The 57,347-nt window shown below is 66.5% G+C and carries 46 protein-coding genes, 1 tRNA gene and 2 pseudogenes; 35 read left to right on the top strand and 14 right to left on the bottom strand.

Features of this window, described 5'->3' with window-relative positions; genetic code table 11:
* Positions 1–15 precede the first annotated feature (15 nt).
* The 3 genes from QZH66_RS09740 (at position 16) to QZH66_RS09730 (ending at position 2,991) form a co-directional block, all read left to right on the top strand.
* On the top strand, positions 16–465 hold the full coding sequence (locus QZH66_RS09740; protein WP_305805748.1) for a pilin: 450 nt from the start codon (positions 16–18) through the stop codon (positions 463–465).
* 116 nt (positions 466–581) lie between these two features.
* On the top strand, positions 582–1,022 hold the full coding sequence (locus QZH66_RS09735) for a pilin (RefSeq protein WP_305805745.1): 441 nt from the start codon (positions 582–584) through the stop codon (positions 1,020–1,022).
* Between the two features lie 148 nt (positions 1,023–1,170).
* Positions 1,171–2,991, top strand: a complete 1,821-nt coding sequence (locus QZH66_RS09730; protein WP_305805744.1) for a type IV pilus assembly protein — start codon at positions 1,171–1,173, stop codon at positions 2,989–2,991.
* A gap of 785 nt (positions 2,992–3,776) precedes the next feature.
* Here QZH66_RS09730 and QZH66_RS09725 read toward each other — a convergent pair.
* The 3 genes from QZH66_RS09725 to QZH66_RS09715 all read right to left on the bottom strand — a co-directional run bounded on the left by QZH66_RS09725 (position 3,777) and on the right by QZH66_RS09715 (position 8,010).
* Entirely contained in the window at positions 3,777–4,241 is a 465-nt protein-coding gene (locus QZH66_RS09725) for a transposase (protein ID WP_305805742.1), read from the bottom strand.
* Positions 4,242–4,949: 708 nt separating this feature from the next.
* Positions 4,950–6,329, bottom strand: a complete 1,380-nt coding sequence (locus QZH66_RS09720; RefSeq protein ID WP_305805741.1) for a sigma-54 dependent transcriptional regulator — start codon at positions 6,327–6,329, stop codon at positions 4,950–4,952.
* A 67-nt stretch (positions 6,330–6,396) separates the two neighbouring features.
* Positions 6,397–8,010, bottom strand: a complete 1,614-nt coding sequence (locus QZH66_RS09715; RefSeq protein WP_305805740.1) for a PAS domain-containing sensor histidine kinase — start codon at positions 8,008–8,010, stop codon at positions 6,397–6,399.
* A 268-nt stretch (positions 8,011–8,278) separates the two neighbouring features.
* Here QZH66_RS09715 and sucC point away from each other — a divergent pair, with 268 nt between their 5' ends.
* The 4 genes from sucC to QZH66_RS09695 all read left to right on the top strand — a co-directional run bounded on the left by sucC (position 8,279) and on the right by QZH66_RS09695 (position 13,071).
* Positions 8,279–9,442, top strand: coding sequence for an ADP-forming succinate--CoA ligase subunit beta (gene sucC / locus QZH66_RS09710; protein ID WP_305805739.1), 1,164 nt, complete (start codon positions 8,279–8,281; stop codon positions 9,440–9,442).
* A gap of 24 nt (positions 9,443–9,466) precedes the next feature.
* Positions 9,467–10,339, top strand: coding sequence for a succinate--CoA ligase subunit alpha (sucD, locus tag QZH66_RS09705; RefSeq protein WP_305805738.1), 873 nt, complete (start codon positions 9,467–9,469; stop codon positions 10,337–10,339).
* A 700-nt stretch (positions 10,340–11,039) separates the two neighbouring features.
* On the top strand, positions 11,040–11,432 hold the full coding sequence (locus QZH66_RS09700) for a DUF559 domain-containing protein (RefSeq protein WP_305805747.1): 393 nt from the start codon (positions 11,040–11,042) through the stop codon (positions 11,430–11,432).
* A 1-nt stretch (position 11,433) separates the two neighbouring features.
* Entirely contained in the window at positions 11,434–13,071 is a 1,638-nt protein-coding gene (locus QZH66_RS09695; protein ID WP_305805737.1) for an NAD+ synthase, read from the top strand.
* 201 nt (positions 13,072–13,272) lie between these two features.
* Here QZH66_RS09695 and QZH66_RS09690 read toward each other — a convergent pair whose 3' ends face one another.
* Positions 13,273–14,157 (bottom strand): outer membrane protein assembly factor BamD, encoded by an 885-nt coding sequence (locus tag QZH66_RS09690; RefSeq protein WP_305805736.1) that lies wholly within the window; start codon positions 14,155–14,157, stop codon positions 13,273–13,275.
* Positions 14,158–14,271: 114 nt separating this feature from the next.
* On the opposite strand from QZH66_RS09690, the gene rluD reads away from it, so the two are divergent.
* Entirely contained in the window at positions 14,272–15,255 is a 984-nt protein-coding gene (rluD, locus tag QZH66_RS09685; protein ID WP_305805735.1) for a 23S rRNA pseudouridine(1911/1915/1917) synthase RluD, read from the top strand.
* A gap of 4 nt (positions 15,256–15,259) precedes the next feature.
* Entirely contained in the window at positions 15,260–16,051 is a 792-nt protein-coding gene (pgeF, locus tag QZH66_RS09680; RefSeq protein ID WP_305805734.1) for a peptidoglycan editing factor PgeF, read from the top strand.
* Between the two features lie 135 nt (positions 16,052–16,186).
* Here the strand turns inward: pgeF and otsA are convergent, their stop codons facing one another.
* From otsA to QZH66_RS09660, 4 genes and pseudogenes are all read right to left on the bottom strand, one after another.
* The gene (gene otsA / locus QZH66_RS09675) at positions 16,187–17,551 is read right to left on the bottom strand and encodes an alpha,alpha-trehalose-phosphate synthase (UDP-forming) (RefSeq protein WP_305805733.1); all 1,365 of its coding nucleotides are present in this window, start codon (positions 17,549–17,551) and stop codon (positions 16,187–16,189) included.
* Positions 17,548–19,329 (bottom strand): glycoside hydrolase family 15 protein, encoded by a 1,782-nt coding sequence (locus QZH66_RS09670; protein WP_305805732.1) that lies wholly within the window; start codon positions 19,327–19,329, stop codon positions 17,548–17,550. The genes otsA and QZH66_RS09670 overlap by 4 nt, the downstream gene beginning before the upstream one ends.
* 70 nt (positions 19,330–19,399) lie before the next feature.
* Complete coding sequence (otsB, locus tag QZH66_RS09665; protein ID WP_305805731.1) at positions 19,400–20,146, bottom strand: trehalose-phosphatase; 747 nt, start codon at positions 20,144–20,146, stop codon at positions 19,400–19,402.
* Between the two features lie 132 nt (positions 20,147–20,278).
* Positions 20,279–21,349: pseudogene (locus tag QZH66_RS09660) on the bottom strand (TonB-dependent receptor); the annotation flags it as partial.
* On the opposite strand from QZH66_RS09660, the pseudogene QZH66_RS09655 reads away from it, so the two are divergent.
* A pseudogene (locus QZH66_RS09655) lies at positions 21,348–21,794 on the top strand (hypothetical protein); the annotation flags it as partial. The pseudogenes QZH66_RS09660 and QZH66_RS09655 overlap by 2 nt on opposite strands.
* A 106-nt stretch (positions 21,795–21,900) precedes the next feature.
* Here QZH66_RS09655 and QZH66_RS09650 read toward each other — a convergent pair.
* Positions 21,901–22,605, bottom strand: coding sequence for a glutathione S-transferase (locus tag QZH66_RS09650; RefSeq protein ID WP_305805730.1), 705 nt, complete (start codon positions 22,603–22,605; stop codon positions 21,901–21,903).
* A 334-nt stretch (positions 22,606–22,939) separates the two neighbouring features.
* Between QZH66_RS09650 and clpB the strand changes: the two genes are divergently transcribed.
* From clpB to QZH66_RS09635, 3 genes are all read left to right on the top strand, one after another.
* Entirely contained in the window at positions 22,940–25,525 is a 2,586-nt protein-coding gene (gene clpB / locus QZH66_RS09645) for an ATP-dependent chaperone ClpB (RefSeq protein WP_305805729.1), read from the top strand.
* 278 nt (positions 25,526–25,803) lie between these two features.
* Positions 25,804–27,090, top strand: coding sequence for an aminotransferase class I/II-fold pyridoxal phosphate-dependent enzyme (locus QZH66_RS09640; RefSeq protein ID WP_305805728.1), 1,287 nt, complete (start codon positions 25,804–25,806; stop codon positions 27,088–27,090).
* A 237-nt stretch (positions 27,091–27,327) separates the two neighbouring features.
* On the top strand, positions 27,328–28,215 hold the full coding sequence (locus tag QZH66_RS09635) for an AraC family transcriptional regulator (protein WP_305805727.1): 888 nt from the start codon (positions 27,328–27,330) through the stop codon (positions 28,213–28,215).
* Between the two features lie 18 nt (positions 28,216–28,233).
* Here QZH66_RS09635 and ybaL read toward each other — a convergent pair whose 3' ends face one another.
* Both ybaL and QZH66_RS09625 read right to left on the bottom strand, forming a co-directional pair.
* A complete protein-coding gene (ybaL, locus tag QZH66_RS09630; protein ID WP_305805726.1) occupies positions 28,234–29,931 on the bottom strand; it encodes a YbaL family putative K(+) efflux transporter in 1,698 nt (565 codons plus the stop codon).
* A gap of 144 nt (positions 29,932–30,075) precedes the next feature.
* Positions 30,076–32,478, bottom strand: a complete 2,403-nt coding sequence (locus tag QZH66_RS09625) for a TonB-dependent receptor (RefSeq protein ID WP_305805725.1) — start codon at positions 32,476–32,478, stop codon at positions 30,076–30,078.
* A gap of 318 nt (positions 32,479–32,796) precedes the next feature.
* Here QZH66_RS09625 and QZH66_RS09620 point away from each other — a divergent pair, with 318 nt between their 5' ends.
* Both QZH66_RS09620 and QZH66_RS09615 read left to right on the top strand, forming a co-directional pair.
* Positions 32,797–34,653 (top strand): ATP-binding cassette domain-containing protein, encoded by a 1,857-nt coding sequence (locus tag QZH66_RS09620; protein ID WP_305805724.1) that lies wholly within the window; start codon positions 32,797–32,799, stop codon positions 34,651–34,653.
* 316 nt (positions 34,654–34,969) lie between these two features.
* Entirely contained in the window at positions 34,970–35,611 is a 642-nt protein-coding gene (locus QZH66_RS09615; RefSeq protein ID WP_305805723.1) for a hypothetical protein, read from the top strand.
* A 74-nt stretch (positions 35,612–35,685) separates the two neighbouring features.
* Here QZH66_RS09615 and QZH66_RS09610 read toward each other — a convergent pair whose 3' ends face one another.
* Positions 35,686–36,387: a DUF3011 domain-containing protein gene (locus QZH66_RS09610; RefSeq protein WP_305805746.1), complete on the bottom strand. Its 702-nt coding sequence runs from the start codon at positions 36,385–36,387 to the stop codon at positions 35,686–35,688.
* A gap of 436 nt (positions 36,388–36,823) precedes the next feature.
* Here QZH66_RS09610 and aspS point away from each other — a divergent pair, with 436 nt between their 5' ends.
* From aspS to QZH66_RS09515, 19 genes are all read left to right on the top strand, one after another.
* Positions 36,824–38,581: an aspartate--tRNA ligase gene (gene aspS / locus QZH66_RS09605; RefSeq protein WP_305805722.1), complete on the top strand. Its 1,758-nt coding sequence runs from the start codon at positions 36,824–36,826 to the stop codon at positions 38,579–38,581.
* Between the two features lie 3 nt (positions 38,582–38,584).
* Positions 38,585–39,109, top strand: coding sequence for an N-acetyltransferase (locus QZH66_RS09600; RefSeq protein WP_305805721.1), 525 nt, complete (start codon positions 38,585–38,587; stop codon positions 39,107–39,109).
* 137 nt (positions 39,110–39,246) lie between these two features.
* Positions 39,247–39,879 carry an alpha/beta hydrolase gene (locus QZH66_RS09595; protein ID WP_305805720.1) on the top strand — a complete coding sequence of 211 codons (633 nt, stop codon included), beginning with the start codon at positions 39,247–39,249 and terminating at the stop codon, positions 39,877–39,879.
* Positions 39,880–39,944: 65 nt separating this feature from the next.
* Positions 39,945–40,676, top strand: coding sequence for a YebC/PmpR family DNA-binding transcriptional regulator (locus QZH66_RS09590; protein ID WP_305805719.1), 732 nt, complete (start codon positions 39,945–39,947; stop codon positions 40,674–40,676).
* Between the two features lie 114 nt (positions 40,677–40,790).
* Positions 40,791–41,312, top strand: a complete 522-nt coding sequence (ruvC, locus tag QZH66_RS09585; protein WP_305805718.1) for a crossover junction endodeoxyribonuclease RuvC — start codon at positions 40,791–40,793, stop codon at positions 41,310–41,312.
* Between the two features lie 10 nt (positions 41,313–41,322).
* Complete coding sequence (gene ruvA / locus QZH66_RS09580; RefSeq protein ID WP_305805717.1) at positions 41,323–41,910, top strand: Holliday junction branch migration protein RuvA; 588 nt, start codon at positions 41,323–41,325, stop codon at positions 41,908–41,910.
* A gap of 44 nt (positions 41,911–41,954) precedes the next feature.
* Positions 41,955–43,883: a potassium transporter Kup gene (locus QZH66_RS09575; protein ID WP_305805716.1), complete on the top strand. Its 1,929-nt coding sequence runs from the start codon at positions 41,955–41,957 to the stop codon at positions 43,881–43,883.
* A gap of 46 nt (positions 43,884–43,929) precedes the next feature.
* Positions 43,930–44,970, top strand: a complete 1,041-nt coding sequence (ruvB, locus tag QZH66_RS09570) for a Holliday junction branch migration DNA helicase RuvB (protein ID WP_305805715.1) — start codon at positions 43,930–43,932, stop codon at positions 44,968–44,970.
* The gene (gene ybgC / locus QZH66_RS09565) at positions 44,960–45,391 is read left to right on the top strand and encodes a tol-pal system-associated acyl-CoA thioesterase (protein WP_305805714.1); all 432 of its coding nucleotides are present in this window, start codon (positions 44,960–44,962) and stop codon (positions 45,389–45,391) included. Before ruvB ends, ybgC begins: the two co-directional genes overlap by 11 nt.
* A 10-nt stretch (positions 45,392–45,401) precedes the next feature.
* Entirely contained in the window at positions 45,402–46,178 is a 777-nt protein-coding gene (gene tolQ, locus QZH66_RS09560) for a protein TolQ (protein WP_305805713.1), read from the top strand.
* A gap of 37 nt (positions 46,179–46,215) precedes the next feature.
* On the top strand, positions 46,216–46,644 hold the full coding sequence (gene tolR, locus QZH66_RS09555; RefSeq protein WP_305805712.1) for a protein TolR: 429 nt from the start codon (positions 46,216–46,218) through the stop codon (positions 46,642–46,644).
* Entirely contained in the window at positions 46,634–47,710 is a 1,077-nt protein-coding gene (gene tolA / locus QZH66_RS09550) for a cell envelope integrity protein TolA (protein ID WP_305805711.1), read from the top strand. Before tolR ends, tolA begins: the two co-directional genes overlap by 11 nt.
* Positions 47,711–47,901: 191 nt before the next feature.
* Positions 47,902–49,221, top strand: a complete 1,320-nt coding sequence (gene tolB, locus QZH66_RS09545) for a Tol-Pal system beta propeller repeat protein TolB (RefSeq protein ID WP_305805710.1) — start codon at positions 47,902–47,904, stop codon at positions 49,219–49,221.
* A gap of 62 nt (positions 49,222–49,283) precedes the next feature.
* On the top strand, positions 49,284–49,799 hold the full coding sequence (pal, locus tag QZH66_RS09540) for a peptidoglycan-associated lipoprotein Pal (protein ID WP_305805709.1): 516 nt from the start codon (positions 49,284–49,286) through the stop codon (positions 49,797–49,799).
* Positions 49,800–49,802: 3 nt separating this feature from the next.
* Positions 49,803–50,615 (top strand): tol-pal system protein YbgF, encoded by an 813-nt coding sequence (gene ybgF, locus QZH66_RS09535; RefSeq protein ID WP_305805708.1) that lies wholly within the window; start codon positions 49,803–49,805, stop codon positions 50,613–50,615.
* Between the two features lie 44 nt (positions 50,616–50,659).
* Positions 50,660–51,349: a 7-carboxy-7-deazaguanine synthase QueE gene (queE, locus tag QZH66_RS09530; RefSeq protein ID WP_305805707.1), complete on the top strand. Its 690-nt coding sequence runs from the start codon at positions 50,660–50,662 to the stop codon at positions 51,347–51,349.
* Between the two features lie 75 nt (positions 51,350–51,424).
* Positions 51,425–52,090 carry a 7-cyano-7-deazaguanine synthase QueC gene (gene queC / locus QZH66_RS09525; RefSeq protein WP_305805706.1) on the top strand — a complete coding sequence of 222 codons (666 nt, stop codon included), beginning with the start codon at positions 51,425–51,427 and terminating at the stop codon, positions 52,088–52,090.
* Positions 52,091–52,153: 63 nt separating this feature from the next.
* A tRNA-Lys gene (locus tag QZH66_RS09520) sits at positions 52,154–52,229 on the top strand.
* Between the two features lie 135 nt (positions 52,230–52,364).
* Positions 52,365–52,631 (top strand): hypothetical protein, encoded by a 267-nt coding sequence (locus QZH66_RS09515; RefSeq protein ID WP_305805705.1) that lies wholly within the window; start codon positions 52,365–52,367, stop codon positions 52,629–52,631.
* A gap of 23 nt (positions 52,632–52,654) precedes the next feature.
* Here QZH66_RS09515 and recQ read toward each other — a convergent pair whose 3' ends face one another.
* A complete protein-coding gene (gene recQ, locus QZH66_RS09510; RefSeq protein WP_305805704.1) occupies positions 52,655–54,457 on the bottom strand; it encodes a DNA helicase RecQ in 1,803 nt (600 codons plus the stop codon).
* A 237-nt stretch (positions 54,458–54,694) separates the two neighbouring features.
* Complete coding sequence (locus QZH66_RS09505) at positions 54,695–55,243, bottom strand: Dps family protein (protein WP_305805703.1); 549 nt, start codon at positions 55,241–55,243, stop codon at positions 54,695–54,697.
* A 90-nt stretch (positions 55,244–55,333) separates the two neighbouring features.
* Here QZH66_RS09505 and hrpA point away from each other — a divergent pair.
* On the top strand, positions 55,334–57,347 hold a 2,014-nt coding region (hrpA, locus tag QZH66_RS09500; protein WP_305805702.1), incomplete at its 3' end, for an ATP-dependent RNA helicase HrpA.

Genomic DNA, 57,347 nt, shown 5'->3' with positions numbered 1-57,347 from the left:
CTAGGGGATGTACGCATGAAGAAGCAACAGGGCTTTACGCTGATCGAACTGATGATCGTGGTCGCGATCATTGCCATCTTGGCTGCCATTGCAATTCCGGCTTATCAAGACTACATCGCCCGCTCTCAGATGTCGGAAGCCATGACTTTGGCCAGCGGGCAGAAGGTCGCAGTGTCCGAGGTGTTTGCTCAGGATGGAACCTGCCCGGCGAATGGAGCTAATGGCATCGATGATGCTACTGATATCAAGGGCAAGTACGTCAACTCCGTCACCGTTGGTGGTGCCGCTGCTGCTTCAGGTGGCTGCACCATCGTAGCGGCTATGAAGGCCGCTGGGGTTTCCAAGGGTATTCAGAGCGCTACCTTGACGTTGACCCTTTCCAATGCTGACAAGGGTTCCAATGTTTGGACTTGTACTTCTAATGCTGCTCAGAAGTATCTGCCCAAGGCATGTGCGGGTACTTGATTTTTACTGGACTTACGTCTTAGTAAGAACCCCGCAAGCACCCCCTTTTGGGGGTGCTTTTATTTGGGAAAAGTTGCCTAGGCGACTGGGCCAGGCTTCTATTGAGGTGGCGAGGCATGAAGATCCTGGTGCGCGGCTTCACGTTGATCGAATTGATGATCGCCGTTGCGATTATTGCTGTTCTTGTGGCAATCGCCATCCCTGCCTATCAGGATTATGTTATCCGGTCGCAGGTGATAGAAGGGCTCGGCTTGGCTGGAGATGCGCGCGCACGATCGGCTGAGTATTTTGCGGAATACGGTACCTTCGATGGAATAACAAACGAGAAGGCCGGACTTCCGCAGGCTGGCTCCATAAATGGTAGGTACGTTGAGTCGGTTGTGTTGAATGACGGTGATGCTGTGATAAATATTAAGTTCGCCTCTTCAGCCAATCCGAATATTGCTGGAAAAATACTCGGCCTGTCACCGGTGTTGAATAAGGGTGTTTTATATTGGAATTGTGAGAGTGCCGCTGGGGGAATTCATGAAAGGTATCTTCCAGGATCGTGTCGTTAGATTTTTCAAGAGTAACTGGTCGCGTAATTTTTAATGTTTGCGGAGTTGCTGGTGTGGGTGGCTTTGGGGTGGATTAGTTGGTTTTATTTGCTCTGGATGGCCGTCGATTGCAGAGCTTGATGAGTGATGCAAATAGCTAAGGATTAATATGAATGGCATGGCCACTACTGCAAATCTTGTCGGCATCACCGGTATCGCCCGTCGCCTGGTCCAGGACGGTGTGCTTGATGAGGCCGCCGCCCGTACTGCGATGACCCAGGCGACGGCGGCGAAGATGCCGTTGCCGCAATGGTTCGCCGAGAAGAAGCTGGTGACGGCGGCGCAGCTGGCCGCGGCCAACGCGCTGGAATTCGGCATGCCGTTGCTGGATGTGTCGGTGTTCGACAGCAACCACAGCGCGATCAAGCTGGTCAGCGAGGAACTGCTGCGCAAGCACCAGGTGCTGCCGCTGTTCAAGCGCGGCGGCAAGCTGTTCATCGGCACCAGCAACCCGACCCATGCGCTGGATGAGATCAAGTTCCACACCAATCTGGTGGTGGAGCCGATTCTGGTGGACGAGGATCAGATCCGCCGCACGCTGGAGGCCTGGCAGGCCAGCAACGACACCCTCGGCAATGCGCTGGGCGGTGACGACGAGGGCATGGGCGACCTGGAGGTTTCCTCCGACGACGAGGACATGGGGGCGGGTGGCGACAGCGGGGTCGATGCCAAGGGCGATGACACGCCGGTGGTCAAGTTCGTCAACAAGGTGCTGGTGGATGCGATCCGCAAGGGCGCTTCGGACATCCACTTCGAGCCCTACGAAGACGATTACCGGGTGCGTTTCCGCATCGACGGCCTGCTCAAGAACGTGGCCAAGGCGCCGGTCAAGCTCAACCAGCGCATCGCCGCGCGTTTGAAGGTGATGTCGCAGCTGGACATTGCCGAGAAGCGGGTGCCGCAGGATGGACGCATCAAGCTCAACCTGTCCAAGACCAAGCAGATCGACTTCCGCGTGAGCACGCTGCCGACGCTGTTTGGCGAGAAGATCGTGCTGCGTATCCTGGATGCCAGTGCGGCCAAGCTGGGCATCGACAAGCTCGGTTACGAGCCCGACCAGCAGAAGCTGTTCCTCGATGCGATCCACAAGCCGTACGGCATGGTGCTGGTGACCGGCCCGACCGGTTCGGGCAAGACGGTGTCGCTGTATACCGCGCTGGGCATCCTCAACGATGAAACGCGCAATATTTCCACCGCCGAAGATCCGGTGGAAATCCGCCTGCCCGGCGTCAACCAGGTGCAGCAGAACACCAAGCGCGGCATGACCTTTGCCGTGGCGCTGCGCTCGNAAGATCCGGTGGAAATCCGCCTGCCCGGCGTCAACCAGGTGCAGCAGAACACCAAGCGCGGCATGACCTTTGCCGTGGCGCTGCGCTCGTTCCTGCGCCAGGACCCGGACATCATCATGGTCGGCGAAATCCGCGATCTGGAAACGGCGGAGATTGCGATCAAGGCCGCGCAGACCGGGCACATGGTGCTGTCCACGCTGCACACCAACGACGCGCCGCAGACCATCGCGCGCCTGATGAACATGGGCATCGCGCCGTACAACATCACCAGTTCGGTGACGCTGGTGATCGCGCAGCGGCTGGCACGGCGGCTGTGTGGCAATTGCAAGAAGCCGGTGCAGCTGCCGGAGAACGCGCTGTTGGCCGAAGGCTTCACCCCGGAGCAGATTCCCCACCTTTCGCTGTACGAGCCGGTGGGCTGCGATGAGTGCACCGAGGGGTACAAGGGCCGTTGCGGCATCTACCAGGTGATGCCGATGAGCGATGAGATCGCCGCGATCGTGCTGGAAGGCGGCAACGCCATGGACATTGCCGAGGCGGCGCAGAAGGCCAAGGTCAACGACCTGCGGCAGTCGGCGTTGAAGAAGGCCGCGGCCGGCATCACCAGCCTGGCCGAGATCAACCGGGTGACCAAGGACTGATGGACGCAGCGGGGCGTTGCCCCGCTCTACAGGGTTTCAGCGCCGGGCATTGCCCGGCGTTTTTGTGGGTGGCCGGATCGTGGCCAGCGTTATGTAGTGCCGGGCAACGCCCGGCAGCCTCGGGGGTGGCCAGCAACAGAACGCACGGGTTTGTAGTGCCGGGCAGCGCCCGGCAGCCTGGGGTGGCCAGCAACAGAACGCACGGGTTTGTAGTGCCGGGCAACGCCCGGCAATCGCGGAGAGTGGCGAGGCAAGGGCGCGGCTGGTTGGTGAAGGTACATCGGGGAACATAGGCGCAGCGGGGCGTTGCCCCGCTCTACGGGGTTTCCAGCGCCGGGTATTGCCCGGCAATCGCGCAGAGTGCGAGGCAAGGGCGCGGCCGGATGGTGAAGGTACCTCGGGGAACACGGGCGCAGCGGGGCGGTGCCCCGCTCTACGGGGTTTCCAGCGCCGGGTATTGCCCGGCCATCGCGCAGAGTGCGAGGCAAGGGCGCGGCCGGATGGTGAAGGTACATCGGGGAACACGGGCGCAGCGGGGCGTTGCCCCGCTCTACAGGGTTTCCAGCGCCGGGTATTGCCCGGCGTTTTTTTGGGTGGCTGGGGCCGTGGCCAGCGTTATGTAGGGCCGGGCAACGCCCGGCAGCCTCGGGGGTGGCCAGCATCAGAACGCACGGGTTTGTAGTGCCGGGCAGCGCCCGGCAATCGCGGAGAGTGGCGAGGCAAGGGCGCGGCCGGATGGTGAAGGTATATCGGGGAACACGGGCGCAGCGGGGCGATGCCCCGCTCTACGGGGGATTGGCGTGGTCCGGCCAGCGGCACCAGACGTAGGGGTAACCGCTTGGGTGCGTACACAGGCCGGCCCGTACCGGGTTGTGCAGGATGTACGCGGTTAGGGCATGCAGGGATTCGTGGTGCCGCACGGCATGGTCGTGGTAACCGGCCTGCCAGACGCTACCGCGCGCTTGATTCAGCTGGTTGATGTGTTTGGCCGAGTGCGATTTCAGTTCCCGCAAACAGTCGGCCAATGTGCCGCGTCGGAGTTGGATCAACCAGTGCAGGTGGTCGGGCATTACCGCCCAGGCCAGAGTGCAGGTGAGTTTGTTGCGGTCGGACCGACGCATCGCGTCGATCACGATCCGGGCATTGCCATCAGCGCGGAACAGGGGGCGCCGCCCGGCGGTTACGGTGGTGATCGAGTAGAGAGTGCCGATGTGTGACACGCGGCCACGCAGGAGTCTGGGGCTTGCCATGCGGACAGCGTGGCGCGGTTGCCGCGATGACGGATGTCAGGCGTTCGCCCGGCCAGATGTCGGAATTTCCGGATAAGCCGATTTGTGGTGCCGGGCAGTGCCCGGCAGCTTCGGGGTGCCGGGTGTGGAGGGCAGCGGGGCGTTGCCCGCTCTACGGGGAGGCAGGCCTCGTTTTGCCGGGCGGGGCCCGGCAGCTACGGGGTGCCGGGTGTCGCGGGCAGCGGGGCGTTGCCCCGCTCTACGGGGCGGCAGGCCTCGTAGTGCCGGGCGGTGCCCGGCCGCTTCGGGGTGCCGGGTGTGGAGGGCAGCGGGGCGTTGCCCGCTCTACGGGGAGGCAGGCCTCGTAGTGCCGGGCGGTGCCCGGCAGCTTCGGGGTGCCGGGTGTGGAGGGCAGCGGGGCGTTGCCCGCTCTACGGGGAGGCAGGCCTCGTCGGGCCGGGCGGTGCCCGGCAGCTTCGGGGTGCCGGGTGTGGCGGGCAGCGGGGCGTGGCCCGCTCTACGGGGAGGCAGGCCTCGTAGGGCCGGGCGGGGCCCGGCAGCTTCGGGGTGCCGGGTGTGGAGGGCAGCGGGGCGTTGCCCCGCTCTACGGGGAGGCAGGCCTCGTAGTGCCGGGCAGCGCCCGGCAGCCGCAGTGTTACCCGGTGGGGAGGGCAGCGGGGCGTTGCCCCGCTCTACGGGGAGGCCGTGGAGGCGTGGGCGCTTTGCCGCTTATTCCATTTCCAGCTTTTTCAGCTTGTAGCGCAGGGCGCGGAAGGTGATGCCGAGCTTGGCCGCGGTTTTGGTCTTGTTCCAGCGGTTTTCCTCCAGCGCCTTCTGGATCGCGGCGCGCTCCATCTGCTCGATGTACGAGGGCAGGGCGGAGCTGGCCGGGTCGATGTCCACGACCGCTTCCTGGGCAGGGGCGCCGGTACTGGGCGCGTGGCGGGGGAGCGGTTGCGGCAGGCGCAGGTCGCTGGCGCCGATGCTGTCGTTCTCAGCCAGGGCGAGCGCGCGCTCGAGGATGTTTTCCAGTTCACGCACGTTGCCGGGGAAGCCGTACCCGGCCAATGCCTCCAGTGCGGAGGTGGCCAGCAGCGGAATCGACCGGCCGTGCGACTGCGCCAGCCGCGCCAGGATCGAGGCGGCCAGTTGCGGCAGGTCGCCGCCACGTTCGCGCAGCGGCGGTACCCGCAGCTCGATCACGTTGATGCGGTAGTACAGGTCGTGGCGGAAGCGGCCGTCGTGGACCAGATCAGCCAGGTCTTTGTGGGTGGCGGAAAGGATGCGGACATCGACCGGGATCTCGATCGAGGCGCCGACCGGGCGGATCGATTTTTCCTGGATCGCGCGCAGCAGCTTGACCTGCATCTGCAGCGGCAGCTCGGCCACTTCGTCCAAGAACAGGGTGCCGCCATGCGCGGCCTGGAACAGCCCGGGTTTGTCGGCGTGGGCACCGGTAAAACTGCCCTTGCGATGGCCGAAGAACTCGCTTTCCATCAGTTCGCTGGGAATGGCGCCGCAGTTGACCGGGACGAACGGGCCGTTGGCGCGCCCGCCCTGGGCATGGATGGTGCGCGCGACCAGCTCTTTGCCGACCCCGGATTCGCCCAGGATGTAGACCGGCGCCTGGCTGCGCGCGACTTTGGCGATGGTGGCGCGCAGCTCGTCCATGACCGCCGAGTCGCCGAGCAGGCGCGAGGCGTTTTCCGGCGGCGGCGCGGCCGGCGCCCGTTCGCTGTTGTTGAGTTCCAGGGCGTGCTTGACCAGCCCGCGCAGCACGTTGATGTCCACCGGCTTGCTGACGAAATCGAACGCGCCGGCCTTCAGCGCCTCGACCGCCAGATCCATGCTGCCGAAGGCGGTGATCATCGCCACCGGGGTGCACGGGTAGTCGCGGTTGATCTCGCTGACCAGTTCGATGCCGTTGCCATCGGGCAGGCGCATGTCGGTGATGCACAGCGCGTAGGGGTTGCTGGCCAGCAGCTCGCGGGCTTCGGCCAGGTTGGCGGCGGTGCTGACGCGCAGTCCCATGCGGCCGAGGGTGAGAACCAGAAGTTCGCGGATGTCACGTTCGTCGTCGACGACGAGGGCACTGTGGGTCGCATTCATGCCCGAAAGATAGCCGAGGACGGCACTTTCCGACAAATCGTGTTGCCGCGCGCGTGCCGCGGCAGGCTCACCCGGCCAGAATCGCCTGCGGCGCGGCCATGATCACGCGGAAGCAGGCGCCGCCGGCCGGCACCGAAATGTAGTCCAGCTGGGCCTGGTTGGCGCGGCACAGCTCCTTGGCGATATACAGGCCCAGCCCGGTGCCGTGTTCGGAGGTGGTGTAGAACGGCCGGAACAGTTGCGCGGCCACCGCGTCGGGAATGCCCGGGCCGCGGTCCATCACATCGATCACCGCGCTGCGTTCGGCGGTGGCCACCCGCAGCCGCACCCGCGCCGGCTCTTCGGCGATGCGCCCGTACTTGAGCGCGTTGTGCACCAGCGAGGTGAGGATCTGGTGCAGGTGCCGGGGGTCCATCAGCGCGGTCACCGAGGACTGGTTGATGATCACTTCCAGGCTGTCGGTCTCGATCGAGAGGCTCTGCCGGTATTCCAGTACGAAGCGGCGTACGAAGCTGCTCAGCTCCAGGTTTTCCGGGTTGGCGCGCTCGCGCCGGGCCAGGCCGAGCACGCTTTCGACAATGCCGTTGGTGCGCTGGCACTGCTGGTGGATGATCTGCAGCAGGCGGCGGTCGGCATCGCCGATATCGGTGGATTCTTCCAGCAGCTGGGTGGCGTAGTTGATCGCGGCCAGCGGATTGCGGATCTCGTGGGCGAGACTGGCCGAGAACCGCCCCAGGGTGGACAGGGTCAGCGATTCGGCGCGGCGCGAGACCACGGTGGAGTCGTCCAGGAACACCAGGGTCAGGTCGCTGTCGGCCAGCAGGCGGGCGAAGCGGGGCTGGATCTCGGGCTGGTCGGGGGCCAGTTGCAACGGCAGCTCGTCTTCGGCCCAGCCATTGCGCCAGCGTTGCAGGCGGCGGCCCAGCTCCGGGGCCACGCTGGCCAATCCAACGCGGCCGCCGGCCAGGTCACTGCCGCCATCGCCGAGCAGCGCCGAAGCCGCTTCGTTGGCCAGGGTCATCCGGCCTTCGCCATCGACCACCAGCACCCCGGTGCGCATGCGGCGGATGATCAGCTCGTTGATCTCGAACAGGTTGGCCACTTCGGCGCCGCGCTGGTCGGCCAGCTGCTGGTTGCGGCGGGCGCGATGGCCGATCTGGTGGCTGATGTAGGCCAGCGCCAGATAGCTGGTGATGAACATGGCCAGCTCGGCGACGGTGCGGGCGGTGCCATCGCCTTCGAGCGCGCGCCAGCCGAATTCGACCACCGTGGCGGCACTGGCCAGCACCGCGATCAGCATGCCGCGCGCCAGCGGCAGCAGCATCGCCGCGGCGGCGATGTTGAACAGCAGCGACATCGAAATGCCGGCACTGGCCCCGGGCAGGGCATGGGTGAGCAGGGTGGCGGCGAGGATGTCGCTGGCCACGCTCCAGAACACGATGGTGTCCAGCCAGCGCTCGTTGCGGCCCCACAGCAGCAGGCCGAGCGAGACGGCCAGATAGCTGATCGAGACGATATCGGCCAGGCGCGGGTGATTCGCCTCGCCGACCAGCATCGACAGCGGGCTGAACAGCAGCGCGGCGATCAGCGAGGCCACCAGCACCCGGTACAGCGCGAAAAAATACAGTTCGCGGCGCGGGATCGATTCGATGCGATCGATGAGCGAAGGACTGGGCGACACGCCGGAACTCCTATCCTGACGACGGCGGCCAGTATAGGGCGTGGCCGCCGGCGCCATCGCGGCGCATCGGGCCGCTGCGCCGGTGGCCCGGGATCACCGGCAAGTGATTGAATATGCGCGGGAAAAGGCAGGTGTGGCGGCCGCTGGTACGGACTTCTTTGCTTGCCGGGCCGCGGTCGGCGACAATATCCGGCCCGCCCGCCCGCATGAAGGCCTGTTTCCGGCCTTGCGGTATGCGTGGCGGTTGTTCCTTTTCCCACGGTGACGCATGAATTTCCACGAATACCAGGCGAAACAACTGTTTGCCGATTACGGCATCCCGGTCCCGGCCGGACGCGTTGCATCCACGGCCGATGAAGCGGTCGAAGCGGCCAAGTCCCTGGGCAATGGCCCCTGGATGGTCAAGGCGCAGATCCATGCGGGCGGCCGCGGCAAGGCCGGTGGCGTGAAGTTCTGCAAGACCCACGACGACGTCAAGGCCGCCGCCGCGAAGATGCTCGGCACCCGCATGGCCACCTACCAGACCGCAGGCGTCGAGTTGCCGGTCAACCTGGTGCTGGTCACCGAAGCCGGCGAGATCGCCAAGGAACTGTACCTGTCGGTGCTGGTCGACCGCGGCACCCAGTCCATCACCTATATCGCCTCCAGCGAAGGTGGCGTGGATATCGAGCAGGTGGCTGCCGAAACCCCCGAGAAGATCGAAACCCTCAACGTCGATTTCGTTGAAGGCTTCCAGGCCTACCAGGGCCGCGAAATCGGCTTCAAGCTCGGCCTGACTGCCAAGCAGGCCAACCAGCTGGCCAAGATCATGGGTGGCCTGTACACCCTGTTCAACGAGAAGGACCTGGCGCTGGTGGAACTGAACCCGCTGGCCATCCTGGACAACGGCGACCTGTACGCGCTCGATGGCAAGGTCGATTCTGACGACAACGCCACCTACCGCCACAAGGACCTGGCCGCGATGCGTGACACCACGCAGGAAGACGAGGCTGAAGTGCGGGCCAGCCAGCACGACCTGAACTACGTGACCATGGACGGCAACATCGGCTGCATGGTCAACGGCGCCGGCCTGGCCATGGCCACGATGGACGTGATCGCGCTCAACGGCGGTTCGCCGGCCAACTTCCTGGACGTGGGCGGCGGCGCCACCAAGGAACGCGTGACCGAGGCGTTCAAGCTGATCCTGTCCTCGGACAAGGTCAAGGCGATCTTCGTCAACATCTTCGGTGGCATCGTCCGCTGCGACATGATCGCCGAAGGCATCATCGCCGCGGTCAAGGAAGTGGACGTCAAGGTTCCGGTGGTGGTGCGTCTGGAAGGCACCAACGTCGAAGCGGGCAAGAAGCTGCTGGCTGAATCCGGTCTGGCCATCACCCCGGCCGACGACATCAATGACGGTGCCAAGAAGGCCGTCGCAGCCGTTGCTGCTTGAACCCACGAGACTAGGAATTAATTCATGTCTGTTTTGATCAACAAGAACACGAAGGTCATCGTGCAGGGCTTCACCGGCCAGCAGGGCACCTTCCACGCCACGCAGATGGTCGAGTACGGCACCCAGGTGGTGGGCGGCGTGACCCCGGGCAAGGGTGGCACCACCCATATCGAACTGCCGGTGTTCAACACCGTGCGCGAAGCCGTGGCCTCCACCGGCGCCGATGCGTCGGTGATCTACGTGCCGCCGGCATTCGCCGCCGATGCGATCCTGGAAGCCGCAGCTGCCGGCATCAAGGTTATCGTCTGCATCACCGAAGGCATCCCGGTGCTGGACATGCTGCGCGTCAAGAACGTGCTGAAGTCGCATCCGGACGTGACCCTGGTCGGCCCGAACTGCCCCGGCGTGATCACCCCGGGCCAGTGCAAGATCGGCATCATGCCGGGCCACATCCACATGCCGGGCAAGATCGGCATCGTGTCGCGCTCGGGCACCCTGACCTATGAAGCCGTCAAGCAGACCACCGCTGCCGGCCTGGGCCAGTCCACCGTCATCGGTATCGGTGGCGACCCGATCAACGGCCTGAACTTCGTCGACTGCCTGAAGCTGTTCAACGAAGACCCGCAGACCGAAGGCATCATCATGGTCGGCGAAATCGGCGGCGACGCCGAGGAAGCCGGTGCCGAGTACATCAAGGCCCACGTGAAGAAGCCGGTCGTCGGCTTCATCGCCGGCGCCTCGGCGCCTCCGGGCAAGCGCATGGGCCACGCCGGCGCCATCGCCTCGGGCGGTTCGGGCACTGCGGCTGGCAAGTTCGCGGCGATGGAAGCGGCAGGCGTCAAGACCGTCCGCTCGCCGGGCGATCTGGGTGCGGCAATCGCGTCGCTGATGAAGTAAGCCGGCATCGCTTTCGAGTGATGCAAGGAAGGCCGCCCTCGGGCGGCCTTCTGCTTTCTGGAGAAATGCAAAGGCGCCCTCATCCGCCCTGCGGGCACCTTCTCCCACAAAGTGGGAGAAGGGAGGTGCCGAGGCAGAAGCGAAAAGCAGAAGCCAGGAGCAGGAGCAGGAGCCAGGAGCCAGGAGCCAGGAGCAGGAGCAGGAGCAGGAGCCAGGAGCAGGAGCAGGAGCCAGGAGCAGGAGCCAGGAGCAGGAGCAGGAGCCAGGAGCCAGGAGCAGGAGCCAGGAGCAGAAGCCAGAAACAGAAGCCAGAAACAGAAGATGTGTCCGGCACTGGCGGACGAAGAGTAGGCGGCAAGGAGGGACTGGTAAAAACCCTGAAAGCTCAGGAAGCTCAGGAAGCTCAGAAAGCTCAGAAAGCTCAGAAAGCTCAGAAAGCTCAGAAAGCCGGGAAAGTCGGGAAAGTCGGGAAAGTCGGGAAAGTCGGGAAAGTCGGAAAGGCCGGAAAGGCCGGAAAGGCCGGAAAGGCCGGAAAGGCCGGAAGAGTTCCGGGCGCGGCTTTTCCCCCCTCTCCCGCCTGCGGGAGAGGGGTTGGGGGTGAGGGCGCCCTTTCCTGACAACCCCTGTCGGCGAGCACCGACGCGCTGAAGTGAGCGTCCGTGGCAACCTCGGCGGATCGTTCATGGGTACGGGGGCAGGTATGCACCAGGGCCGGAAGACCCGATTCGCACGGTTTCTGCGGCGCAATATGACCGAGGCCGAGCGCTGCCTGTGGCGCCGGCTGCGCAATCGCCGGTTGTTGGACTGCAAATTCCGCCGGCAATGGCCGCTGGGGCCGTATATCGTCGATTTCATCTGTCTGGAGTGCCGTCTGGTGATCGAGCTGGACGGCAGCCAGCATCTGGACGCAGCGCGGGGCCTGCGGCGGGATGCCTTCCTGCGCGCAAGCGGCTTTGACGTGCTGCGCTTCTGGAATAATGAGGCATTGGCGAATACCGATGGCATCTGCGACGTGATCGCGCGATCGCTGCTTGTTCTTCGTTCCCCCCTTCCTCCCTCTGCGTTGCAGAAGGACCCCGTACAAGGCGGCTGACATGTCCCAGACCCTGCGCATTGCCATGGCCCAGTTCGACTTCCCGGTCGGGGCGGTCGCGCGCAACAGCGAGCGCATCATCGAGTTGATCCGTGAGGCCCGTGACGAATTCGGGGCCGATGTGGTGCTGTTTCCGGAACTGGCCATCAGTGGCTATCTGCCGGAGGACCTGCTGCTGCGCCCGGGCTTCCTGCGCGATTGCCAGCAGGCGCTGGCACGGATCGCGGCCGCGGTGCAGGGCATCGTCGCGGTGGTGGGCTGGCCGCAGAGTGCCGGCAGCGTGGTCTATAACGCCGCCAGTGTGCTGCGCGATGGCGCGGTCGATCTCACCTACCACAAGCGCGAACTGCCCAATTACGCGGTGTTCGACGAGCGCCGCTATTTCGATGTCGACCCGGAGGGTGGCAGCTGCGTGTTCGCGGTCAATGGCGTGAACCTGGGCCTGCTGGTCTGCGAAGACCTGTGGTTTACCGAGCCGCTGGCCGGCACTGTCGCCGCCGGTGCCGAGCTGGTGCTGGTGCCCAACGCGTCACCGTATGAGCGTGGCAAGCACGCCCAGCGCGATGCGCTGCTGGCCGAGCGTACCCGTGAGAGTGGCGTGGGCATTGTCTACCTCAACACCGTGGGCGGGCAGGACGCGGTGGTGTTCGATGGCGCATCGGTAGTGGCCGATGGCGATGGCACCGTGCACCCGGCCGCAGTGGCGTTTGCCGACGAAATGCTGGTGGTCGACTATGACGTGGCCGCACGCCGTTTCATGCCGCTGCGCTGGATCGATGATGGCGACGAGAGCATGGACGCGCTGGCCTGGCGCGCGATCACCCGCGGCCTGAAGGACTACTGCCACAAGAACGGCTTCGACAGGGTGTGGCTGGGCCTGTCCGGCGGCATCGACTCGGCGCTGGTGCTGGCGCTGGCGGTGGATGCGCTGGGCGCCGACAACGTCACCGCGGTGCGGTTGCCGTCGCGTTATACCGCCGGGATGTCCAACGATCTGGCCGCCGAGCAGTGCCGCGCGCTGGGGGTGAAGCTGGAGGCGGTGTCGATCGAGCCGGTGTTCGAAGGCCTGATGGCTGCGCTGGGGCCGATGTTCGAGGGCCATGCGGCGGACGTCACCGAGGAAAACCTGCAGTCGCGCAGCCGCGGCATGATCCTGATGGCGTTGGCCAACAAGTTCGGTGGGCTGCTGCTGACCACCGGCAACAAGAGCGAATACGCGGTGGGCTACGCCACCATCTATGGCGACATGTGCGGCGGCTATGCGCCGCTCAAGGACCTGTACAAGACGGAGGTGTTCGGGCTGTGCAAATGGCGCAATACGGTGGGCGGGGCGCCGGTGATTCCGCCGGCGGTGATCGCGCGGCCGCCGTCGGCCGAGCTGCGCGCCAACCAGACCGACCAGGATTCGCTGCCGGCCTATGACGTGCTGGACGGCATCCTGTACCGCCATATCGACCAGGAGCAGTCGCGCGAGGAGATGGTCGCCGCCGGTTATGCCGCCGAGGTGGTGGACCGGGTGCTGCGGCTGGTGCGGACCGGCGAGTGGAAGCGGCACCAGGCCGCGCCCGGGCCGAAGGTGTCGCGGCGCGCGTTCGGGCGCGAGCGGCGCTATCCGATCAGCAACGGCTATCGCGGCTGAAGAGGCGGCCGGTGCCGGCGTGCATTGCACCGGCGGCCGGGCAATCCGGCGCTACCGCGGTGCCCAGGCGCATCGGCGCGCATGCAGCCGCGGGGTGCCGGTAGTGGCGACCAGCGGTCGCAGCCACGGCGGGTCCATCCGATACGGCGCAAACAGAAAAGGGACCTTGCGGCCCCTTTCTTGTGCGGCTGAACCCGCCGATTACTTGCGGGTCATCGTGGCATTGCGCTGGCCGGTGCTGGCGGACTTCTCGCCGGCAAACGGGTTGAGCTTGCGCACCATCCACGGATACTTCGGCCAATTGCCCTTCAACCACGGGTGATCGGGCTGGTTCAGTTCGAGCACGCGGCGGGCGTCGGCGGCCAGGGCCTTGTTGCCCAGGCGGGTATAGGCCTCGCCCAGCGCGGCTACCGCGTCGTACTGGTAGGCGCTCTGCGGGTAGGTTTCCAGCAGGTAGCTGGCGCGGCCGGCGGCCGACACCCAGGCGCTGCGGCGCAGGTAATACAGGGCGTCGTCCAGCTCGTGCTGGGCGAACACGTCGCGCAGTTCGACCATCCGCTGGCGCGCGTCCGCGGCGTAGCGGCTGTTCGGGTAGCGCTCGGCCACGGTGTTGAAGTCGGCATAGGCCTGGCGCGGGGTGGACAGGTCGCGGCGGCTCGGGTCCAGCGACCACACGCGGCGCAGGAACACGGTGTCGCGGTTGCTGTTGGACAGGCCACGCAGGTAATACAGGTAGGCGATGTTGCGATGGGTCGGATAGGTGCGGATGAAGCGGTCGATGCTCGACACCGCGTCATCGTGCTTGCCGGCCTTGTACTGGGCGTAGGCGGTTTCGATCATCGCCTGCTCGGTGTACGGACCGTACGGGTACTGGGCCAGCAGCCGCTTGAAGCTGGATTCGGCGCCAGACCAGTTGCCGCCCTCCATCAGTTTGTGGCTCTTTTCGTACAACTGCTCGACCGGCATGCCTTCTTCCGGATTCTTGCCCTTGGTGCCGCGGTGGCAACCTGTGGCAACGAAGACCAGAACCAGCAAAAGGGCGATGAGGCGGACGGGCGCGGACAGCGGGAAAGAGCGTCGGATCATGGGTTCTGGGCAGGACGCGGCAGGAATACGAAGGGGCGATGATAGCCTAGTGGCCTGTCCAGCGACTGACTGTTGCCGCCTGGCCCCCCAATTCCGCCTCCTGCGTACCCCCTTATGTCCGACAATCGCTCCGAATCCCCCCGTCAGGCCGTCGTGCCCGACACCGCCGCCGGCCGCCGTTTCGACGCGGTTCTGGCCGAATTGTTCCCTGAATTTTCCCGTTCGCGGCTGACCGAGTGGATCAAGTCCGGCGATGTGCTGCTGGATGGCGAACCGGTGCGCCCGCGTGAGCCGGTGCGCGGCGGCGAGGTGGCGAGCCTGAATGTGGTGCTGGAAAGCCAGATCCGGGCCGAGCCGGAGGACATCCCGCTGTCGGTGCTGTACGAGGACGAGCAGGTGTTCGTGATCGACAAGCCGGCCGGGCTGGTGGTCCATCCCGGTGCCGGCAACCCGACCGGCACCCTGGTCAACGCGCTGCTGTTCCGTGATCCGGCGCTGGCCCTGGTACCGCGCGCCGGTATCGTCCACCGCCTGGACAAGGACACCAGCGGGGTGATGGTGGTGGCCCGCACCCTGCAGGCGCAGACCGCGCTGGTGGAGCAGCTGTCCGCGCGTGAAGTGCACCGCCAGTATCTGGCGGTGGTGGTCGGGGCGCTGGTGTCCGGCGGTACCGCCGATGCGCCGATCGACCGCCACCCGCGCGACCGCCTGCGCATGGCGGTGCGCGAGGATGGCCGCGATGCGGTCACCCATTACCGCCTGCGCGAGCGCTTCCGCGCCCACACCGCGCTGGAGTGCCGCCTGGAAACCGGCCGCACCCACCAGATCCGCGTGCATATGGCGCATCTGAAATATCCGATCGTCGGTGACCCGGTGTACGGCGGCGCGTTGCGCCTGCCCAAGGGCGCCACCGAGGAACTGGTCGCCGCGCTGCGCGGCTTCAAGCGCCAGGCGCTGCATGCTGAAACCCTGGAGTTCGCACATCCGGTCACTGGCGAGGCGATCCGCAACACCGCACCGGTGCCGGCCGACATGCTGGCGCTGATGCAGGCGCTGCGCGAGGACTCCCGGCAGGCCGCCGAACGCGAGCGGCGCTGAACGCATGTCCGGCGCCGGCCAGCCGCGGTTGCCCGCCCTGTGGGCCGATTGGCCGTCACCGCCGGGGGTGCAGGCGTTCACCACGCTGCGTCACGGTGCCGGCGGCTCGCAGGCGCCGTTTGACGAGTTCAACATGGGCAACCGCTACGCCGCCGATGGCGACGATGCGCAGCAGGTGCAGCGCAACCGCGATGAACTGATCGCACGGGCGCACCTGCCATCGGCACCGCACTGGTTGCGGCAGGTACACGGGACCGGCGTGCTGCGCTTCACCGCGCCGCCGCAGGCCCAAGGGGTGGAGGTGGAGCCGGAGGCCGATGCGGCGATGACGTCGGTGCCCGGCGTGGTGCTGGCGATCCTCACCGCCGATTGCCTGCCGGTGGTATTTGCCGCGCGCGATGGCAGTGAAGTGGCCGCCGCCCATGCCGGCTGGCGCGGGCTGGCCGACGGCATGCTGGAGGCGACACTGGCGGCGATGCGCGCACCGGCCGCACAGGTCATCGCCTGGTTGGGGCCGGCCGCCGGACCGGCGCACTATGAAATCGGCAGTGACGTGCGCGACGCGTTTCTCGCCCACGACCCTGCCGCGGCCGCCGCGTTCCACGCCACCCGCCCCGGCCACTGGCGGGCGGATCTGTATGCGCTGGCCCGGCAGCGGCTGCAGGCCGCCGGGATGCGGGCGGCCGACCTGCATGGCGGCACCCAGTGCACCATCGCCGAGGCGCAGAAGTATTTTTCCCACCGCCGCGACCGCCGCAGCGGGCGCATGGCCACCGTGGTGTGGATGACGCCGTGAACTGGGCGCGCTCGGGCAGGGCCGGGCGCCGGTTTTGAACAGTGGCCACGGTCGCTGCGCGCGCTGCATTCGCTTGCACCGCGCCGCCGTTGGCGCAGGAAAACGGGGGGCCGGGCACGGCTGTCGCCGCGCTCGCTATTCCTCCAGCGCCGCCAGGTAGGTGCGCCGCCAGTGGTTGATATCGTGACTGCGCAGCTGCTCCATCATCGTCTGCCAGCGTTCGATCCGCTCGGCCAGGGGCATGCTCAGCGCGGTGGCGATCGCATCGGCCACCCCGTCCAGATCATGCGGGTTCACCAGCAGCGCCTGTTTGAGCTGGTCCGCAGCGCCGGCCAGCAGCGACAGCACCAGGACCCCGGGATCCTGCGGATTCTGTGAGGCCACATATTCCTTGGCGACCAGATTCATGCCGTCGCGCAGCGGGGTGACCAGACCGATGCGGGCGACGCGGTAGAACCCGGTCAGCGTGCTGTGGGCATAGTTCTGGTTGACGTATCGCAGCGGCGTCCAGTCGGCCTCGGCATGGCCCCCGTTGATGTGCCCGGCCAGCTGTTCCAGCTCCGCGCGCAAGTGCCGGTACTCGGCCACGCCGCCGCGCGAAAGCGGGGCGATCTGCAGATAGGTCAGCTGGCCCTTGTGCTGCGGGTGGCGCTGGATGAAGCGTTCGAAACCGTTGAAGCGTTCGGGCAGGCCTTTGGAGTAGTCCAGACGGTCCACGCCGATCGCCAGCCTGCGTGGCTGCAGGCTGCGCTGCAGATCACGCACGGCAGCATTGTTGACTGCCGCCGCGCTCTGCTGGGCGATGCGGGGGGTGTCGATGCCGATGGGAAAGGCGCGGGCACGGAACCGGCGGCCGTCGGGCGCCTGCAGGACACTGTCGGTGACAATCCGGCAGCCGCCAAACAGGCGCGCATAGGACTGGAAGCGGTCGACGTCGCGCCGGGTCTGGAATCCCAGCAGGTCATAGGCGTACAGCGCCGAAAACAGCAGCCGATGGTCGGGCATGGCCTGTATCAGGTCGGCTGATGGCATCGGCACATGCAGGAAGAAGCCGATGCGGCAGCCGATGCCGCGCTCACGCAGCATCGCCGCCAGCGGGATCAGGTGGTAGTCGTGGATCCAGACCACATCGTCTTCGCGCAGGTACGGGGCCAGCTTTTCGGCAAACAGCGCGTTGACCCGGTGGTAGCCGGCGCGGGTGGCGCGGTCGTAGTCCACCAGATCCAGGCGGAAGTGCAGCAGCGGCCACAGCGTGCGATTGGAAAAACCGTTGTAGTAGGTGTCCAGGTCGGCCTTGGCCAGGTCCATGGTGACGAAACGCAGGTCGCCATCGCGCTGCTCGTGCAACTCGCCGCTGGCGCCGCGCGCGGTCTTGCCACTCCAGCCGAACCACAGTCCGCCGCGTTCCTTCAGCGCCGCCAGCAGGCCGACCGCCAGGCCGCCCGCCCGGCTCTCGCCGGGGACGGCCACACGGTTGGAGACCACCACCAGCCGGCTCATGAAGCGTCCTGCCAGCTGCGTGACAACCGCATTGCCGCGGTGATCAGGCCCACGTGCGAGTAGGTCTGCGGGAAATTGCCCCACAGGCTGCCATCGTCGAACGCCACGTCTTCGGACAGCAGGCCCAGATGGTTGCGCCGCGCCAGCACCGATTCGAACATCGTCCGTGCTTCGTCCCGGCGGCCAATGGCGGCCAACGCATCGATGTACCAGAACGTGCAGATGGTGAAGCTGGTTTCCGGCGCGCCGAAATCATCCGGCGCGGCATAGCGGTACAGCGCATCGCCGTGCCGCAGGTCGCGCCCGATCGCCTCGACCGTGGCGATGAAGCGGCGGTCGTGCGCGTCGACAAAACCGATATCGGCCAGCAGCAGCAACGAGGCATCCAGCCCCTGGCCGCCGAAGGTATCGGTGAAATGGCCCAGGCGCTCATTCCAGCCGGCGCTGATCGCGTGGTCGTGGATGTCGTCGGCGTGCTGGCGCCAGTAGCGCTGGCGCGCGTCCAGCCCGAGTCTGGCGGCGATTTTTGCCAACCGGTCGCAGGCAGCCCAGCACATCGCCGCGGTGTAGGTGTGCACCCCGGTGCGGCCGCGGAACTCCCACAGGCCGGCGTCGGGCACGTTGTACAGCGCCCGCGCCCGCTCGCCCAGCGGCTCCAGCCGGGCAAAGGTATGCGCATCGCCCGGGTCCTGCAGGCGCTGGTCGAAGAACAGCTGGGTGGAGGCCAGCACCACGCTGCCATAGACATCGTGCTGCTGCTGCACCCAGGCCAGGTTGCCGCGGCGTACCGGCCCCATGCCGCGGTAGCCGGCCAGGGTGGGGACTTCGTGCTCGGCCAGTTCGCGCTCGAAGCCGATGCCGTACAGCGGCTGCAGGGTGCCATCGGCAGTGGCGAGGTTGAAGATGTAGTGCAGGAATTCCTCCATCGAGCGGGTAGCGCCAAGCCGGTTCAGCGCGCGTACCACGAACGCGGCATCGCGCAGCCAGCAGTAGCGGTAGTCCCAGTTGCGCGCGCTGCCGGGTGCCTCGGGAATGGAGGTGGTCATCGCGGCGATGATCGCGCCGCTGTCCTCGTACTGGCACAGCTTCAGGGTGATCGCGCTGCGGATCACCGCCTCCTGCCATTCCAGCGGGATCGACAGATAGCGCACCCATTCGCGCCAGTAAGCGCCGGTCAGGTTCTGCGCGTCGTCGGCATAGCTGCGCAGCGGGCGGTCCAGGGTCTCGTCCACGCCCAGCACCAGCTCCACCGGGTGGTTGAGCACGAAGGGCAGCTGGTCGCGGACCAGCCGCACCGGCACGTCGGTGGTCAGGCGCAGGGTGAAGCCGGGCAGCTTCCAGCGCAGATGATTGCTGCCCCAGGTCGATTCGGGTTGGCGCGCGGCCCAGTCGGCCAGCGGGCGCACGCGGATCACGATGCGCGGGCTGCCGGCCAACGGGCGCACCCGCCGGATCAGGCTGGGCGGCCGGTAGAAACGGTCGTTGCGGCGCCAGCGCGGGGCGAAATCGATTATCTCGACGGCGCCGCCGTGGCGATCGCGCAGCACGGTACGCAGGATCGCGGTATTGGGCAGGTAGTGCTGCTCGCTGTCGGCGAAGTCTTCCAGCTCGATGGCGAAGTCGCCGCCTTCCTGGGTCTGCGGCGAGAGCAGCGCGCAAAACGCCGGGTCGCCGTCAAATGCCGGCAGGCAACTCCATACCACGCGGGCGCGGCGGTCGATCAGCGCACCGAAGCTGCAATTGCCGACGACACCCAGGTCGAGATCGGGTTGGATCATGCGCTTGTTTCTCCTCGTTGCTGCCTTCCGGCCGCGCGCAATGGCGCCAGGCCGGTTGTCACGGATGGGTTCAACGCGCGCTGGCCAGCAACCAGGCGTGGACCGCGTCGACATCCGCCAGCCGGTAGCGGGCCTGCGTGTCCGCGCGCGCGCCGACCAGTACGCCCCAGCCGCCATGGTGTGTGGCCGCGGCGAAGCCGGATTCGTCGGTCAGGTCGTCGCCGGCGAACACCGGCCGGCGTCCGGCAAACGGCGGCTGCCGCATCAGCGCTGACAACGCCGAGCCCTTGTCGCTGCCGGCCGGGACGAACTCGACCACATGGTTGCCCGGTTGCAGCCGGTAGCCCGGCAGCGCCTGGATCTGCGCGTGTGCGAACGCCGTGACCGCGTCGGCGCTGTGCACCGCACCCCGCCAGTGCAGGGCCAGTGCGCTGCCTTTGTTTTCCACCAGTACGCCGGGATGGGCGTGGGCCAGTTGCATCGAGCGCTGATGCAGGGCATGCAGCCGTTCGGGCACCTGGTCGGAGTTGGCCGAGAGCAGATCGCCGTTGCGCAACTGGTGGCCGTGCAAACCGGCGGCGGGCAGTTGCAGCGGGTCGAACAGGGCGTCGAGCTGCGCCAGCGGGCGCCCGCTGACCAGCGCCACCGCCCCGTGCAGCATGTCGGTGAGCCGCTCGATGTCGTCACGCACCGCGGGCGCCAGCCGCACCTCGGCCGGATGATCGGCAAATTCGACCAGAGTGCCGTCAACATCCAGAAACAGGGCGCAGTCGGCATCCAGCAGCGGAGGTGGGCTGGACGTGGAAACAGTAGCCATGCCGCGCACCCTGCCATGGCATGCGTGAGCGTCCGGTCATCGCCGGCGCCCGGTCGGGCCGGACCGGGAATCACGTGGCGTGATCCATGCGCGCTGCACTCCGGCAGCGCGCATGCCGCCGGCACATTCGCTTCAGAACGTGTAACGCACCCGGCCGTACCAGTACGCGCCATTGCTGCCGATCGGCGAAAGCACGTCGTAGGGCAGGTTGCCGAAGTAATGGATGTCCGCGTTGGAGCGGTCGACATAGTTGTCGGCCAGGTTCTGTGCGCCGATGGCCGCGGACCACTGCGCGGTGAGGCGCACCTCGACTTCGGCGTCCAGCTGCCACTCGGCGCCGTAGGTCTGTGCGGGGGTATAGCCGCCGCCGAAATCGAACACGCGCCTGGCGCTGCCGTAGCGGTTGAGGCGGCTGTTCAACGACCAGCGGTCGTTGCTCCAGCTGGCGGCGAACTGCGCGCGGGTGCGTGGCGCGGCGTCGGTCAGCGTGTTGCTCTCCTCCACGCCGAACAGCACGTAGTCCGGGTCCAGTGCCAGCAACTGCGCCGGCGTGGCCAGCACGTTCTTCAGCTCGGTCTTGGCGTAGCTCCAGGTGCCGGTCAGCAGCAGCTCGCCATCGCCCAGCGACTGCCGCCAGTTGCCGACGAACTCGGCGCCACGGGTGCGGGTGTCGGCGGCGTTGACGAAGTAGTGCGCGCTTTCCAGCCCGCCGATGCCGAACTGCTGCTGGACGAAATCGGTCAGCGCATCGCCGCGGATACTCTCCGACAATGCGATGCGGTCGTCGATGTCGATCTGGAACAGGTCCAGCGACAGATCGAAGTGGCTGCCGATCTGGCTGGTGAAGCCCAGGCTGGTGTTGATCGACTTTTCCGGCTTGAGGTCGGTAGCGCCGAGGGCGCGCGCAATCGGATTGTTCACCGACAGCAGCCGGCCCTGCACCAGCTGGCCATCGGCGGTGTAGCCGGTGGAGGTGGACTCGAAGCCGATCTGGCTCAACGACGGCGCGTGGAAGTTGTTGGAGACCGAGCCACGCAGCGCGAACGCCGGGGCGAAGGCATAGCGCGCGCCAATTTTGCCGGTCAGCTCGCCACCGAAATCCTGGTAGTGCTCGTAGCGTGCCGCGATATCGGTGGAGAACTTCTCGCCGAAGGTGGAGGACAGGCTGCTGTAGGCGCTGAACACCTCGCGCGGCAGATCCGCCTTCCACGCCACGCCACGCGAACATGCCGGGGCGATGGTGCTGGGCTTTTTGCCATCGGTGGCCTATCTGCTGGCGATCAAGGCGCCGGGCTGGATCGCCCCGGAGCAGTTGGTGGCGATGACCACCACCCTGGATGGCCACGGCCTGCCCGAGCTGGCGGTGATCTTCACCCTCGGCAACGGCTTCATCATCACCGCGATGCTGTGGATCGCCACCGTGGTGGCGATGATCGACCAGCGGCTGCTGCGCGCCTCGGCGTTCCTGCTGGTGGCCGCGGGCCTGAGCCTGTTCGGGCTGATCCATTCGGTCGATCCGCGCGGCGGCATCTACCTGCCCTGGCAGCTGGTCGGGTTGCCGAAGATCATCATGTGGCAGTTCGCCGGCGCGTATGTGGCGCTGGCCGGGTTGCTGGCGCTGCTGTCGTTGCAGAAGCAGGAGCGCTGACGAGGGGCGAGCGTAGTGCCGGCCGCTGGCCGGCTCTGCGTGGGCCTCCTGCCGCCGGGTTGCCGGCCAGCGGCCGGCACTACCGATCCGGGTCGATGTGCGGGAATCAGGCCTCGCCATCCAGCTCCGGATAGTGCCGGAAGATGCCGTTGGTGTTGAACGGCAGGCGCCGTGCGGAGGCCAGATAGGCGGCGATGTTCGGCCGCCGCGCCACCCGGTCCTTGAGCGCGCGCAGCAGCGGCAGCGATAGCGCGTGCATCCGCCGCGGGAACATGTAGTCCAGCCCGCTCAGCAGCTGGAACAGCGACAGATCGACGTAGGAATGTTCGCGCAACGGATGGCGCCCGCCGTTGTGCTCCAGCACGGCTTCGAAATACCCCAGGAATTTCGGCAGGCGCTCGCCGCGCATCCCCTGCGCCCGCGCCCTGGCTTCGTGCTTCTGCTCCTCGTAATACTTCGATGCCGCGATCGGATGATGGGTGTCGTGCACTTCGGCGACCAGATCGGCGATGGTCAACTGCAGTTGCAGCGCCTGCTGCCGGCGGGAAACCGCATCCGGTACCAACCCCAGCGCCGGGCCGAGGTGGTCCAGGATGGCGGCAACCTGGGCGATCAGCTGTGGGCCGGCCTTGAGGAAGGGCGGCGCGAACGGACGCAGGCCATTGGCCTGGCCGGCCAGCAATGGCTGCATAACCGCATCGCCGTACACACGCGCCATATCGGTGTAGCCGGCACCGGCGTCTTCCAATGCCAGCCGGATGAATTCACCCCGGCCCTGGATACCGGTCCAGTAGTACAGCTGGTAGTGCATGGCAATGCCCGCGGCGACCCGTCCGCAGCATCACCCCGTCGACCGCAAGCATGTGTGAGCAAAGCGCGGCGGCACGGTTGGCGCGGCAACAGAGCGCCGGTGCGCCCGGCGGCGCCGGCCACCGCGTTGCAGACCCATCCTGCCAGGTGCGGATCACCGTCCGAGCCGGCTGCGGGATTGCGCAGGATCAAGGTGCTTGCGTCCATGCCGGCCATACTGGCGGCAGCGGTGGCGGGCGCTGAACCGGGCCGGCCCCCGGACTTGAATCACGCCCGCGCAACCGCATCTGGACGAGTATTGCCGGCATTGCCGGCCCCTTATCGAGAAGACCACCATGCGGATGGACAAGCTCACTTCCAACTTCCAGAAGGCGTTGGCGGACGCCCAGTCGCTGGCCGTGGGCCGCGACCACAACATCATCGAACCGGTGCACGTGCTCAGCGCGCTGCTCGACCAGTCCGGCGGCAGCAGCCGGCCGCTGCTGGCCCAGGCCGGGGTCAACGTGCCGGTGTTGCGCGAGCGCCTGAACGAGGCGCTCGAGGCGCTGCCCAAGGTCTCCGGCCAGGACGGCAACCTGTCGATCGGCAACGACCTCAACCGCCTGCTCAACCAGACCGACAAACTGGCCCAGCAGCACAACGACCAGTTCATCGCCAGCGAGTGGTTCCTGCTCGCGGCGGCCGACGATGGTGGTGTGATGGGCATGGCCCTGCGGGCGGCGGGCGGCGACAAGAAGCGGATCGAGGCCGCGATTGAAAAACTGCGCGGCGGGGAAAGCGTGCAATCGGAAAATACCGAGGAACAGCGCCAGGCGCTGGAGAAATACACCATCGACCTGACCGCGCGCGCCGAGAGCGGCAAGCTCGATCCGGTGATCGGCCGCGATGAGGAGATCCGCCGCACCATCCAGGTGCTGCAGCGTCGTACCAAGAACAACCCGGTGCTGATCGGCGAACCCGGCGTGGGCAAGACCGCGATTGTCGAAGGGCTGGCCCAGCGCATCATCCACGACGAGGTGCCCGAAGGCCTGAAGGGCAAGCGCGTGCTGTCGCTGGACATGGGCGCGCTGATCGCCGGGGCCAAGTTCCGTGGCGAGTTCGAAGAGCGGCTCAAGGCGGTACTCAACGACCTGTCCAAGAACGAGGGCCAGATCATCCTGTTCATCGACGAGCTGCACACCATGGTCGGCGCCGGCAAGGCGGAAGGCGCGATGGACGCCGGCAACATGCTCAAGCCGGCGCTGGCGCGCGGCGAGCTGCACTGCATCGGCGCCACCACGCTGGACGAGTACCGCAAGTACATCGAAAAGGACGCCGCGCTGGAACGCCGCTTCCAGAAGGTGTTCGTCGGCGAGCCGACGGTGGAGGACACCATCGCGATCCTGCGTGGGCTGAAGGAAAAATACGCGGTGCACCACGCGGTGGAGATCACCGACCCGGCGATCGTCGCCGCGGCCACGCTCTCGCACCGCTATATCAGTGACCGCCAGTTGCCGGACAAGGCGATTGACCTGATGGATGAGGCGGCCTCGCGCATCCGCATGGAGATCGACTCCAAGCCGGAGGAACTGGACCGGCTGGAGCGGCGCCTGATCCAGCTCAAGATCCAGCGCGAGATGTTGAAAAAGGAGAAGGACGAGGCCTCGCGCAAGCGGCTGGCCGATCTGGAGGCCGATATCGACACGCTGGAGCGCGAGTTTTCCGACCTCAATGAAATCTGGAAGTCGGAGAAGGCCGCGCTGCAGGGCGCCACCCGGATCAAGGAACAGGTGGAACAGGCCAAGCTCGACCTGGAGGCTGCCCAGCGCCGGCAGGATTTCGCCAAGATGAGCGAGATCCAGTATGGGTTGCTGCCGAATCTGGAAAAGCAGCTGGCCGCTGCGCAGGATGTGGACCGCAAGGATTTCCGCCTGGTGCAGGACCGCGTGACCGACGCGGAGATCGCCGAGGTGGTGTCGCGCTGGACCGGCATCCCGGTCAACCGCATGCTCGAAGGCGAGCGCGACAAGCTGCTGCGCATGGAGGCCATGCTGCACAACCGCGTGGTCGGCCAGGACGAGGCGATCAAGGTCGTCTCCGACGCGGTGCGGCGCTCGCGTGCCGGCCTGTCCGATCCGAACCGGCCGAGCGGCTCGTTCCTGTTCCTGGGTCCGACCGGCGTGGGCAAGACCGAGCTGTGCAAGGCGCTGGCCGAGTTCCTGTTCGACAGTGCCGATGCCATGGTCCGCATCGACATGAGCGAGTTCATGGAAAAACACAGCGTCGCGCGCCTGATCGGGGCGCCGCCGGGCTATGTCGGGTACGAAGAGGGCGGCTATCTGACCGAGGCCGTGCGCCGGCGTCCGTACTCGCTGATCCTGCTCGACGAGGTGGAGAAGGCGCACAGCGATGTGTTCAACATCCTGCTGCAGGTGCTCGACGACGGTCGCCTCACCGATGGCCAGGGCCGCACCGTGGACTTCCGCAACACCGTCATCGTGATGACCTCCAACCTGGGCTCGCACCAGATCCAGGACATGGGCAGCGATGACAGCCCGGAGGCCTATACGCAGATGAAGGCGGCGGTGATGGGCGTGGTGCAGGCGCATTTCAGGCCGGAGTTCATCAACCGCCTGGACGACATCGTCGTGTTCCATCCGCTGGACAAGCAGCAGATCAAGCAGATCGCGCGGATCCAGATGCGCGGGCTGGAAAAGCGGCTGGGCGAGCGCGGACTGAAACTGGAGGTGTCCGACAGTGCGTTCGAACTGCTCGGCGACTTTGGTTTCGATCCGGTCTATGGCGCGCGTCCGCTCAAGCGTGCGATCCAGTCGCAGCTGGAAAATCCGTTGGCGCAGAAGATCCTGTCCGGCGACTTCCTCAGCGGCGACACCATCCAGGTCGACGCCGCAGGTGGCCATCTGCAGTTCGCAAAAGCCTGATCCGCGTCCGTGGTCACCATCAACGCCCCGCACCGCGGGGCGTTTTCTTTGCGGTAGGGGCTGCGGGTTTGCAGGCGTGCCGCAGCGAGGGCGTGGCGACCGGCTTGGGCGGACGTGTGTTGCCCGCGCCGTGGATTGCTGCTGCAGAAGGGCGTATGCGTTGATGTCGTGCAGGCATGACGTGATCCACTTCGGGCATAAGTATCGGCTGCAACGGTCGCCGGCAAGGAGGAGCTGTTGGGCTATCGTCGACGCTCCGCCTTTCCGTGAGCCCGGTGATGAGCAACCCGCAGTGGAAACCAGAAACCATCGCTGTCCACGGCGGGTATTCGCCCGACCCGACCACGCGCGCGGTGGCGGTGCCGATCTACCAGACGGTGGCCTATGCGTTCGACGACACCCAGCACGGCGCCGACCTGTTCGATCTGAAGGTGCCGGGCAATATCTACACCCGCATCATGAACCCCACCACCGACGTGCTGGAAAAGCGCATCGCCGCGCTGGAAGGCGGCATCGGTGCATTGGCACTGGCCTCGGGGCAGGCGGCGGTGACCTATGCGATCCAGACGCTCGCCGAGGCCGGCGACAACATCGTTTCCTCCAGTGCACTGTACGGCGGCACCTACAACCTGTTCGCGCACACGCTGCCGCAATTCGGCATCCACACCCGCTTTGCCGACCCCGCCGACCCGCAGGCATTCGCGGCGCTGATCGACGCGCGTACCAAGGCGGTCTTCATCGAATCCATCGGCAACCCGCGCGGCAACATCACCGACATCGAAGCGATCGCGAAGGTCGCCCATGCCCACGGTGTGCCGGTGATCGTCGACAACACCGTGGCCACCCCGTACCTGCTGCGGCCGTTCGATTTCGGCGCCGACATCGTGGTGCATTCGTTGACCAAATACCTCGGCGGACATGGCACCAGTCTGGGTGGGGCGATCGTCGACTCCGGCCGCTTTCCGTGGGCCGAACACAAGGCGCGTTTCCCGCGGCTCAATACCCCCGACGTCAGCTACCACGGCGTGGTCTATACCGAAGCGCTGGGCGCGGCTGCCTATATCGGCCGCGCCCGCGTGGTGCCGCTGCGCAATACCGGCGCGGCGATCTCGCCGTTCAACGCGTTCCTGATCCTGCAGGGCATCGAAACGCTGGCGTTGCGCATGGACCGGATCAACAGCAATACGCTGGCCGTGGCCCACTACCTGCAGAAGCATGCCAAGGTGGCATGGGTGAACTACGCCGCGCTGCCGGACCATCCGGAGCATGCGCTGGTGCAGAAGTATCTGCGCGGGCACGGCTCGGGCGTGCTCACCTTCGGCCTGCCCGGCGGCCGCGAAGCCGGCGCGCGTTTCCTGGATGCGCTGCAGCTGTTCACCCGGCTGGTGAACCTGGGCGATGCCAAGTCGCTGGCCACGCATCCGGCTTCGACCACCCATCGCCAGCTGGATCCGGCCGAGCTGGCGCAGGCCGGGGTGTCGCTGGATACGGTGCGGCTGTCGATCGGCATCGAGCACATCGACGACCTGCTGGCGGATCTGCAGCAGGCGCTGGAGAACGCATAGGGCCGAGCATGGGTCGGCTGCCGCAATGCCAGTGCCAGCGGTAAGGCGGCATACGCTGTCTCGGCTGTCCACTGGGCAGCAGGAACGCAGCCGGCCGACAATCGGCTCCAGTGGCACCGCAACCGGATGGGCGCGTCGAGGACTACGATCCCCCGGTCGCGGCGCAACTGCGCAAGATCGGCCACGCGCCGGGCCGGGGATCCACGCATGCTGAGCCACCCCGAAATGGAGAAGGTCATGAGCCGCATCGCACAGATCCGCCAGCGTCACGGCATCGACCGCGTCATCGCCCACCTGCAGGACTGCCTGCGCCAAGGGCATCCATTGCCGGATCTTGAGGTGCTTGCAGCGATTGCCCACCAGTCGCCGTTCCACTTCCACCGTCTGTACCGCGCGTTGACCGGCGAGACTCCCGGTCGCACGGTGGCCCGACTGCGTCTGCTGCATGCGTTGCAGTTGTTGGCCCAGGCCGACAGCCGTGTGACCGAGGTGGCCCTGAAGGTGGGGTATGAGAGTCCGCAGGCGTTGGCACGTGCCTGCCGGCAGGCATTCGATGCCACCCCCAGCGCGCTGCGCGAGGATGCGGCATTGCGCAGCTACTGGCAGCAGCAGTTCGCCTTGCCGGCCGGCGATCATGCCAACGAAGAGGTCCCGCTGCAGGTCAAGGTGACCACGCTGGAGCCGTTCGACGTGGTGGTGGTGCGCCAGCGCGGTGCCTTCGACGACCTCGACCAGGCATTCGGCCAGGTGTATGCATGGGCTGCCGAGCAGGGGCTGGCCGGGCAGCTCCAGCAGTTGGTCGGCATCGCCTATACCGACCACCGTGACATGCCAAAACGCGAGTGCGAGTTCGATTGCGGGATGGGCTTCGGCCACGTGCCGGCCTCGCTGCCGGCACCGCTGCGCCAGCTGACCCTGGGCGATGGCGAGTACGCGGTGCTGCACCACGTGGGCAGTTACGCCGGGCTGGAAGCGGCCGCCAATGCGCTGCTGCGCCAGTGGTGGCCGGACAGCGGTCGCGTGCTGCGTGACGCGCCGCTGTACTACCACTATCTGGACGACCCGGAAGACGTACCCGAAGCGATCCTGCGCGCCGATATCTGCGTGCCGCTGCAGCCGCGTTGAGCCTTCACAGGCGCAGCGTCACACCACCGGGATGTTGTGGCGCAGATTGCGGTAGGGCGGGGTGGCCATCACCATTTCCGCCAGCGAATAGGCCAGCTCGCGCTCGGCCATCACCGTGCCGTCGGCGCCATGGTCGAGCAGGTGCTTCACTTCGGCATCGCTGTGCGCGCGGGCAAGCAGGGTCAGGCCCGGATTGATCGCGCGCAGCTTGGCCAGAGCTTCGCCTGCTTCCAGGGGTTGCGGGATGGCCAGGATGGCGATGCTGGCGCGCTCGGGATGCGCCTCGGCCAGTACCGCGTCGGCGGCGGCGCTGCCACGGATGGCGGCGATGCCGGCGCGGTGCGCGCTTTCAACATGGTCGCGGTTGTCATCGATCACCAGCACCGGTACGCCGCGCTCGCTGAGCACCTGCGCCAGGCTTTTGCCGACGCGGCCGTAACCGATGACGATGGCATGGTGGTGCAGGTCCAGCGACGGTCCAGGCGGCAGCTCGACTTCCACCGCCGCCGCCATCTGCCGGCGGCCCCGCGCCTGCCAGCGGTCGAGCAGGCCGAACACCAGCGGGTTGAGCATGATCGAGATCAGCGCCCCGGCCAGCACCAGCGCCAGGCCATCGGGCGGCAGGATCTTCAGGGTCACGCCCAGCCCGGCGATGATGAAGGCGAACTCGCCGATCTGCGCCAGCGAGGCCGAAATGGTCAACGCGGTGTCCTTGGAGTGGCCGAAGGCGCGCACGATGACGAACGCGGCCAGCGATTTGCCGAACATGATGATCGCCGCGGTGGCCAGCACCTGCCACGGATGCTGGATCACGATGGCGGGGTTGAACAGCATCCCGACCGAGACGAAGAACAGCACCGCGAACGCGTCGCGCAGCGGCAGCGAATCGTTGGCGGCCTTGTGGCTGAGTTCCGATTCGTTGAGCATCATCCCGGCGAAGAACGCGCCCAGCGCGAATGACACCCCGAACAGCAGCGCCGAACTGAAGGCCACACCCAGCGCGATGGCCAGCACCGCCAGCGTGAACAACTCGCGCGAACCGGTGCGCGCGGTTTTTTCCAGGATCCACGGGATCACCCGGCGCCCGACCAGCAGCATCACCGCCACGAACAGGCCCAGCTGCACGAAGGTCAGGCCGATCGAGGCCAGCACGCCGCCGGTGGTGTGGTTCTGCCCGGCGGCATCGGGGCCGAACACCCCGGCAATCACCGGCATCATCACCAGGGCCAGCACACAGGCCAGGTCTTCGACGATCAGCCAGCCCACGGCGATCTTGCCGCGGGTGGATTCGAGCAGGCGCCGCTCCTCCATCGCCCGCAGCAGCACCACGGTGGAGGCGGTGGCCAGCGAGAAGCCGAAGATCAGCCCGTGCAGGGTCGACCAGCCCATCATCGAGGCTACGCCCCAGCCGAGCAGGGTGGCCACCGTGATCTGGCCGATGGCGCCGGGAATGGCGATCGCCTTGACCGCCATCAGGTCCTTGATCGAAAAATGCAGGCCGACGCCGAACATCAGCAGCATCACCCCGATTTCGGCCAACTGGTCGGCCAGCGCCTGGTCGGCGACGAAGCCCGGCGTATACGGGCCCACGACGATGCCGGCCACCAGATACCCCACCAGCGGCGACAGGCGCAGACGGTGGGCCAGGGTGCCGAACACGAACGCCAGGCCCAGACCAACGGCGATCATGTTGATCAGGGCGGTGTCATGCTGCATCAGGACTCGATTGTGTGGGGGGTGCGGCAATTCTACGGGCGCGCTGCTGGTGGCCCAAGGACAATTCGCTCAAAGCCGGCGGAATACCCGTAAAAATGCCCCGGTTTCCCGGGGCATTCGGGGTTCCACGCACGGGCGGTCGGATTACCAGGCGTAGCGGATGCGGCCGTAGGCATAGGCGCCGTTGAAACCGAACGGCGACTGGCTGCTGTACGGGAACTGGCCGTGGTTGGCATTCACCGCGATGGTGCGGTCCGGGTACTGGTCGAGCAGGTTGTCCGCACCCAGGGTCAGGGTCCAGTTGGCACTGGGCTTGAAGCTGGCCGAGGCATCCACGATCCACTTGGCGCCGTAGGTCTGGTCGTTCACCGGATTGCCGGTTTCGGCCACGCGGGTGGTGAACTCCCCGTAGCGGGTGGCGCCGAGCACGAAGTCCCAGCGCTGCAGGTTCCAGGTCGCACCCAGGGTGGTCTTGTCACGCGGGAAACCTTCCTCGATGCGGCCCTGCTCATCGCGACCGACCCGCCAGAACGTGGCACCCAGTGCGTCCAGCTGCGCTGGATTGGGGGCGACGCGGGTGATGTCGGTCTTGTTGTAGTTGTAGCCGGCAGTCAGGTTGAACGCACCGTGGGTGAGCGGAATCGAATAGCTGCCGATCACATCGACGCCGCGGGTGCGGGTGTCGATGGCGTTGTTGAAGTAGCGCGCGGCGGTGACGCCGTTGATGCCCAGGCCGGCCAGCAGCGCCTGCGCGGCGGCGTTGGTGCCCAGCGGCAGGTTGGAGGACAGCACGATGCGGTCGTCGATATCGATCTGGTAGGCATCGACGGTGATGTACAGCCGGTCGGTGGGCTGCAGCACCAGTCCCAGGCTGTAGGACAGGGAGGTCTCGGCCTTCAGCGGTTCGGCGCCGAGCGCGCGTGCGGCCGGGCTGGTGGCCGGGAAGGTGCCCGAATCGAAGAAGCGGTCGAGCGAGCCGTTGTACTGCGAGGTCACCACCTGGTAGTGCTGCTGCGCCAGCGACGGTGCGCGGAAGCCGCTGGACACGGTGCCGCGCAGCGCCACGCGCTCGGTGAAGGCATAGCGCGCGGACAGCTTGCCCGAGGTTTCACTGCCGAAATCGCTGTAGTCCTCATAACGCCCGGTGAGGCCCGCGGAAAATTTGTCGCTGAGGTCGGCTTCCAGGCCGGCATAGGCGGCGTAGCTGTGGCGGTCGAAATAACCGGAGTTCTGCGGGGTGAACCCGCCAAAGCCCTGCGCCCCGGACCCGGTGTAGGAGTTGGCCTCACCCGGCGACTGGTTCCACTTCTCGCGGCGGTATTCGGCACCGAAGGAAAGCGTGGCCGGGTAGGCCAGGCCGAAATCCACGGTCTTGGTGACGTCGGCATTGCCGATGTTCTGGGTGTACTCCAGCGCACCGTCGCGGAAGCGGCGCGGGCTGGTGGCGCCCAGGCTGTAGTTGACGCTGTTCTGGGTCTGGAAATCGATGTGGTTGTAGCCGTAGTTGTAGCTGACATCCCACGTCCAGCCGGCCTCGTTGCTGCCCTTCAGCCCGGCCACCAGCGAGCGGTCCTGCGACAGCATGGCGATTTCCGGCACGAATCCGTCCGGATAGAACTGCGCGGTCAGCGGGTTGTGGTTGCGCGAGCGGTTGAACGCGTAGGAGACGATGTCGCGGTTGCTGGCGATGGCGGTGGCGTAGGCGTTGAGGTTGTCGCTGAAGGCGAACCCGGCGTTGGCCGAAACCGCCTGTGCATCGACCACCGGGTCGCCGTAGATGTAGGCCACCTCGCCCAGCCCCGGATTGTTGCCCTGGTTGGGCAGCGTGGCCGGGGTGTACGGCTGGAACGGGCCGGCGCGGTTGGTGTTGTCCTGGTGGGTGAGCTGGCCGGCCACGTGCACGAAGCCGCGGTCATCGGCAAAGCCCACGCCGGCATCGCCGGAAAGCTGGTACTGCCTGCCGTCACCGGCCGAATACTGGCCCAGGTCCAGCGCCAGGCTGCCGCCCTTCTCGGCGCCCTTGAGGACCAGGTTGACCACCCCGGCAATCGCATCGGAGCCGTATTGCGCCGAGGCCCCATCGCGCAGCACTTCGACGCGGGCGATGGCGGCCACCGGAATGGTGTTCAGGTCGGCGGCCGAGGAGCCGCGGCCGATGCTGCCGTTGACGTTCAGCAGCGCCGAGGTGTGCCGGCGCTTGCCGTTGACCAGGATCAGCACCTGGTCCGGAGACAGCCCGCGCAGCTGTGCCGGGCGGATCGCGCTGGTGCCATCGGTCACCGCCGGGCGCGGGAAGTTCAACGAAGGCAGCGCCCGTGCAAGCGCGGTGGCCAGCTCGGTGGTACCGGTGGCGGTCAGCGCCTCGGGGGTGATGATGTCGATCGGCGATTGCGACTCGGCCACGGTGCGGTCCGCGACCCGGGTGCCGGTGACGATCACCGTATCCAGCGTCTGCGCCGTGCCGCTGGACTGGGCTAAGGCCGGCGAAAGCGGGAGACCGAGCGCAAGGGCGATGGCGGTGGCGAGCGTGCTGGACGTGCGATTCATCAGGAGTCAGCTCCGGTAAGGACAGTGTGGCGTCGCGGCGATCGGGGTCCGCGGCGGATCCGTGGACGAGGGTTGTTGCGATGCGCCATCAACGGATTAATGGAATTTTTACCTTGTGTCAAATGTGCTGCAGCCGCATGAATTGTTGCTTTTGAAAGCATTTACGCGATTTTGCAGCGCCTTGGCACCCGCGCAGCGCCGCGAGGTGGGCGATGGCTCGGGTGCGCGTAAACGCCGTCAAGTATTCGTTAACGCTAGAATTACGTCGCAGGAATGACGCTCACATGCTCATTCCTTTTCGTTCTAACGGACCCCCAGATGATTTCCCTTCGTAATTTCGCCCTGCGCCGTGGCGAACGGCTGCTGTTGTCCAACGTCGACCTGACCATGCATGCCGGCTACCGCGTCGGCGTGGTGGGCCGCAACGGGGCCGGCAAGTCCAGTCTGTTCGCCGCCGTCAAGGGCGAACTCGAAGCGGACAAGGGCGATGTCGATCTGCCCGGCAAGGTACGCATCGCCAGCGTCGCCCAGGAAACCCCGTCGCTGCCGGACCCGGCGCTGTCGTTCGTGCTCGAAGGCGACACGGCGGTGGCGGCGGTACTGAAAGAAGAAGCCGACGCGGCCGCGCGCGAGGACTGGGAGGCGGTGGCCAACGCCCACCAGAAGATGGCCGAAGTCGGCGCCTATGACGCCGAGGCGCGCGCCGGCAAGCTGCTGCACGGGCTGGGCTTCCCGGCCGATACCCATCACCGCGCGGTGTCCTCGTTCTCCGGCGGCTGGCGCGTGCGCTTGAATCTGGCGCGCGCGCTGATGATGCCGTCGGACCTGCTGCTGCTCGACGAACCGACCAACCACCTCGACATGGACGCGGTGCTGTGGCTGGAACAGTGGCTGCTGAAGTACCCGGGCACCTTGCTGCTGATTTCGCATGACCGCGAATTCCTCGACAACGTCGCCACCCATACCCTGCATCTGCACGGTGGCGGGGCCAAGCTGTACGTCGGCGGCTATACCGATTTCGAACGCCAGCGCACCGAGCACCTGCGCCAGCAGCAGATCACGCACGAGAAGGAACAGGCCGAGCGCGCCCACCTGCAAAGCTTCATCGACCGCTTCAAGGCCCAGGCCAGCAAGGCGACCCAGGCGCAGAGCCGGATGAAGCGGCTGGCCAAGATGGCCGGTACCGAAGCGGTGCGCGCCGAGCGCGAATTCCGCATCGAATTCGCCCCGCCGGCGAAGCTGCCGTTCTCGCTGATCCGCCTCAACCATGTCCAGGCCGGTTACGGCCCGGACGCGGTGATTCTGGACAATGTCGGCTTCGGCCTGGAGGCCGGCCAGCGCATCGGCCTGCTCGGGCCCAACGGCGCGGGCAAGACCACCCTGGTGAAAACCCTGGTGGGCGATCTGGCCCCGATCAGTGGCGAGCGCATGGCCCATCCGGACCTGAAGATCGGCTACTTCGCCCAGCACACGGTGGAGTCGCTGCACGAGGGCCAGTCGCCGATGGAGCACTTCCGCGAGATTTCACCGGACGGCAGCAACCAGGCATTCCGTGATTTCCTGGGCAAGTGGAATTTTGCCGGCGACCGTGCGTTCGAGTCGGTGGATGCGTTCTCCGGCGGCGAACGCGCGCGCCTGGCGCTGGCGCTGATCGCCTGGCAGCAGCCCAACGTGCTGTTGCTGGACGAACCCACCAATCACCTTGACCTGGAAATGCGCGAGGCGCTGGCCGAGGCCTTGAGCGTTTTTGAAGGCGCGATCGTCATGGTCAGCCACGACCGCCACCTGATCGGCCTGGTCTGCGACACGTTCTGGCGGGTGGCCGATGGCGTGGTGGAGCCGTTCGCCGGCGATCTGGACGACTACGCGGTGTGGCTGCGCACGCGCCCGGCCGCGCAGGGCACCAAGCAGAAGATGGCGGCTGCCGCGCCGACGCCGCCGGAACCGGTCAAGCCGATGCCGGCGCGCAAACCGGTCAATCCGCACAAGCTGGCCGCCGCCGAAAAGCGCGTGGCGGAGCTGGAAACCACCCTGGCCGAACTGGACCAGGCGCTGGCCGATCCGAAGAACTATGCCGATGTCGAAAAGATGGCCGTGTTCGGCCGCGAGCGTGAGGTGGCCGCGCAGCAGCTGGGCGAGGCCGAAGCGGCGTGGCTGGTGTTGATGGAAGGCTGAGCCGGGCCGCGTCCAGCGCGTCCTGCGCCTGCAGCCATGGATGGAAGCGGTGCACAGGTTCGCGCTCGGGGCGCCAGCGCAACCGGGCCAGCCGGTAGCGGCCCGGGGCGATCGTCATGGCGATCGCGCGTGCTGCCCCGACGGCGGCATGGGCATCGTCTTCCGTGGCACGCGCTGATGGCCTGTCCAGGGTGTGGCGATCAAGTTACGGCAGGACCACAAGCCTGCATGGCTGGCCGGGTCCGATCCGCTGCGGGCGTGGCGCTGAAGTGTCCGCCGGTTGCGATAGCGCCGCATCGGCGGCTACGGTGTCCGGATGAAAATCAAAATCCCCGTTGTCTGTGTATTCGCCATCGTGCTTGCCGGTTGCCAAGGGAGCAGTGCGCCGGCTGCGGCGCCGGTCGCTTCCGCGGCGCCGGAAAAGGCCGCGCCCGACCAGTTCATGGCAGCGCTCGCCCGTCATTGCGGGCAGGCGTTCGCCGGCCGCATCGCCGCCAACCTGCCCGAAACCGGCACGCCCGACGCGTTTGAAGGCCAGCCGCTGGTCATGCATGTGCGCGGCTGCGATGCGCCGGAGCAGGAGCTGCGCATTCCCTTCCACGTCGGTGACGACCATTCGCGGACCTGGGTGCTGACCCGTACCGCTGCCGGAGTGCGGCTCAAGCACGACCATCGCCACGCGAACGGCTCGCCGGATGCAACCACGCTGTATGGCGGCGACACCGTGGCGGCCGGCAGCGCGCAGCGCCAGCAATTCCCGGTGGATGCCGAGTCGGTGGCGATGTTCGAACGCGAAGGTCTGGCCGGTTCGGTGCGCAACACCTGGGCGATGGAAGTGGAGCCCGGGCAGCGCTTCGTCTATGAGCTGTCGCGCCCGGATGGGCGCCTGTTCCAGGTGGAGTTCGATCTGACCCGGCCGGTGGCGTTGCCGCCGGCCCCGTGGGGCGGTGAATCCTGATCGCAATCAGGGGTATGCAGCACAAGGGCGCCGCAGGGCGCCCTTGTTGTATCGGTTGACTCCGTCTGCAGCGTTCAGCGGACGCCGAAGCGGGCGCGGCAGCCGCCATTGACCCAGACGGTGTCGCCGGTGCTGCCCCAGTTGCGGCCCTCCACGCAGCGGGTACCGGACATCTGCTCGATCAGCACCGGACGTCCCTGGCGCCGGTCCCAGGCGCAGGACCGCTGGCGGTTGTCATCGCTGTTGCAGGTCACCGAATAATTGCCCGGATTGCCGTTCCACTGGCCGTTGCCCCAGCCGCCACCGCGGCCGGCGGCGAATTCGGCGCGGCAGCCATTGCTGACCCAGACCGCGCCGTTGCGCTGGCCCCAGGTACGCCCTTCCACGCAGCGGGTATCGGACAGCTGGCGGACCAGGGTGGCACTGCGCCACCCGGTATTGCAGACACGCTCGCGGTTGTTCTGGCTTTCGCAGCGGATGCTGCCGGCAACGTTGTTGCCATTGCCATTGCCATTCCACTGGCCATTGCCCCAGCCGCCACTGCTGCCGGGGGCGAATTCGGCGCGGCAGCCATCGCTGACCCACACCGAGCCGTTGCGGCTGCCCCAGGTACGGCCTTCGATGCACTGGGTTTTTGACAGCTGGCGCACCAGCGTGGCATCGCGCCAGCCGGTGTCACATACGCGCTGGCGGTTGTCGGTGCTTTCGCAGCGGATGCTGCCGGCATTGTTGTTGCCATTGGAACCGCCCCCATTCCAGTCGCCGTTGCCGCGCAAGGAGGTGGCGATGTCCTGCTTGATCCGGGAAAAATCCCAGCCCGAATTGACCTGGTCCAGGTAGAACTCCAGCTGGTCGTCCGGGATGCGGCGGCCGCGCGACTGGTCCGCATACTCGCGTTCGATCACCCGGGCGCGGTCCGGTGGCGAGAGCTGACGCAGGTTTTCAGGGGCGTAGGCGCGGGTCGCCTGGGCCTGCGCCGGGGGCGGCAGGGCGGTCAGTGCGACCAGGGGCAGAGCGGCAGTGAGGCAGGCAAGCAGGAGGTGGCGGTTCATTGCGTCTTCCCCATTCAGGTCAGGAGGTAGGCGGAATATAGGCCGGGGGTCACTTAAGCGGGCGTGACTGGCACGTGGATTTGCCCCGGCTCCGCGCGCGCCGCAAAATAGCCGGCTTAACGGCGCCGGTCGGTGCCGGCATCCCTTGTGGAGTTTTTCAATGCGTACCCATTTCTGCGGCCTGGTCGATGCGACCCTGATCGGCCAAACCGTCACCCTGGCCGGCTGGACCGACGTGGCCCGCAATCTCGGCGGCGTCTGTTTCATCGACCTGCGCGACCACGAGGGCATCGTGCAGGTGACGGTGGAGCCGGACAACGCGGAAGTCTATGCGGTGGCCGCCAGCCTCGGTTACGAGGACGTGCTGCAGGTGGAAGGCGTGGTGCGTGCGCGCCACAGCGTCAATGACAAGATCCGCAGTGGCCAGGTGGAAGTGATCGCCACCCGCATCAGCATCCTCAACAAGGCCGCGCCGCTGCCGTTCCACGCCCACGAGAACCCGGGCGAGGAAACCCGCCTGCGCTATCGCTATCTGGACCTGCGTCGCCCGGAAATGCAGCGGATGATGCGCACCCGCACCAAGCTGGTGTCGGCGCTGCGGCAGTGGCTGGATGCGCGCGATTTCCAGGACATCGAAACCCCGATCCTGACCAAGGCCACGCCGGAAGGCGCGCGCGATTTCCTGGTGCCGGCGCGCATGCATCCGGGCGAGTTCTACGCACTGCCGCAGAGCCCGCAGCTGTTCAAGCAGATCCTGATGGTGGCCGGCTTCGACCGCTACTACCAGATCGCGCGCTGTTTCCGCGACGAGGCGCTGCGCGCCGACCGCCAGCTCGAGTTCACCCAGCTGGACATGGAATTCGCCTTCGTGCGCGAGCGCGATGTGCAGGACACCGTGGAAGACATGATCCGCAGCATTTTCAAGGACGTGGTCGATGTCGAGCTGGCGGCCAGCTTCCCGCGCATGACCTGGGCCGAGGCGATGCGTCGCTTCGGTTCGGACAAGCCGGACCTGCGCATCGCGCTGGAGCTGGTGGACGTGGCCGAGCTGGTCAAGCACAGCGAATTTGCCGTGTTCACCGCCGCGGCCAACGACGCCGAGGGCCGCGTGGCGGCGCTGCGCATTCCCGGCGGTGCGTCGCTGAGCCGCAAGCAGATCGACGAGTACGCCGCGCATGCTGCCAAGTACGGCGCCAAGGGCCTGGCCTACATCAAGCTGGGCGAGGACGGCACGGTGAATTCGCCGATTGCCAAGTTCTTTGCCGAAGACGCGTTCGCCGCGCTGGTCAAGGCGGTCGGCCTGCAGCAGGGCGACATCGCCTTCTTCGGCGCCGGTGGCTACAACAAGGTCTCCGACTTCATGGGCGCGCTGCGCCTGAAGGCCGGCAAGGACTTCGGTCTGGTCGCCGACAGCTGGCGCCCGCTGTGGGTCACCGACTTCCCGATGTTCGAATGGGACGAGGAAGCCGGGCGCTATGTTGCCCTGCATCACCCCTTCACCGCACCGGCGGTGGATGACGTGGCCGACCTGCGTGCCAATGCCAAGACCGCTGTGTCGCGCGGTTACGACATGGTGCTCAACGGCAACGAGATCGGTGGCGGTTCGATCCGCATCCATCGCCCCGAGATGCAGAGCGCGGTGTTCGAACTGCTCGGCATCGGCGCCGAAGAGGCCGAGGCCAAGTTCGGCTTCCTGCTCGATGCGCTCAAGTTCGGCGCGCCGCCGCATGGCGGTATCGCCTTCGGTATCGACCGTATCGCCGCACTGATGGCCGGTACCGAATCGATCCGCGATGTCATCGCGTTCCCGAAGACCACCGGCGCGCAGTGCCTGATGACCGACGCGCCGTCGCCGATCGCCGACGCGCAGCTGGCGGAAGTGCACGTGCAGGTGCGGCCCAAGGCGGAGAAGGCCTGAATCATGGGGTTCGGCATCCGTCGTGCCACGGTCGAGGATGCCGAAACCCTGTCGGTGCTGGCGACGCGTACCTTTGTCGAGACGTTCGGGCATCTGTATCCGGACGAGGACCTGCAGGCGTTCCTGGCCGAGGCCTATGACGTTGCCCGGCAGCGGCTGATCCTGGGCCATCGCGACTATGCGGTGTGGCTGCTGGAGGCCGGTGGCGTGGCCATCGGCCATGCCGCGGCCGGTCCGTGCGGGCTGCCGCATCCGGATGTGCGGCCCGGTGATGGCGAATTGAAACGGCTCTACCTGCTGCGCGAACAGCAGAACTGTGGCTGGGGCAGCCGCCTGTTCGAGACCGCGCTGGCCTGGCTTGAGCGCGACGGGCCGCGCACATTGTGGATCGGGGTGTGGTCGGAGAACTTCGGCGCGCAGCGCTTCTATGCGCGCTACGGTTTCACCCGGGTCGGGGAGTACGAATTCCCGGTCGGGCGTGTGCGGGACCGGGAATTCATCCTCAAGCGGCCACCGCTGCCGGCCTGAGCGCTGCGCCAGGCCATGCCCGCGGCCGGGGGATGGTGGCGGCTTTCCCGGTACTTCATCCGCCATTGCCGCAGCGCTGTGTCCAATGCTCGCAATGGTCGCCGTGGGGGTGGAGCATGGACAGTTATGCTGGCCGCATGAATTCAAGAGTGTTGTTGCTGCATGGCATCTGGAACGCCCGCGCCTGGGTCGGGCCGCTGGCCTGGCGGCTGCGCGCGCAGGGATTTGTGGTGGAAACCTTCGGCTATGCCAGCGTGTTCGGCGGGCCCGGGGTGGCCGTGCCGCAGCTGATCGCGCGGCTGCGCGAGGGCGGTGTGACCTCGCTGGTCGGGCACAGCCTGGGCGGTCTGGTGGCGCTGGAGGCGCTGCGCCAGGCGCCGGAGCTGGCGGTGCCGCGGGTGGTGTGCCTGGGCTCGCCGCTGTGTGGCAGCGGCACCGCGCGCACGCTGGCCGGCCATGGCTGGTCCGCGGCCCTGGGCCGTAGTGGCGGGCTGTTGCAGCACGGCTTGCCGGCGTGGCAGGGCGCGGCCGAGGTGGGACTGGTCGCCGGCGCGATTCCGCACGGGTTGGGCTGCCTGATGGGCGCGGTCGGGGCGGCGTCGGACGGCACCGTGGCGCTGGATGAGACCCGGCTGCCGGGCCTGCATGATCACTGCGTGGTGGCGGCCAGTCACAGCGGGCTGGTGCTGTCGCCGCTGGCGGCCCGCCAGACCGCCGCTTTCCTGCGCGATGGCCGCTTCGAGCGGGCGTCGGCGACGCGGGCGGCCTGACGGGCGGTGCGCGGGGGATCGGGTAGAATTGCCCGCTTGTTCCTTGAAGATGCGCGGAAAGTCCCATGGGTAGAGGCCCTTCCATCGAAGGTCGCAAAAACGCGTCTGACGCGAAACGCGGCAAGATTTTCACCAAGATCATTCGTGAGATCGGCGTGGCAGCACGCGGCGGTGGAGGCGACCCCAACCACAATCCGCGGTTGCGCACGGCGATGGACAAGGCGCTGTCGGCGAACATGTCCAAGGACGTGATCGAACGCGCGATCAAGAAGTCCACCGGTGAGCTGGAAGGGGTCGAATACGAGGAAGTCCGTTACGAGGGCTATGCCCCCGGTGGCGTGGCGGTGATCGTCGACTGTCTGACCGACAACCGCGTGCGCACCGTGGCCGATGTCCGTTTCGCCTTTTCCAAATGCGGCGGCAACATGGGCACCGAAGGCTCGGTCGGATTCATGTTCAAGCGGCTGGGAGTGATCACCTATGCCCCCGGCGCGGACGAGGAAAAAATCACCGAAGCGGCGATCGACGCCGGTGCCGACGATATCGTGGTCTATCCCGATGACCGCTCGATCGATGTGATCACCACGATGGAGTCGTTCGCCACGGTGAAGGCGGCAATGGAAGCGGCCGGACTGGTCCCCGGCCATGCCGAAGTCACCTTCCGCGCCGACAACCACATCAAGGTGGAGGGGGACGCCGCGCTGCAGGTCAAGAAACTGCTGGACCTGCTCGAAGACCTGGATGATGTGCAGGACGTCTATTCCAATGCCGATCTGGGGGCCGACGCCTATGCGTAAGCAACGGCGCGAGCGGGGCGTGCAGCTGGCGGTGTGCCTGCGCCGTGCCATGCCTGCCCGCGCACGCTCCGGCGGCTTGCGGGCAGTGTTCCAGACACGGTGCTGCCCGCGGCAATGACCCGCATCCTCGGTATCGATCCCGGCTCACAGCGCACCGGGGTCGGCATCATCGACATCGATGCCAGTGGCCGCGCCAGTCACGTCTACCACGCGCCGTTGCTGCTGCTGGGAGCGGACGACTTCGCCCAGCGCCTGAAGCGCCTGGCGCTGGGCCTGCATGCCCTGGTCGAGGAATACCGGCCGCAGGAAGTGGCGATCGAGCGGGTGTTCATGGCCAAGAATGCCGATTCGGCGTTGAAGCTGGGCCAGGCCCGCGGTGCGGCGATCTGTGCGGTGGTGATGCGCGACCTGCCGGTCAGCGAATACGCCGCCACCGAGATCAAGCTGGCCCTGGTCGGGCGCGGCGGCGCACAGAAAGAACAGGTGCAGCATATGGTCGGGTTGATGCTCAACCTGAAAGGAAAGTTGCAGGCCGATGCCGCCGATGCGCTGGCCGTGGCCATCACCCATGCCCACGTCCGCGCCACCGCCAACCGGCTGGGCGTGGACGTGCGCCAGGCTTGGAGTCGCAAATGAGGAGTGGGGCATGATCGGACGATTGCGCGGGTTGCTGGTCTACAAGGCGCCGCCGTGGCTGATGCTCGACGTCAATGGCGTCGGCTACGAGCTGGAAGCACCGATGAGCACGTTCTACGACCTGCCCGAGGCCGGGCGCGAAGTGACGCTGTTCACCCATTACGCGCAGAAGGAGGACAGCGTGGCGCTGTACGGCTTCCTGCGCGAAGGCGAGCGGCGGCTGTTCCGCGATGTACAGAAGGTCAGTGGCATCGGCGCGAAAATCGCGCTGGCGGTGCTGTCCGGGGCCAGCGTCGACGAGTTCGCGCGGCTGATCCAGACCGGCGATCTCGCCGCGCTGACCCGCATTCCCGGCATCGGCAAGAAGACCGCCGAGCGCATGCTGGTGGAATTGCGCGACCGCGCGGCCAGCTTTACCGGGGGCGGTGCGCCGATTGCCGGGCAGCTGGGCAACGACCCTGTGTCGGAGGCGACGGTCGCGCTGCAGCAGCTGGGCTACAAGCCGGCCGAAGCGGCGCGGATGGCGCGCGATGCCAGTGCCGAGGGCGACGAGGTCGCCACCGTGATCCGCAAGGCCCTGCAGGCGGCGCTGCGTTAAGCGCTGCCGTTTTCTTCGCCTTATGCCGCTAACCTGAGAACGTCATGTCCCAAGTCCCTGCCAACCCTGCCGATGGCGCCCCGCATCCCGGTCACGCCCACGGCCGCGGCGTTGCCGGTGGCCTGGCGCTGGTCGTCGGTGCCATCGGCGTGGTGTTCGGTGACATCGGCACCAGCCCGCTGTACACGCTGAAGGAGGCGTTCTCTCCGCACTACGGCCTGAGCAGCGACCACGACACCGTGCTCGGCGTGCTGTCGCTGGCGTTCTGGGCGCTGAACCTGGTGGTGACGCTCAAGTACGTCACCATCATCATGCGCGCCGACAACGATGGCGAGGGCGGAATCATGGCGCTGATGGCGCTGGCCCAGCGCACGCTGCGCAACGGTTCGCGCTCGGCCTACGTGGTCGGCATCCTCGGGATTTTCGGTGCCTCGCTGTTCTTCGGGGATGGCGTGATCACCCCGGCGATCTCGGTGCTGGGCGCCGTCGAGGGGCTGGAAGTGGCAGCGCCCGGGCTGGAAAGTTTTGTGGTGCCCATCACCCTGGTGGTGCTGGCCGGCGTGTTCGCAGCGCAACGTTTCGGCACCGAGAAGGTCGGCAAGGTGTTCGGCCCGGTGATGACCCTGTGGTTCCTGTCGCTGGCGGCCATCGGCCTGTGGAACGTGTTCTCCGCACCGGAAGTGTTCAAGGCGCTCAATCCGTGGTGGGCGGCACGTTTCTTCATCGAGCACGGCTGGCACGGGGTGTTCATCCTCGGCGCGGTGGTGCTGGCGGTGACCGGCGGTGAGGCGCTGTATGCCGACATGGGCCACTTCGGCGCGCCGCCGATCCGTCATGCCTGGTATTTCTTCGTGCTGCCGTGCCTGGTGCTCAATTATCTGGGGCAGGGTGCGCTGGTGCTGCAGCGGCCCGACGCGGTGGCCAATCCGTTCTTCGAGGCGGTCCCGGAGTGGGCGCTGTATCCGATGATCGTGCTGGCGACGATGGCCGCGGTGATCGCTTCGCAATCGGTGATCACCGGCGCGTTTTCGGTGTCGCGGCAGGCGATGCAGCTGGGCTACATCCCGCGCATGCGCATCCTGCACACCTCGCACGACACCATTGGCCAGATCTACATCCCCGGCGTCAACTGGGCGTTGGCGGTTATGGTCTGCGGGCTGGTGCTGGCGTTCCGCAGCTCGTCCAATCTGGCGGTGGCCTACGGCATCTCCGTGTCGGGGACGATGCTGATCGATACCCTGCTGCTGGCGCTGGTGGCGCGTGCGCTGTGGCCGAAGGCGCGACTGTGGATCCTGGGGCTGTGCGTGCCGTTCTTCTTTATCGACCTGGGTTTCGTGATCGCCAACGGGGCCAAGCTGTTGCAGGGGGCGTGGTTCCCGCTGCTGCTGGGGCTGGTGCTGTTCACGATGATGCGCACCTGGCGCCGTGGCCGCGAGCTGCTGCGCGATGAGATCCGCAAGGACGGTATCCGCATGGACACCTTCCTGCCGGGGCTGATGCTGGCGCCGCCGGTACGGGTGCCGGGCACGGCGGTGTTCCTGACCGCCGACCCGACCGTGGCGCCGCATGCGTTGATGCACAACCTCAAGCACAACAAGGTGCTGCACGAACGCAACGTGTTCCTGCACGTGGAAACGCTGCCGGTTCCATACGCGTTGCCCGCACAGCGGTTGAAGATCGAGTCGGTGGGTGACGAGTTCTACCGGATCTACGTCCGCTACGGGTTCATGGAGACCCCGGACGTGCCGCTGGCGCTGATGCGCTCGTGCGACCACGGCGGTATCTATTTCGATCCGATGGACACCACGTTCTTCGCCAGCCGCGAAACCATTGTCGCCAGTGCCAACCGCGGCATGCCGCTCTGGCGCGACAAGCTGTTCGCGGTGATGCATCGCAATGCCGCACCGGCCACCGGCTTTTTCCGGATTCCGGGCAACCGGCTGGTCGAGCTGGGCGCGCAGGTGGAGATCTGAACCATCCGTACGGATACTTCCAGCGCCGTTCCCGCATAATTGCGCAATGACCGACGACCGTATCATCGCTGCCGGCGCCACCCGCGAGGATGCCGTCGCCGATGCCCACATCCGCCCGCGCCGGCTGGCCGACTACCTCGGCCAGCAGCCCGTGCGCGAGCAGCTGGACATCTACATCCAGGCGACCAAATCCCGCGGCGAGGCACTGGACCATGTGTTGATCTTCGGTCCGCCGGGACTGGGCAAGACCACGCTCAGTCATGTCATCGCCAACGAGCTGGGGGTGGCGCTGCGGGTCACCTCCGGGCCGGTGATCGAGAAGGCCGGTGACCTGGCCGCGCTGCTGACCAACCTGCAGCCGCATGATGTGCTGTTCATCGACGAGATCCATCGCCTGTCACCGGTGGTGGAAGAGGTGCTGTATCCGGCGATGGAGGATTTCCAGATCGACATCATGATCGGCGAGGGCCCGGCCGCCCGCTCGATCAAGCTCGATCTGCCACCGTTCACGCTGATCGGCGCCACCACCCGCGCCGGCCTGCTGACCGCGCCGCTGCGCGACCGCTTCGGCATTGTGCAGCGGCTGGAGTTCTATTCGGCCGAAGAGCTGACCCGCATCGTGCGGCGCTCGGCGCTGATCCTTGGCATCGATTGCACCGCCGAGGGCGCCGGTGAAATCGCGCGGCGTTCGCGCGGCACCCCGCGGATCGCCAACCGCCTGCTGCGGCGGGTGCGCGACTATGCCCAGGTCAAGGCCGATGGCCATATCGACGCGGGGGTGGCGCAGGCGGCCATGCAGATGCTGAAGGTCGACCCGGAAGGCTTCGACGAGCTGGACCGGCGCTTGCTGCGGGTCATCGTCGATTACTTTGACGGCGGCCCGGTCGGCATCGAATCGCTGGCCGCGGCGCTTTCCGAAGAGCGCGGCACGCTGGAAGACGTGGTCGAGCCGTTCCTGATCCAGCAGGGCTTCCTGGTGCGCACCGCGCGCGGGCGCATGGCCACCCACAAGGCATACCGGCACATGGGGCTCACGCCCAAGGCCGCGCCGGTGGACCTGTTTGTGGAGTTGCCTGATGTCGATTGATCCGCGGTTCAGTTGGCCGACACGCATTTATTGGGAAGATACCGACGCAGGTGGCGTGGTCTACCACGCGCGTTATGTGGCCTTCATGGAACGTGCGCGCACCGAATGGATGCGCGCGCTGGGGTACGGGCAGGAAAGCATGCGTTGCGGCGAGGGCCAGGTGTTCGTGGTCCGGGCGATGACGCTGGATTTCCTGAAGCCGGCCAGGCTGGACGATGAGCTGATGGCCACGGTGACGCTGCTGCAGTGTCGCCGGGCCAGTCTGGTGATCGACCAGACGATCCTGCGCGGCGACCAGACCCTGGTTACCGCGCAGGTGCGGCTGGCGGCCGTGGGGGCGCGTGACTTCCGCCCGCAGGCGATGGAAGACACGCTGTACGCAACACTCAAACCACTCGAAACCAAATTCGCGCAACACTGAGGAACACCGGATGATCGCAATGCTCCTGGCCCTGCAGGCCACCGTGGTCGAGGCCCTGCCGGAAGAGGTCACCAGCGCCGCCGCGCACGCCGCGGCCCAGGCCACTCATGGCGGCATCAACTATCTGGACCTGATGATCAAGGCCAGTATCCCGGTCAAGTTGATCGTGCTGCTGCTGCTGGCCGGTTCGTTCATCAGCTGGGTGATCATTTTCCGCAAGGCACGGGTATTCAAGGAGGCCAACCGCGAGGCGGATGACTTCGAGAACCGGTTCTGGTCCGGCGCCGACCTGGGCAAGCTGTATGCCTCGGCCACCGACCGCAATCGCGTGGTGAGCGGGCTGGAAGCGATCTTCGAAGGCGGCTTCCGCGAGTTCACCCGTCTGCGCGACCGCCGTGGCCTGGACGGGCGTACTCAGCTGGAAGGTGCGCAGCGCGCCATGCGCACCACCTTCGCCCGCGAAGTGGACGGGCTGGACCGCAACCTCGAACTGCTGGCCAATATCGGTTCCAACGCCCCGTACGTGGGTCTGGTCGGCACCGTGTTCGGCATCATGGTGACCATGCACGACATGATCAGCAGCGGCGAGCAGGCCGGTATCGCCTCGGTCGCCCCGGGCATCTCCGAGGCGCTGTTCGCCACTGCGATCGGCCTGTTTGTCGCCATTCCCGCCACCTGGGCCTACAACCGCTTCACCACCCGGGTGGAACGGCTGTCGGTGCGCTATGAGACGTTCGCCGAGGAATTCAGTTCGATCCTGCAGCGCCAGACCGCGGGCGACGAGTGAGCGCCCCCGCGCTTTCCGCTGACCGCAGGAGCTTTCCATGACCGCCGCCATTACCCGCCGCACGCGCCGCAAGCTCAAGTCCGAGATCAACGTCGTGCCCTATATCGACGTGATGCTGGTACTGCTGATCATCTTCATGGTGACCGCGCCGCTGCTCACCCTCAGTTTCGAGGTCGATCTGCCGTCTTCCACCGCCAAGGCGCTGGAGAGCAAGCAGGACCCGGTGGTCGTCTCGGTGCGCCTGGACGGGCAGCTCAGCCTCAAGCTGCCCGATGCCAAGGAACCGGCGCCGATGGATGCGGCCACGCTGCAGGCCCGGCTCGGCGCGATGGCCGCGCAGGACAGGAACCTGCGGGTGATCGTGGCCGCCGACCGGGCCGTGGCCTATGAAAAGGTCGTGGCCGCGATGGATGTGATCAAGGCGGCGAAGATCGAGAAGGTGGGTCTGGCGACCGATGCACGCTGACGCCCTTCCCCCGGCGCACAGGTCGCGCGACGAATGGGGCCTGCCGGTGCTGCTGGCCCTGATCGTGCACGTGCTGGTCGCGCTGGTTTTCATCGTCGCCTGGGTGTGGTCGCCCGCGCGCACCACCGAAGCCGCTGCCGGTGAGCCGGCGGTGGAGGCCAGCCTGGAGATCTCCGCGGCCGAAGCTTCGGCGGCGCGGCAGGCGCTGCGCGCCTCGGAAAAACTGCCCGATCTGCCCGAACCCCTGGCCGAACCGGTCGCCCCGCCCGAACCGGTGCCGGAAGACACCGTGCCGCCCCCGCAGCCGCTTCCCGAGCCCCGCCCGCAGGATGCGCCCACCCCGCAGCAGCACAATGCGCAGGAGCGCGTTGCGCAGCCGGACACGGTGGAACAGGAACGCGTCAGTGCCCTGGCCATTTCGCAGGAGAAAGCCAGGCAGGAGCAGGAAGCCAAGCGTCGCCAGGAGCAGATCGACCTGACCGAGCGCAAGCGCGTAGAAGAGGCCGAGCAGAAGCTGCGGCTGGCCAAGCAGCAGGAAGAGGCCGATCGCCAGAAGAAGCTGGCGGCCGAACAGCAGAAGGCCAATGACGCCAAGGCCGAAACCGAGCGCCAGCAGAAGCTCGCCGAGCTCCGCCGCAAACGTGAGCAGGCCGAAAAAGAGGCCGCGCTGGCGGAGCAGAAGTTGCGCCAGGTGGCCGACGCCCGCAACCGCGCGCAGGCTGCGGCCAGCAGTGGCGCCTCGACGGCGGCTCCCGCAGCGCCGGGGCAGGGCGGCGCCAGCACCGACCTGTCGGCCAAATACGCCGCGGCGATCCAGCAGGCGGTGCTGAACCAGTGGGTACGGCCGGATTCGGTGCCGCGCGGCCAGCGTTGCCGTCTGACCATCCGCCAGTTGCCCGGGGGCGAAGTGGTGGACGTGGAATTCTCTTCCAGCTGCCCCTATGACGATGCCGGCCGGCGTTCGGTGGAAGCGGCGGTGCTGCGTGCCCAGCCGTTGCCGTACCGCGGTTTCGAGTCGGTTTTCCAACGCACGCTGAACTTCAATTTCGAAGCGCAGGACCGTTGATATCGCTGCCTGCCGGAGATAGGGCTTCGGCTTCAGCTGTGCGCAGCTGTGGGCGTTCGTGCGTGGCCGGCGCACCGGCGTGGAAGCCGCTCTTATCCGGTTTTTCACGCTGCGTTCGTTCATGATTGCGAAAGTGTTCACCTGCCAGCTGTTATCCCTTTGACCTTCCTGTCTGGAACCTTGAGCAACCCATGAAAAAAATGCCTCTTTGGCTTGCTGCCCTCACCGCCCTGTTGTTGCCCATCGCGGCGATGGCGCAACAGAAGGGTCTGGAAATCGACATCATTGGCGGCAACGCCTCCGCGTTGCCGATCGCCGTGGTGCCGATGGCGTACCAGGGATCGGCCGCCGCACCGGCCACCGATGTGGCCGCGGTGGTGCGCGCCGATCTGGAGCGTTCGGGCCAGTTCCGCAACCTGCCCGAAGCGCAGATGACCGATCGCCCGAGCCGTGGCAGCGAAGTGCAATACCCCGTCTGGCGTGCCCTCAAGCAGGATTACCTGGTCGTAGGGCGGGTGCTGGATGCCGGCGCCGGTGCCTACCGGGTCGAATACGAGCTGCTGGATGTGGCCAAGGGCGAGCGCATGCTCGGTCTGGCGATGACCGCCCGCTCCAGCGCCATGCGCGACGTCGCCCACCAGATGGCCGATGCCATCTACGAAAAGATCCTCGGCGTGCGCGGCGCGTTCTGGACCCGCATCGCCTATATCACCGCCAGCGGCAAGGGCGCCAACATGCGCTATGCGCTGATGGTGGCCGATTCGGATGGCTACAACCCGCAGACCATCGTGCGCTCGGCCGAGCCGCTGCTGTCGCCGAACTGGAGCCAGGATGGGCGCAAGCTGGCCTATGTCAGCTTCGAGCGTGGCAACTCCTCGATCTACATCCAGGACATCGCCACCGGTGCCCGGGAGTTGCTGACCAGCTTCCGCGGCATCAACAGCACCCCCTCGTTCTCCCCGGATGGCCGCCGTCTGGCACTGTCGCTGTCGCGCAGTGGCAATCCGGAAATCTACGTGATGGATCTGGGCAGCAAGCAGCTGACCCAGCTGACCAACCACTTCGGCATCGATACCGAGCCGACCTGGAGCGCCGACGGCAGCACCATCTATTTCACCTCCGATCGCGGCGGCCGTCCGCAGATCTACCAGGTGCCGGCCAGTGGCGGCAGCGCCAGCCGGGTCACATTCCAGGGCAACTACAACGCCACCCCCAGCGTGTCTTATGACGGCAAGAAGATCGTCATGGCCCAGGGCAGCGGCAACACCTATAAGATCGCGATGATGGACAGCAGCCTGGGTTCCGCCCGTTGGAGCACGTTGTCTCCCGGTTCGCTGGACGAATCTCCCAGTTTCGCGCCGAATGCCAGCATGGTGCTGTACGCCGCGCGCGAGGGTGGCCGTGGGGTGTTGTACGCGGTATCGGCCGATGCACGGGTTCGCCAGCGCTTGGTGCTGGCCGATGGCGACGTGCGGGAGCCGGCCTGGTCCCCCTACCGTAGCGCACGTTGAAAAGTGTTAATATTTCGCAGTCTTAGATTCATCACCGTCTTAGGAGCCTAAAAGGTATTGCCATGAACAAGTCCACCCGCGTTCTGCTTGTCTCGCTGCTTTCCGTGGCCGTTCTGGCCGGTTGTTCGAAGAAGGTCAAGGAAGCCCCCGTGGCTCCGGTTGAAACCGCTCCGAGCGCACCGGTCACCGGTCCGTCCACCTCCGGCCTGTATGGTCCGTCCGATCTGGAAAACGATGCCTGCCTGCGCCAGCGCGTTGTCTATTTCGACCTGGACCAGGACAGTGTGAAGCCGGAGTTCCAGGCCATCATGTCCTGCCACGCCAAGTACCTGCGTGACCGTCCGTCCTCGCGTATCACCCTGCAGGGTCACACCGACGAACGCGGCAGCCGCGCCTACAACCAGGCGCTCGGCGAGCGTCGTGGCAATGGCGTGTCTTCGGCGCTGCAGGCCAACGGTGGTTCGGCCAGCCAGCTGACCGTCGTGTCCTACGGTGAAGAGCGTCCGGTGTGCACCGAGTCGAACGAAGCCTGCTGGGCGCAGAACCGTCGCGTCGAGATCGTGTACACGGCTCAGTAATCGATGCGCTTTCGATTTCTATCGATGATCGTTGCGGCAGCCCTCGTGGCTGCCGCACCGGCCAATGCGCAGCGGCAAAGCCTGGCCGATCGGCTCACCTCGCTGGAACAGCAGGTGCTCAACAGCCAGAACAACACCGACATGCTCAACCAGTTGCAACAGCTGCGTAGCGAGATGCAGACGCTGCAGGGCACGGTCGAGCAGTTGCAGCATGAAAACGAGCAGTTGAAGCAGCGCAACCGGGATCAGTACCTGGATCTTGATGGCCGCCTCAACCGGCTTGAAGGCGGAGCCGCACCGGTTCAGCCAGGTAACGCCGCCGTTCCGGCGGCCCCCGTTCCGGCTGCAGCTGCCAAGCCCGCCGCCCCGGCGCCAGAGCGCGCGCCTACCGTGCGTGGCGATGCCGGCAGCCTGGCTGTCGCCGGCGAGGAGCGCGTGGCCTACAACGTCGCCTTCGATGCATTGAAGGCCGGCAAGTATGCTGATTCGGCGCAGCTGTTCCAGAGCTTTCTGGAGCTGTACCCCAATGGCGTATACACCCCCAACGCGCTTTACTGGTTGGGCGAGAGTTACTATGCCACCCGTAATTTCCAGATGGCCGAAGCCCAGTTCCGCGACCTGGTTGCGCGCTATCCGACCCACGACAAGGCCGCAGGTGGCCTGTTGAAACTGGGCCTTTCGCAGTATGGCGAAGGCAACCTCCGCCAGGCGGAGCAAACCCTGGGTCAGGTCGTGTCCCGGTATCCGGGCACCGACGCGGCACGTAACGCCCAGGATCGCCTGCAGTCGATCCGCATCGGCCAGCAGTTGCGCTGAGCAGGTGGGCGCCGTTCCCTGGCGCAAGCGCACAAGAGGGTGTCATGAGCAGTACCGCCGCCGCTATTCCCAGTGAGATCGTGCAGTCGTCCTTGCCGCGGCTGAAGATCACCGAGATTTTCCTGTCCCTGCAAGGCGAAGCGGACGCCGCCGGCTGGCCGACCGTGTTCGTACGCCTGACCGGCTGCCCACTGCGCTGCAGTTATTGCGATACCGCCTACGCTTTCCATGGCGGCAGCTGGTGGGACATCGACGCCATCGTCGCCGAAGTCCTGCGTCAAGGCGTGCGCCACGTCTGTGTGACCGGGGGCGAGCCGCTGGCACAGAAGCGTTGCCTGGCGCTGCTGGAAAAGCTGTGCGATGCGGGGTTGGACGTGTCCCTGGAAACCTCCGGCGCGCTGGATGTCGGTGGCGTCGATGCGCGGGTGTCGCGGATTGTCGATCTGAAAACGCCCGGTTCCGGCGAGATGGCGCGCAACCGCCTGGAAAACCTGCCGTTGCTGACTGCGCGCGACCAGGTCAAATTCGTATTGTGCAGCCGCGGCGACTATGAGTGGGCCCGCGACATGGTCCGCGAACACCGGCTCGATGAGCGCACGATGGTGCTGTTTTCACCGAGCAAGAGTGAACTCAGCCCGCGTGAACTGGCGGACTGGATCGTGGCGGATCGTTTGCCGGTGCGCTTCCAGATGCAGCTGCACAAGCTGTTGTGGAACGACGAGCCGGGTCGCTGAGGCGGCGGTCAGCTGGGTGATGTATCCGTCACGGGACAGCGTGACGGGAGTCCTGCAATCAATTGGAAAATTGTCATGAAAAAAGCAGTCGTGCTTCTGTCCGGCGGCATGGATTCGGCCGCGGTCGTCGCCATGGCCCGGGAACAGGGTTTCGCCGTGCATGCGCTGAGCGTGCGCTACGGGCAACGCCACACCTCCGAACTGGAGGCGGCCGCTGCGGTCGCCACGGCGCTGGGGGTGGTCGAACACAAGACGGTCGGTATCGACCTGCGCAGCATCGGCGGCTCGGCGCTAACCGCCGACATCGAGGTGCCTGAAGCGGGCGGCGAGGGGATCCCGGTCACCTACGTGCCGGCACGCAACACCATCATGCTGTCGCTCGCGCTGGGTTGGGCCGAAGTGCTGGGAGCCAATGACATCTTCTGTGGCGTCAATGCGGTGGACTACTCCGGCTACCCGGACTGCCGTCCCGAATTCATCGATGCTTTCCAGGCGTTGGCCAACCTGGCCACCAAGGCCGGGGTTGAAGGGGCGGGAATCAGGATCCACGCCCCGCTGCAATTCCTGGGCAAGGGTGACATCGTGCGTGAAGGCGTGCGCCTGGGCGTGGACTTCGGCCTCACCGTGTCCTGTTACAACGCCGATGAACGCGGCCGCGCCTGCCGCCACTGCGATGCCTGCCGTTTGCGTGCCGACGGATTCGCGGCCGCGGGCGTGGAAGACCCTACCCGTTACATTTGATTTCACCTTCTCCGTATTCTTGCGGTAGAATGCGCACCCCGGCGACATGCCGGGTCTTTGTTTGGGCCGTTAGCTCAGTCGGTAGAGCAGAAGACTTTTAATCTTTTGGTCGATGGTTCGAATCCATCACGGCCCACCAGCATTGCAAGGGTTCCGGAGTGATCCGGAGCCCTTTTTTGTGTCCGCAGGCAATGGCCTGCCGTGGTGGCGGGCGCCGCGTTGATGGCGGTCACTCGATGGCGGTGGGAAAGCCGCAACCGCCCGTTATTTTGCGGTGCTGGCGCAAACCCGGTTGCTGGACCGCCCGCAACTGGCGCTGGCCGCGTTGCAGCAAGCGGGCCCCGTGCTGAACCGCTATCCGCCTGAAAGCTCTGCCGAGGTGCGCAAGATGGAACGCTCGAGCCTGTTGGCGCGATCCAGCATCGGGGCGACGCGGCTCGGCAATAGTGGTGTTGGTCCGCTCAGATGGGCGCCATCACCGTTACCCGGTGGCGGCGGCATTGCAGTGACCTCCATCCGCCGATTCACGGTGGTGCGGTAACCTGCCGTGCGGAGCAGCCGGTTTCAGCCCTGTTCGCGCACGATCTGTACCAGCTGCTCGCCGTAACGGGCGAGCTTGCTGCCACCGATACCGCCCACCTTGCCCAGCGCGGTGATGCTGGTCGGGCGTTGTTCGGCGATGTTGCGCAGGGTGCTGTCGTGGAAGATCACGAACGCCGGCACGTTCTGTTCGCGGGCCAGTTCCGCGCGCAGGCCGCGCAGGGCGTTGAACAGCGCCAGGTCCTGCGGTTGCACCGGCAGGCCGGTGCGCTGGCTGGACCGCTCGCGCTCGCGGCTGGGCGCCGTTTCGCGCCGCATCATCAGCTGGCGCCGGCCCTTGAGCACGTCGCGGCTGGCATCGGTCAGGCGCAACCCGCCATAGGCTTCGGTGTCCACTTCCAGCAGGCTGGCGGCGACCAGTTGCCGGAACACGCTGCGCCAGGTGCGGGCATCCAGATCGCTGCCGATGCCGTGGGTGCTGAGTTTGTCGTGGCCGAGCTGGCGGATCTTCTCGTTGTCGCTGCCGCGCAGGATGTCGATCAGATGGCCCACGCCGAAGCGCTGGCCACTGCGGTAGACGCAGCTCAGCGCCTTCTGCGCGGCGACAGTGGCATCCCAGGCCGCGGCCGGGGTCAGGCAGTTGTCGCAGTTGCCGCACGGTTTGGGATAGGTCTCGCCGAATCCGGCCAGCAGCACCTGGCGGCGGCATTGCATCGACTCGCAATACCCCAGCAGGTGGTCGAGTTTGCCGCGCTCGAGCTGCTTGCGCTCTTCGCCGGCTTCGCCCTGCTCGATCATCTGCTTGAGCAGCACCACGTCGCCCAAGCCATAGCACAGCCACGCTTCGGCCGGCTCGCCATCGCGGCCGGCACGGCCGGTTTCCTGGTAATAGCCTTCCAGTGATTTGGGCAGGTCGGTATGGGCGACGAAACGCACGTCCGGTTTGTCGATGCCCATGCCGAAGGCGATGGTGGCGCACATCACGATGCCGTCTTCGCGCAGGAAGCGGCGCTGGTTGTGCGCGCGCACTTCGGCCGGCAGGCCGGCATGGTAGGGCAGCGCATTGAGCCCCTCCTTGCACAGGAATTCGGCCGTCTCCTCGACCTTGCGCCGGGACAGGCAGTAGACGATGCCGGCGTTGTCGCGATGGCCGCGCAGGAAATCGAGCAGCTGGCGTTTGGCGTTGTCCTTCTGCACCACCGTGTAGCGGATGTTGGGGCGGTCGAAGGAACTGACGAAATGCCGGGCATGGGTCAGGTCCAGCCGTTCGGCGATCTCACGCTGGGTCGGCGGATCGGCGGTGGCGGTCAGCGCGATCCGCGGAATCTCCGGCCAGCGCTCATGCAGCACGGTGAGCTTGCGGTACTCGGGGCGGAAATCGTGGCCCCACTGCGACACGCAATGGGCCTCGTCGATCGCGAACAGGGCGATCGGGCTGCGCTCGAGCAGCGACAGGAAACGCCCGGTCAGCAGCCGCTCCGGCGCCACGTAGAGCAGGTCCAGCTCGCCGGCGAGCAGCTCGCGCTCGACCCGCGCGGCGGTGTCCGCATCCAGCGTGGAGTTCAGGAATTCGGCGCGCACGCCCAGCTGGCGCAACGCTTCGACCTGGTCCTGCATCAGCGCGATCAGCGGCGAGATGACGATGCCGGTGCCGTCGCGCAGCAGCGAGGGTACCTGGTAGCACAGCGACTTGCCGCCGCCGGTGGGCATCAGCACCAGTGCATCGTTGCCGGCGGCGACATGTTCGACGATGTCCTGTTGCGGGCCGCGGAAATCGGCGTAACCGAAGACGCGGAGAAGAAGGTCGTGCGCAGGACGGGAAGACATCGGCCTAGTTTACCCGCTGCGGGACGGCTGCCGGTTTCCGGCAGTGACCGCGGGCCCGGCTCGTTTCCCTGCGGGAAATGGACCGGCCCGGTGTCTACGGGGCTTGTTCCTGGCAGGACGAAGGACGGGCTCCGCGGAGCGCGCAACGGAATCCCGGAAAGCCCCGCAGGAGCTCCCCCGCACAAGCCGGGCGCCACCCGCCGCGGTGTGGCGGCGTGCCGACCTTGTGGGCGCGGTTTACTGCAGCAGCGAGCGCAGCATCCAGGCGTATTTTTCGTGGACCTGCAGGCGCTGCGTCAGCAGGTCTTCGGAGGGCGCATCGTCGGCCTTGCCCGCCGTTTCCAGCACCTTGCGCGCGGTGCGGCACACCGCCTCGTTGCCGGCCACCAGCTGCCGCACCATTTCGCGCCAGTCGGCACTGTCGCTGAGCCCGGGCTCCTCGGCGATCGAGGTCAGGGCGACAAACTCGCGGTAGGAGCCGGGTGCGTTGAAACCCAGTGCCCGGATGCGTTCGGCGATCTCGTCCAGCGCGGTCCACTGCTCGGTGTACTGGGTTTCAAACATCAGGTGCAGCGAATTGAACATCGATCCGGTGACGTTCCAGTGGAAGTTGTGCGTCTTCAGGTACAGCGTGTAGGCGTCGGCCAGGAAGTGCGACAGGCCGTCGGCGATCTTCTTGCGATCGGCATCCTTGATCCCGATATCGATACCCGGCGCCGAGGGCGCCGCGGCGGCCAGTTTCTGCTTTCCGGTCCTGGTCTTCTCAGCGGTCTTGTCTTTGGCCATGGTGATCTTCCTCCTGATGGTTCGCGTATGACGTCACAATACGCAGACTAGAACATCGCAAGTCATTCAAATTTTCACGCCTATTCATTGATGAGCACTATCGAAACCCACCAGGCCGCACGCCTGCGCCAACAACGTGCCGCCATCGACGGTGCCATGAGCCGCGACCGCGGGCGTCTGCTCGGGCTGTGGGCGCGTTGGCAGGCCAAGCCGGACGATGCCGCCGCTGCGTCCGCGTTCGAGCAGGCGCTGCACACCTCGCTGCAGCGCCGGGAGCACCGTGCGCAGCAGCAACCGCGCATCACCCTGGACGAGCAGCTGCCGATCGCGCGCGAGGCCGATCGCATCATCGCGTTGATCCGCGACCATCGCGTGGTGGTGATCGCCGGCGAGACCGGCTCCGGCAAGACCACACAGCTGCCAAAGCTGTGCCTGGCCGCCGGCCGCGGCACTGCCGGCATGATCGGCTGCACCCAGCCGCGCCGCATTGCCGCCCGGGCGGTGGCCACGCGGGTGGCCGAGGAGCTGAAGTCCGAGTTGGGTACCACCGTCGGCTACCAGGTGCGGTTCACCGACCGGGTCGGCGAAGACACCCGCATCAAGTTCATGACCGACGGCATCCTGCTGGCCGAGATCGCGTCGGACCGCTGGCTGTCGAGCTACGACACGCTGATCATCGACGAGGCGCACGAACGCAGCCTCAACATCGATTTCCTGCTGGGCTACCTGAAGCAGCTGCTGGGCAAGCGCCCGGACCTGAAGCTGATCGTGACCTCGGCCACGATCGACACCGAGCGTTTTTCAAAACACTTCGATGATGCGCCGGTGATCAGCGTCGAAGGCCGTACCTATCCGGTGGAAGTGCGCTACCGGCCGCTGGAGGAAATGGGCGCGGCGTCGAGCTCGCGGGCGGAAGCCGGCAATGGCGGGAAGGGGAGCGGGAGCAGGGGTGAAGCCGACGCCGACCCGATTTCGGTCAACCAGGCCATCGTGGCGGCGATCGACGAGATCAGCGCCATCGACCCGCGCGGCGACGTGCTGCTGTTCCTGCCGGGCGAACGCGAGATCCGCGACGCGCACCAGGCGCTGGAGCGGCGCAAGTACCGCGAAACCGAGGTGCTGCCGCTGTACGCGCGGCTGTCGGTCAAGGACCAGGACCGGGTGTTCAATCCCGGCTCCAAGCGCCGTCTGGTGCTGGCCACCAACGTGGCCGAAACCTCGCTCACCGTGCCGCGCATCCGTTACGTGGTCGATCCCGGTTATGCCCGGGTCAAGCGCTACAGCCCGCGGCAGAAGCTGGACCGGCTGCATATCGAGCCGATCTCGCAGGCCAGCGCCAACCAGCGCAAGGGCCGCTGCGGACGGATCGCCGAGGGCATCTGCTACCGGCTGTATGCGGAGGCCGATTTCCAGGCGCGCGACGAATTCACCGATCCGGAAATCCGCCGTTCCAGCCTGTCTGGCGTCATCCTGCGCATGCTGCAGTTGGGTCTGGGCCGGATCGAGGATTTCCCGTTCCTGGAGCCACCGGACGAACGTGCGGTGGCCGATGGCTGGCAGCAGCTGGCCGAGCTGGGCGCGATCGACAAGGACCGCAAACTCACCGCCATCGGCCGGCAGATGGCGCGCCTGCCGGTGGACGTGAAACTGGCGCGGATGCTGGTGGCCGCACAGCAGCAGGGGTGCCTGCGCGAGATGCTGGTGATCGCCGCGTTCCTGGGCATCCAGGACCCGCGCGAACGCCCGCCCGAGGCACGCGAGGCGGCCGACACCGCGCACGCCAAATTCGCCGATCCACGCTCCGAATTCCTGGGCATCCTGCGCTTGTGGGAAGGCTATCGCGAGGCGCACGAAGAGTTGACGCAATCCAAATTGCGCGACTGGTGCGGGCGGCAGTTCCTCGGCTTTCTGCGTATGCGCGAGTGGCGCGAGCTGCATCGGCAGCTGCGCTTGCTGTGCGAGGAGCTGGGCTGGGAGGCGGCCGGCAGCGATGGGATGACCCAGGCGCTGCTGTCCGGACCGGTGGCATTGCCGCCCCGCGAAGCCGGCGCGAACGCGCATCGGGCCACGCGCGGGCAGCAGCATCGGGCGGCGCGTCTGGCGC

The sequence above is a fragment of the Stenotrophomonas sp. YIM B06876 genome (genome assembly GCF_030711595.1).
In the GTDB taxonomy this organism is placed as follows: domain Bacteria; phylum Pseudomonadota; class Gammaproteobacteria; order Xanthomonadales; family Xanthomonadaceae; genus Stenotrophomonas.
Note: the sequence above shows the minus strand (reverse complement) of the source record. Positions and strands in the feature narration are given on the sequence as shown.

Excerpts from the sequence above, each read along its gene's own strand:
- sucC (WP_305805739.1), top strand. The coding sequence starts at position 8,279 with ATGAATTTCCACGAATACCAGGCGAAACAACTGTTTGCCGATTACGGC.
- QZH66_RS09735 (WP_305805745.1), top strand. The coding sequence starts at position 582 with ATGAAGATCCTGGTGCGCGGCTTCACGTTGATCGAATTGATGATCGCC.
- tolQ (WP_305805713.1), top strand. The coding sequence starts at position 45,402 with ATGATCGCAATGCTCCTGGCCCTGCAGGCCACCGTGGTCGAGGCCCTG.
- otsA (WP_305805733.1), bottom strand. The coding sequence starts at position 17,551 with ATGAGCCGGCTGGTGGTGGTCTCCAACCGTGTGGCCGTCCCCGGCGAG.
- QZH66_RS09640 (WP_305805728.1), top strand. The coding sequence starts at position 25,804 with ATGAGCAACCCGCAGTGGAAACCAGAAACCATCGCTGTCCACGGCGGG.
- QZH66_RS09615 (WP_305805723.1), top strand. The coding sequence starts at position 34,970 with ATGAAAATCAAAATCCCCGTTGTCTGTGTATTCGCCATCGTGCTTGCC.
- QZH66_RS09720 (WP_305805741.1), bottom strand. The coding sequence starts at position 6,329 with ATGAATGCGACCCACAGTGCCCTCGTCGTCGACGACGAACGTGACATC.
- QZH66_RS09690 (WP_305805736.1), bottom strand. The coding sequence starts at position 14,157 with ATGATCCGACGCTCTTTCCCGCTGTCCGCGCCCGTCCGCCTCATCGCC.
- QZH66_RS09505 (WP_305805703.1), bottom strand. The coding sequence starts at position 55,243 with ATGGCCAAAGACAAGACCGCTGAGAAGACCAGGACCGGAAAGCAGAAA.
- QZH66_RS09635 (WP_305805727.1), top strand. The coding sequence starts at position 27,328 with ATGAGCCGCATCGCACAGATCCGCCAGCGTCACGGCATCGACCGCGTC.
- ybgF (WP_305805708.1), top strand. The coding sequence starts at position 49,803 with ATGCGCTTTCGATTTCTATCGATGATCGTTGCGGCAGCCCTCGTGGCT.
- QZH66_RS09670 (WP_305805732.1), bottom strand. The coding sequence starts at position 19,329 with ATGATCCAACCCGATCTCGACCTGGGTGTCGTCGGCAATTGCAGCTTC.
- otsB (WP_305805731.1), bottom strand. The coding sequence starts at position 20,146 with ATGGCTACTGTTTCCACGTCCAGCCCACCTCCGCTGCTGGATGCCGAC.
- QZH66_RS09595 (WP_305805720.1), top strand. The coding sequence starts at position 39,247 with ATGAATTCAAGAGTGTTGTTGCTGCATGGCATCTGGAACGCCCGCGCC.
- ruvC (WP_305805718.1), top strand. The coding sequence starts at position 40,791 with ATGACCCGCATCCTCGGTATCGATCCCGGCTCACAGCGCACCGGGGTC.
- QZH66_RS09620 (WP_305805724.1), top strand. The coding sequence starts at position 32,797 with ATGATTTCCCTTCGTAATTTCGCCCTGCGCCGTGGCGAACGGCTGCTG.
- QZH66_RS09625 (WP_305805725.1), bottom strand. The coding sequence starts at position 32,478 with ATGAATCGCACGTCCAGCACGCTCGCCACCGCCATCGCCCTTGCGCTC.
- QZH66_RS09590 (WP_305805719.1), top strand. The coding sequence starts at position 39,945 with ATGGGTAGAGGCCCTTCCATCGAAGGTCGCAAAAACGCGTCTGACGCG.
- pgeF (WP_305805734.1), top strand. The coding sequence starts at position 15,260 with ATGTCCGGCGCCGGCCAGCCGCGGTTGCCCGCCCTGTGGGCCGATTGG.
- QZH66_RS09650 (WP_305805730.1), bottom strand. The coding sequence starts at position 22,605 with ATGCACTACCAGCTGTACTACTGGACCGGTATCCAGGGCCGGGGTGAA.
- QZH66_RS09725 (WP_305805742.1), bottom strand. The coding sequence starts at position 4,241 with ATGGCAAGCCCCAGACTCCTGCGTGGCCGCGTGTCACACATCGGCACT.
- tolR (WP_305805712.1), top strand. The coding sequence starts at position 46,216 with ATGACCGCCGCCATTACCCGCCGCACGCGCCGCAAGCTCAAGTCCGAG.
- ruvB (WP_305805715.1), top strand. The coding sequence starts at position 43,930 with ATGACCGACGACCGTATCATCGCTGCCGGCGCCACCCGCGAGGATGCC.
- ybgC (WP_305805714.1), top strand. The coding sequence starts at position 44,960 with ATGTCGATTGATCCGCGGTTCAGTTGGCCGACACGCATTTATTGGGAA.
- QZH66_RS09695 (WP_305805737.1), top strand. The coding sequence starts at position 11,434 with ATGTCCCAGACCCTGCGCATTGCCATGGCCCAGTTCGACTTCCCGGTC.
- recQ (WP_305805704.1), bottom strand. The coding sequence starts at position 54,457 with ATGTCTTCCCGTCCTGCGCACGACCTTCTTCTCCGCGTCTTCGGTTAC.
- QZH66_RS09740 (WP_305805748.1), top strand. The coding sequence starts at position 16 with ATGAAGAAGCAACAGGGCTTTACGCTGATCGAACTGATGATCGTGGTC.
- tolB (WP_305805710.1), top strand. The coding sequence starts at position 47,902 with ATGAAAAAAATGCCTCTTTGGCTTGCTGCCCTCACCGCCCTGTTGTTG.
- tolA (WP_305805711.1), top strand. The coding sequence starts at position 46,634 with ATGCACGCTGACGCCCTTCCCCCGGCGCACAGGTCGCGCGACGAATGG.
- clpB (WP_305805729.1), top strand. The coding sequence starts at position 22,940 with ATGCGGATGGACAAGCTCACTTCCAACTTCCAGAAGGCGTTGGCGGAC.
- ruvA (WP_305805717.1), top strand. The coding sequence starts at position 41,323 with ATGATCGGACGATTGCGCGGGTTGCTGGTCTACAAGGCGCCGCCGTGG.
- QZH66_RS09700 (WP_305805747.1), top strand. The coding sequence starts at position 11,040 with ATGCACCAGGGCCGGAAGACCCGATTCGCACGGTTTCTGCGGCGCAAT.
- sucD (WP_305805738.1), top strand. The coding sequence starts at position 9,467 with ATGTCTGTTTTGATCAACAAGAACACGAAGGTCATCGTGCAGGGCTTC.
- QZH66_RS09600 (WP_305805721.1), top strand. The coding sequence starts at position 38,585 with ATGGGGTTCGGCATCCGTCGTGCCACGGTCGAGGATGCCGAAACCCTG.
- queC (WP_305805706.1), top strand. The coding sequence starts at position 51,425 with ATGAAAAAAGCAGTCGTGCTTCTGTCCGGCGGCATGGATTCGGCCGCG.
- queE (WP_305805707.1), top strand. The coding sequence starts at position 50,660 with ATGAGCAGTACCGCCGCCGCTATTCCCAGTGAGATCGTGCAGTCGTCC.
- aspS (WP_305805722.1), top strand. The coding sequence starts at position 36,824 with ATGCGTACCCATTTCTGCGGCCTGGTCGATGCGACCCTGATCGGCCAA.
- pal (WP_305805709.1), top strand. The coding sequence starts at position 49,284 with ATGAACAAGTCCACCCGCGTTCTGCTTGTCTCGCTGCTTTCCGTGGCC.
- ybaL (WP_305805726.1), bottom strand. The coding sequence starts at position 29,931 with ATGCAGCATGACACCGCCCTGATCAACATGATCGCCGTTGGTCTGGGC.
- rluD (WP_305805735.1), top strand. The coding sequence starts at position 14,272 with ATGTCCGACAATCGCTCCGAATCCCCCCGTCAGGCCGTCGTGCCCGAC.
- QZH66_RS09575 (WP_305805716.1), top strand. The coding sequence starts at position 41,955 with ATGTCCCAAGTCCCTGCCAACCCTGCCGATGGCGCCCCGCATCCCGGT.